Source organism: Amycolatopsis sp. lyj-90 (assembly GCF_046549035.1).
GTDB lineage: Bacteria > Actinomycetota > Actinomycetes > Mycobacteriales > Pseudonocardiaceae > Amycolatopsis.
On the sequence record NZ_JAJPWP010000001.1, the window covers coordinates 282,278 to 339,948 of the forward strand.

The 57,671-nt window shown below is 70.3% G+C and carries 30 protein-coding genes (2 of these 30 running past the window's edge); 14 read left to right on the forward strand and 16 right to left on the reverse strand.

Going from position 1 to position 57,671, the window contains the following annotated elements; genetic code table 11:
- The 3 genes from ACLJPX_RS01265 to ACLJPX_RS01275 form a co-directional block, all read right to left on the reverse strand.
- Positions 1-565, reverse strand: the 5' portion of a protein-coding gene (locus ACLJPX_RS01265; protein ID WP_410598305.1) for an aspartate aminotransferase family protein. The gene continues 716 nt to the left of window position 1, outside the view; the window shows 565 of its 1,281 coding nt (coding positions 1-565); it begins with the start codon at positions 563-565; the stop codon falls past the left edge of the window.
- Between the two features lie 27 nt (positions 566-592).
- Positions 593-2,038, reverse strand: coding sequence for an NAD-dependent succinate-semialdehyde dehydrogenase (locus ACLJPX_RS01270; protein ID WP_410598306.1), 1,446 nt, complete (start codon positions 2,036-2,038; stop codon positions 593-595).
- A gap of 183 nt (positions 2,039-2,221) precedes the next feature.
- On the reverse strand, positions 2,222-2,728 hold the full coding sequence (locus tag ACLJPX_RS01275) for a TetR/AcrR family transcriptional regulator (RefSeq protein WP_410598307.1): 507 nt from the start codon (positions 2,726-2,728) through the stop codon (positions 2,222-2,224).
- A 377-nt stretch (positions 2,729-3,105) separates the two neighbouring features.
- Between ACLJPX_RS01275 and ACLJPX_RS01280 the strand changes: the two genes are divergently transcribed.
- Entirely contained in the window at positions 3,106-3,678 is a 573-nt protein-coding gene (locus tag ACLJPX_RS01280; RefSeq protein WP_410598308.1) for a hypothetical protein, read from the forward strand.
- A gap of 409 nt (positions 3,679-4,087) precedes the next feature.
- On the opposite strand, the gene ACLJPX_RS01285 is transcribed toward ACLJPX_RS01280, so the two are convergent.
- The 8 genes from ACLJPX_RS01285 to ACLJPX_RS01320 all read right to left on the reverse strand — a co-directional run bounded on the left by ACLJPX_RS01285 (position 4,088) and on the right by ACLJPX_RS01320 (position 12,172).
- On the reverse strand, positions 4,088-5,233 hold the full coding sequence (locus ACLJPX_RS01285) for a DUF222 domain-containing protein (RefSeq protein ID WP_410599073.1): 1,146 nt from the start codon (positions 5,231-5,233) through the stop codon (positions 4,088-4,090).
- Positions 5,234-5,476: 243 nt separating this feature from the next.
- Entirely contained in the window at positions 5,477-6,427 is a 951-nt protein-coding gene (locus ACLJPX_RS01290) for an NAD(P)H-dependent flavin oxidoreductase (RefSeq protein WP_410598309.1), read from the reverse strand.
- A complete protein-coding gene (locus ACLJPX_RS01295; RefSeq protein ID WP_410598310.1) occupies positions 6,424-8,025 on the reverse strand; it encodes an AMP-binding protein in 1,602 nt (533 codons plus the stop codon). The genes ACLJPX_RS01290 and ACLJPX_RS01295 overlap by 4 nt, the downstream gene beginning before the upstream one ends.
- Positions 8,025-8,789: an enoyl-CoA hydratase/isomerase family protein gene (locus ACLJPX_RS01300; RefSeq protein WP_410598311.1), complete on the reverse strand. Its 765-nt coding sequence runs from the start codon at positions 8,787-8,789 to the stop codon at positions 8,025-8,027. Before ACLJPX_RS01300 ends, ACLJPX_RS01295 begins: the two co-directional genes overlap by 1 nt.
- Positions 8,790-9,977, reverse strand: coding sequence for a CaiB/BaiF CoA transferase family protein (locus ACLJPX_RS01305; RefSeq protein ID WP_410598312.1), 1,188 nt, complete (start codon positions 9,975-9,977; stop codon positions 8,790-8,792).
- Positions 9,974-10,693, reverse strand: coding sequence for an enoyl-CoA hydratase/isomerase family protein (locus tag ACLJPX_RS01310; protein WP_410598313.1), 720 nt, complete (start codon positions 10,691-10,693; stop codon positions 9,974-9,976). The genes ACLJPX_RS01305 and ACLJPX_RS01310 overlap by 4 nt, the downstream gene beginning before the upstream one ends.
- Positions 10,690-11,628 carry a hydroxymethylglutaryl-CoA lyase gene (locus ACLJPX_RS01315; protein ID WP_410598314.1) on the reverse strand — a complete coding sequence of 313 codons (939 nt, stop codon included), beginning with the start codon at positions 11,626-11,628 and terminating at the stop codon, positions 10,690-10,692. The genes ACLJPX_RS01310 and ACLJPX_RS01315 overlap by 4 nt, the downstream gene beginning before the upstream one ends.
- Positions 11,629-11,686: 58 nt before the next feature.
- On the reverse strand, positions 11,687-12,172 hold the full coding sequence (locus tag ACLJPX_RS01320; protein ID WP_364029171.1) for a MarR family winged helix-turn-helix transcriptional regulator: 486 nt from the start codon (positions 12,170-12,172) through the stop codon (positions 11,687-11,689).
- Between the two features lie 97 nt (positions 12,173-12,269).
- Here ACLJPX_RS01320 and ACLJPX_RS01325 point away from each other — a divergent pair, with 97 nt between their 5' ends.
- Both ACLJPX_RS01325 and ACLJPX_RS01330 read left to right on the forward strand, forming a co-directional pair.
- A complete protein-coding gene (locus ACLJPX_RS01325; protein WP_410599074.1) occupies positions 12,270-13,607 on the forward strand; it encodes an MFS transporter in 1,338 nt (445 codons plus the stop codon).
- Between the two features lie 250 nt (positions 13,608-13,857).
- Entirely contained in the window at positions 13,858-15,375 is a 1,518-nt protein-coding gene (locus ACLJPX_RS01330; protein ID WP_410598315.1) for a nucleobase:cation symporter-2 family protein, read from the forward strand.
- 15 nt (positions 15,376-15,390) lie between these two features.
- On the opposite strand, the gene ACLJPX_RS01335 is transcribed toward ACLJPX_RS01330, so the two are convergent.
- Positions 15,391-16,419, reverse strand: a complete 1,029-nt coding sequence (locus ACLJPX_RS01335) for a methyltransferase (protein WP_410598316.1) — start codon at positions 16,417-16,419, stop codon at positions 15,391-15,393.
- Between the two features lie 100 nt (positions 16,420-16,519).
- Here ACLJPX_RS01335 and ACLJPX_RS01340 point away from each other — a divergent pair, with 100 nt between their 5' ends.
- On the forward strand, positions 16,520-17,539 hold the full coding sequence (locus ACLJPX_RS01340; RefSeq protein ID WP_410598317.1) for a FecCD family ABC transporter permease: 1,020 nt from the start codon (positions 16,520-16,522) through the stop codon (positions 17,537-17,539).
- Positions 17,536-18,576 (forward strand): FecCD family ABC transporter permease, encoded by a 1,041-nt coding sequence (locus ACLJPX_RS01345; RefSeq protein ID WP_233224177.1) that lies wholly within the window; start codon positions 17,536-17,538, stop codon positions 18,574-18,576. The genes ACLJPX_RS01340 and ACLJPX_RS01345 overlap by 4 nt, the downstream gene beginning before the upstream one ends.
- A gap of 4 nt (positions 18,577-18,580) precedes the next feature.
- Here the strand turns inward: ACLJPX_RS01345 and ACLJPX_RS01350 are convergent, their stop codons facing one another.
- Positions 18,581-19,567 carry an ABC transporter substrate-binding protein gene (locus ACLJPX_RS01350; RefSeq protein WP_410598318.1) on the reverse strand — a complete coding sequence of 329 codons (987 nt, stop codon included), beginning with the start codon at positions 19,565-19,567 and terminating at the stop codon, positions 18,581-18,583.
- Between the two features lie 187 nt (positions 19,568-19,754).
- Positions 19,755-20,333: a TetR/AcrR family transcriptional regulator gene (locus ACLJPX_RS01355; protein WP_410598319.1), complete on the reverse strand. Its 579-nt coding sequence runs from the start codon at positions 20,331-20,333 to the stop codon at positions 19,755-19,757.
- A gap of 91 nt (positions 20,334-20,424) precedes the next feature.
- On the opposite strand from ACLJPX_RS01355, the gene ACLJPX_RS01360 reads away from it, so the two are divergent.
- From ACLJPX_RS01360 to ACLJPX_RS01385, 6 genes are all read left to right on the forward strand, one after another.
- Positions 20,425-21,381: a ketopantoate reductase family protein gene (locus ACLJPX_RS01360; protein ID WP_410598320.1), complete on the forward strand. Its 957-nt coding sequence runs from the start codon at positions 20,425-20,427 to the stop codon at positions 21,379-21,381.
- 370 nt (positions 21,382-21,751) lie between these two features.
- Entirely contained in the window at positions 21,752-22,456 is a 705-nt protein-coding gene (locus ACLJPX_RS01365) for a response regulator transcription factor (RefSeq protein ID WP_410598321.1), read from the forward strand.
- A gap of 100 nt (positions 22,457-22,556) precedes the next feature.
- Positions 22,557-23,057 (forward strand): lamin tail domain-containing protein, encoded by a 501-nt coding sequence (locus ACLJPX_RS01370; RefSeq protein ID WP_410598322.1) that lies wholly within the window; start codon positions 22,557-22,559, stop codon positions 23,055-23,057.
- Between the two features lie 56 nt (positions 23,058-23,113).
- The gene (locus ACLJPX_RS01375) at positions 23,114-23,422 is read left to right on the forward strand and encodes a helix-turn-helix domain-containing protein (protein WP_410598323.1); all 309 of its coding nucleotides are present in this window, start codon (positions 23,114-23,116) and stop codon (positions 23,420-23,422) included.
- 132 nt (positions 23,423-23,554) lie between these two features.
- On the forward strand, positions 23,555-24,184 hold the full coding sequence (locus ACLJPX_RS01380; protein ID WP_233224176.1) for a lamin tail domain-containing protein: 630 nt from the start codon (positions 23,555-23,557) through the stop codon (positions 24,182-24,184).
- 197 nt (positions 24,185-24,381) lie between these two features.
- A complete protein-coding gene (locus ACLJPX_RS01385; RefSeq protein ID WP_410598324.1) occupies positions 24,382-28,416 on the forward strand; it encodes a S8 family peptidase in 4,035 nt (1,344 codons plus the stop codon).
- Here ACLJPX_RS01385 and ACLJPX_RS01390 read toward each other — a convergent pair.
- Both ACLJPX_RS01390 and ACLJPX_RS01395 read right to left on the reverse strand, forming a co-directional pair.
- Positions 28,379-29,413 carry a helix-turn-helix domain-containing protein gene (locus ACLJPX_RS01390; protein WP_410598325.1) on the reverse strand — a complete coding sequence of 345 codons (1,035 nt, stop codon included), beginning with the start codon at positions 29,411-29,413 and terminating at the stop codon, positions 28,379-28,381. The two genes, ACLJPX_RS01385 and ACLJPX_RS01390, sit on opposite strands and share 38 nt — an antisense overlap.
- A gap of 120 nt (positions 29,414-29,533) precedes the next feature.
- Positions 29,534-31,237: a CocE/NonD family hydrolase gene (locus ACLJPX_RS01395; protein WP_410598326.1), complete on the reverse strand. Its 1,704-nt coding sequence runs from the start codon at positions 31,235-31,237 to the stop codon at positions 29,534-29,536.
- Between the two features lie 1,316 nt (positions 31,238-32,553).
- On the opposite strand from ACLJPX_RS01395, the gene ACLJPX_RS01400 reads away from it, so the two are divergent.
- From ACLJPX_RS01400 to ACLJPX_RS01410, 3 genes are all read left to right on the forward strand, one after another.
- On the forward strand, positions 32,554-33,846 hold the full coding sequence (locus tag ACLJPX_RS01400; protein WP_410598327.1) for a serine hydrolase domain-containing protein: 1,293 nt from the start codon (positions 32,554-32,556) through the stop codon (positions 33,844-33,846).
- Between the two features lie 74 nt (positions 33,847-33,920).
- Positions 33,921-51,497: a non-ribosomal peptide synthase/polyketide synthase gene (locus tag ACLJPX_RS01405; RefSeq protein WP_410598328.1), complete on the forward strand. Its 17,577-nt coding sequence runs from the start codon at positions 33,921-33,923 to the stop codon at positions 51,495-51,497.
- Between the two features lie 55 nt (positions 51,498-51,552).
- Positions 51,553-57,671 carry the start of a non-ribosomal peptide synthase/polyketide synthase gene (locus ACLJPX_RS01410; protein ID WP_410599075.1) on the forward strand. 8,668 nt of this gene lie beyond the right edge of the window, so 6,119 of the gene's 14,787 nt are visible here — the first part of the coding sequence; its start codon is at positions 51,553-51,555; its stop codon lies beyond the right edge, outside the window.

Genomic DNA, 57,671 nt, shown 5'->3' on the forward strand with positions numbered 1-57,671 from the left:
CCGGGCCGTATTCGATGGCGTGGGGCTTTCCCAGCCATTCGATGTCGGGCAGCAACGGGCCGAACCCGGCGCGCAGGCCCTCGATCCCGGTGGCGGCGAGCGAGGCACCGCCCATGCCGTGGTAACCGCCGGTCCGGGCCAGCACCACCGTCCGCTCCGGGAAACCGGCGTGGTGGAAGGCGAGGCGGGCGAGCTTGATCGCGGTCTCGTTGCCTTCCGAACCGCCGTTGGTGAGGAACACGCGTTCCAGACCGGCGGGCGCGAGCGACAACAGCCGTTCGGCGAGGCGGATGGACGGCGCGTTCGAGTAGTCACCGAAGGACGAGTAGAACTCCAAGCGGCGGATCTGCTCGGCGGCGACGTCGGCGAGTTCGGTGCGGCCATGGCCGACCGGGCACTGCCACAGCCCGCAGGTGCCGTCGATGTACCGGCGGCCTTCGGTGTCCCACAGCAGGGCGCCTTCACCGCGGTCGAGGATGAGCGGTTCGGCCGGGGCGCCGATCGTGGTGTGCGGGTGGACGAGGGTGCGCCGGTCGAGGGCGGCGAGCTCGGTGGTGCTGGTCATGAAGGTCCTTTCTTTGCCCGGGCGCGCTCAGAACCGCAGCGCCACGGCCTTCGTCTCGGTGTAGGCCTCGATGCCTTCGGCGCCGCCTTCGCGTTCCTGGCCGGAGTTCTTCTGACCGCCGAAAGGCAGTTCCGGGCGGACCGGGGCCGGGTCGTTGACCCCGATCACGCCGAAGTCCAAACGGTCGAGCACCCGCCAAACGCGGCGCAGGTCGCTGCCGAACAGATAGGCGGCCAGCCCGTAGTCCGTGGCGTTGGCCAGGGCGATCGCCTCGTCGTCGTCGGTGAACGTGGCGACGGCCAGCACCGGGCCGAACGTCTCCTCACGGCTGATGAGCATGTCCGCGGTGACGCCGGTCAGCACCGTCGGCTGGAACCAGTGGCCGCGCAGCGCCGGGTCGCCGGACTCCCAGCGGCCACCGCCGATCAGGACCCGGGCCCCCTTGGCCACGGCGTCGGCGACCTGCTTCTCGACCTTCGCGAGCCCGGCCTCGTCGATCAGCGGACCGACCGTGGTGCCTTCGGCGTCTCCGCGTCCGAGGCGCAGCGCGGCCGTCTTCTTCTCGATCAGCGCGAGCAGGTCGTCTCGTACGCTTTCGTGGACGTAAAGCCGGTTCACGGCCGTGCAGCTTTGGCCCGCGTTGAAGAACTTCGCGGTGACCACACCGGCGGCGGCCGCTTCGAGATCCGCGTCGGCGAAGACGATCGCGGGGGAGTGCCCGCCCATTTCGAGCGACGTGCGGCGAAGCGTGTCGCCGGTCCGGCGCAACAGGCCGAGGCCGACCTCGGTCGATCCGGTGAAGCTGACCTTGCGCAGCCTGCGATCGGCAAGCAGCGCTCCGACGAGTTCCGCGGGGCGGCTCGTGGTCAGGGATTGCAGCACACCCGCGGGAAGGCCGGTCGCCCGCAGGATGTCGAGCAGTGCGGTGGCGATGAGCGGTGTCTGTTCGGCCGGTTTGGCGATCACCGGGCAGCCCGCGGCCAGGGCGAGGCCGACCTTGCGCAGCAGCATGCTCGCCGGGAAGTTCCACGGCGTGATCGCGAGGACCGGCCCGACGGGAGAGCGCAGCACCAGCCCGGGGCCCGCGGCGGAGGCGGGGGTGACCCGGCCGTAGGCGCGGCGTCCCTCTTCCGCGGCCCACTCCAGCATCCGCGCCCCGCTCGCGAGTTCGCCCGCGGCCTCCGCGAGGGGTTTGCCGTTCTCCCGGCTCAGCAACGAGGCGAGTTCACCTTGGCGTGCCCGGATTTCCGCCGCCGCGGTGCGAAGGTGACCACTGCGGGTCTCCGGGTCGGTGTCCGCCCAGCCACGAGCGGCGGCGGCCGCGGCGTCGAGCGCGGCGAGAGCGTGGGCGGGGTCCGCGTCGGCTGCCTGGCCGAGGACGTCGAGGCTCGCGGGGTCCACGACGTCGAACGTCGCCGGGGCGGAAAGCCGGCGACCGTCGATCAACAGGGTCGCGGCAGCGGTGTCGGGCATCGGAAGGCCTTTCGCTTCAGGGATGCGCCGAGTCTGACTCCCAAGTGTTGATTAAGTCAACACCTAATCGGTTTCGAATGTCTGAAAAGGACAGTCGGGAGTTGTTGCCCTGTAACGAAAACGGCAGTACTGTGGCCCGGTGTCACGCGGGGTGCGTGTCGCCGGGCGGCAGTACTGCCGGTCCTAGTTGTGGTTCGCCAGGATGGCGTGCAGGGCTTCGAGTGCCGGGCCGGGGTCGACGTCCGGGTCCGCCACCTGGTGCAGGAACATTCCGTCGAGGGCGTAGAAAACGAGCTGCGCGAACCCGTCGTCGGCGGTCAGTTCTTTGCCGACGGCGTCGAGGTATCCGCGGTAGAGCCGTCGGACCACGGGCCGCAACTCCGGTCGCCGTGCGGACTCGACGACCAGTTGGTACTGGAAGATCTGGATCTCCGCGCTGTCCTGGTATCGCTTCCGGACTTCCTCGCCGTCGGCGAACACTCCGGTGCGGGCGCCGATCAGGCCGTTCTCCGCGCTCTCTTCGAGCACCCAGTCCAATGAGGACTGGAGGAGATCGTCGATGGACGAGAAGTGGTGCTGGACCGCGCCTGTGGTGCAGTCGGCCGCTTTCGCGACCGCACGGTAGGTGAGGCCGCGGAGTCCTTCCCGTGCCACGACCTCGACCGCGGCGCGCTGGAGTGCCCGCTTCATTCCCGGAACCTCCTTGCGCGTCTGAGGGCTTGCGGGAGGAGGCTACATTACAGATGTAATGTCGCGCTAGCGTCGGGACTCTCCGTTGCTGAACCATGACCGGAACGAAGCTTGAAAAGGGGGCTGGACCTGCGGGTTCGCGGCCTGGCCCGAGGGACCTGCGGTTCGTCGGGCTGGGCTTGATCAGCTGGGTACAGGGTCCAATGACGACCGCGTTCATGACATCCACGGGCCTGTGGGCGTTCGGGGTCAAGGTGGAGTACGACCAGTAGACGCCGACTTCCCGGTACTTCTGCCCGAACGGTCGCACTTTTGATAATGGCGAGACTGTGCCGCCCCGACTGTACTGATTGTTGCGAAATCTTTCAGGAGGGGGAATGGCGTTGACGGTAAGAAAATTGTCTTTGCGTCTCGGAGCGGTGCTGCTGTCTGCGGTCGCCTCACTGGCTTTGGTGACCGGCCCGGCTTACGCGGACGTCGTGTATGACGACAGTTTCGAGGGTAACCCGGCGGATCGGTGGGGTGGTATTCCCTGGGGTGATGGGAGCAACGGCTTCGACATCGGGCGGGGACTCGCCCGGACCGGCGCGAACAACGGTTGGCTGCTGGCGGAGAACGGCGGGTCGGCGCTCGCCCATCATGAATACTTCCCGAACTCGGCCGGCCAGTGCGCCGCACAGATCTACGTGAAGCCGAGTTCCAACGACACATTCATGGTGCTGGAGGTCTGGGGGCTGGATCCCAATAGTTCGGGCGTGTACGAGTGGCGGCGCCGCAACTACAAAGAGCAACGGTTGAACTCCGGTAGCTACCAGGCCGTCGGATTCGGCACTACCGCGTCGACATTCGGTGGAACCCGCGAGCTGCACTACCGCGTTTTCCTGCATGGCGGTGGACCCGGTCAGCTCAAGATGGCCAGGCTCGACGACTTCTACGCACGGTGCTGGTGACTGGCGCACAAGCAGTGCCCGGACCACGTGGCCCCCAAGTGGCGCAGTGGCGTCCGCCAGTTCCGGAGTGTTCGGAGCGGCGCCGACTTTCTGCCCAAGTACCTGAAGGGGGCCTTCGTGTACTTACACTGGTGGACGACCGACGGCCGCGTAGCCGGAGGCACTGGGTCCGCAAGCGTCGCGGAAGAACGCATAGCCGACTTTCGGCAATAGGGCAAGAGCGGTGACGGAGAACCGACCGCACCTCGCCGATCCGACGACAACGGTGCCGCCGGTGGGACGATCGACAACCGCGCGTGACCACGAAGAACGCGTGGCCGATTTCCGGCAACGGGGTGGATGGTGGCGTTGCCCGAATCCCGGCCTGGCTCGTACGACAGAACCGGTAGCCGTTGTCCGGTAGTGGGGTTCAGAACGGTGGTGGTGGTTCGTCGGCGAGGGGTGTTCGCTCGCGGGGTTCGTGAAGAGGCGGGGGTGTGCTGTCGTAGGTCTGTCCGGTCGGGGTGGTGACGGTCAGGGTGCCGTCGGGGGCGAGGTGGTAGCTCCAGCCGGGTTCGTCTTTCAACCGGTGGTCGCGGCGGCAGAAGCTGACCAGGTCGGCGGCGTCGGTGTGGCCGCCGTGTTGCCAGGGCACTGCATGGTCGAGATCGCAGGCCTGCGCGGGCAGGTGGCAGCCGGGTCTTCGGCATTCACGGTCCCGGACCCGGACGTATTCATCGAGGCCCGCAGTGGGTCGGTACCGGTCCCGGCCCAGATCCAGCACCTGCCCGGACAGTGGGTCGGTGATTATGCGGCGCAGGACGGTGTTCGGTCCGGTCGCGATGTGCCGGGCCGGCGTGGCCGGAAGGCGGCCGTGTCCGGCGAGTTCCGCGGGGTCGTCGTTGAGGCCGAGGTAGGTGAACAGATCCACGTAGAGGAAGACTTCGGTGCGTTCACTGACCCCGCCCTGGCCGCCAAGGAGGAGGTCGAGTGCGACGTCGGCGCGCAATTGGTCCAGGGTGCGTGTCTCACCCCCGGTTTTCAGCGCGCGTGCTTCCCGGTCGATTCGGGTGTAGGCGGCGGTGACCTTTTCGACGGGGCCGTCCTCGACCTCGATCGACGCCACTCCGGTCTCGCCCTGCCGCATCGCCAACCGGCGGCCGTCGCGGTGGTGCTTGGCACGCTTGTCGGCGCCCTCCCGGTCGACCGTGGCCGCGGCGTGGCTCGCCGCCCGCCGGATCTGCTCGGAGTTCTTTCCCGGCAAGCGTTCTTCCAGCAGGGCGTCGGCGGCGAGGGCGTCTTCGTCGGACAGCCACGCGGTGGCGGCGGCGACCTTCATCGCCCCGAAACCACTCACTTTCCCCTGGTTCATCAAAGTCAGGGTGCAGGGGAGGCGGGTGGTCAACGCGTCGGCGGCAGCGACCATCGCACCCGCATGACTGTCCACAAGAGACAACGCGAACGCGACCTCCTGCACGACACTTCGCGCACCCTCACGATACCGCGACAGCTGTGCCAGGGCCCGGAACCGGATCGCTTCCAACCGTGCGATGCCCTCCGACGCCGCGACTGCCATAGCCACAGAATCCCTGTCATCCAAGAACTTCAACGAGGTATGGATGTCCTCCAGAACTCTCGGGTCGGTCGTCTTTTCGAGTAGCGCTACGGGCGCGGCTTTGTGAATGTCCACACCAAGAAACCTACAACCGGTCACCGACAGTTTTGGATCATGCGACCACGCTAAGACGTCGCCGTTTTCGGCGACATGAGTGGATTTCGGGTCATCCAACGCCCAAAATCCACACAGTCACTCCACCCACTAGCGCAGCCGGGCGACAGCCGCGTCGTACTCCTCCACGATCCGCCGCACGATCTCGCCCGCGGGCAGCACCTCGGTCACCAGCCCGGCCGATTGACCCGCTTCGACCTTGCCGTTTCTCAGGTCGCCGTCGAGCGCGGCGTCTCGCAGGGTCGAGGCGGTGAACACCGCACGTCGCCGTTCGACGTCGGCCGCGGAGTCCTCGAGTCCGGTCATCCGGTCGGTGAAGTCGTTGGCCAGCGCGCGGATCAGGCCGAGGTCCCGGCCGACCGTGCGGGTCGAGTCGATCCCGGCGGCGACCACGGCGGCCTTGTAGTCCGGGTGGACGGTGGCTTCGGTGCTGGCGAGGAACCGGGTGCCGAACTGGGCGGCGCCCGCCCCGAGCGCGAGCATCGCGGCGAGGCCGGCGCCGTCGGCCAGGCCCCCGGACGCGACGATCGGCGTGTCCGGGACAGCGGTGGCGACAGCGCGGGTGAGGACCAGCGTCGTGACGAGGCCGGGCGGCGGATGTCCTCCGGCTTCGGCGCCGACCACAACGAGCCCGTCGACACCGGCGTCGACGGCCTTCTTCGCGTGCTCGGTTCCGGCGACCACGTGCAGGCAGGTCGTCCCGACGTCGTGGAAGCGCTCTAGATAGCGCCGCGGACCGCCCTGCGAGGCGATCAGCACCGGCGGGCGGCGCGTGAGCAGCAACTCGATCACTTCCTCGGCGCCCGCCCGGTAGAGCGGCAGGTTCACCGCCCACGGCGACTCGGTGCCGTCGGCCACTTCGTCGAGGGTTCGGGCCAGGTCGGGCAGCCGCATCGGTCCCGCGGCGACCACCCCGAGCCCGCCGGCGTCGCTCACCGCGAGCGGCAGGGCCGAGCACGACGAGGCCCACGACATCCCCGCCTGCACGATCGGCAGCGCGATGTCCAGCAGTTCGGTGACCGGGGTGCGGATCCGCCTCATCGGACGGGCCCGAGCAGGGTGCGGGCGTGCTCCGCGAGCTGGTTCTTCCGCACCTTCGAACTCGCGGTCATGCCGATCCCCTCGAAGCCGTCGACGATCCGAAGATGGTGCGGCACCTTGAAACCCGCCATGTTCGCCTTCGCCCAGCGCAAGAGTTCCTCCTCGGTGACCGCGTCGGGTTCGCGGAGCACGACGAACGCGAACGGGACCTCGATCAGCCGCTCGTGAGGCACCCCGACCACCGCGGCCTGCCGGACCGCGGCATGCCGGTGCAGGACGTCCTCGACGTCGGCCGGGGCGACGTTCTCACCCCCGACACGGATGATGTCCTTGGTGCGCCCGGAGAAATGGAGCCTGCCGGACAGGTCGAGCAGCCCGACGTCCCCGGTGGACAGCCAGCCGCCGGCGTCGATCGCGGCGGCGGTCTGCCCGGGATCGTCGAGGTAACCCCGCATGACGTTCCAGCCGCGGACGAGGATCGCGCCCGGGGTGCCCGGCGCGCAGCCGTGGTCCCCGTCGAGCGCGCGGATGCGGACCTCCACCCCGGGTTCGACGGCCATCGCGCCGGAAGCCCGGATCTCCTCGGGCTCCCACCAGCAGGACTGCGCGACGTTCGGCGAAGCCTCGGACAGGCCGTATCCCGCGACGCATTCACGGGCACCGAGCTCGTCGATCACCCGCCGGATCACCGTCGGTGACGCCGCGACCCAGGCACCGCGCAGGTGGAGTTCCCGCGTCGCGCGGTCCGGATGGTTGAGCAACATCATCGCGATGGTGTCGTTGCCCGAGAAATGGGTGCAGCGCTCCTCTTCCAGCAGGCGCAGGGCCTCTCCTGCCTCGAATTTGGCCATGGCCACCAAGGTGACGGCGTGCTGCAGGCTGGCGAGCACCGAAAGCGTGCTTCCGGCGACGTGGAAGAAGGGACGGGCGCTGAGGAAACGGTCGGCGGGACGGAACCCGAGCCGGGCGCCCGAAAAGTACGCGTTGGCGCACATGCTCCGATGGGTGAGCAGGACACCTTTGGGTCGGGATGTCGTGCCCGAGGTGTACTGCACGAGCAGCACGTCGTCCGGTTCCGCGGTGGCCGGGGTGTCGCCGTCGGCCGCGGCGAGGAACGCCTTCCAGGACGTCACCCCTTCCGGCACCTCCGTGCCCAGCACGACCAAGGAGGTCAGATCGGGCAACGTGGCGCAGCGCCCGTCGGTCCCGAGGCCCAGCTCGCGAAGCATCGCGATGAAGTCGACGCGCAGCACACGGTCCGCGACGAAGAGCGTGGACACCTTCGCCTTGGCCAGCATGTACCGCACCTCGTCGGCGGTGCACCGGGTGTTGACGGGCACGGCGACGGCACCGAGCGAGCCGATCGCGACGAACAACGCGACCCAGTCGGGCCCGTTGCCGAGGCAGACGCCGACACGGTCACCCCGTCCGACGCCGTGTGCCGCGAGCGCGGACCGGATCCGCGCGACGTTCCCGGCGAGCTCGCCGTAGGTGACGCGGGATTCGGCGGTGACGACGGCCTCGACGTCCGGCGCGGTCAGCGCGGCGCGCTCCAGCGCCTCGTGCGCGGTGAGCGGGCAGACGGTACGCAGGTCCATCACTCTGCCTCCTTGGCGGTCGCGGTGGCCGAGAAGCGATCGATGCCGTCACGCCAGTCGCCAGTCTGCAGATTCTGCTCGATCGCGGCCATTTCAATGCGGATGCCGCGGTCGAGGTCGGTCTCACCGCCGAGATCCACCGCGCGTTTGGTCAGCGCGATGGATCCCGGCGGGGCCTTGGCGATGGACCGCGCCGTCTCGTCCCCGGCCCCGGCCAGCTCCGCCTGCGGGACGACGCGGACGACGAGCCCGAGATCGCGGGCCTCCTCCGCGCCCACGGGGCGATTGGTGAACAGCAGCTCCTTCGCCCGACGCGGCCCGATCGCCCTCGGCAGCCGTTGGGTGGCACCGATCGTGCCCCAGTGCGGCTCGGGGAACCGGAACGTGGTGCCCTCGGCGGCGATGGCGAAATCGGCGGCGAGAGCGATCTCGCCGCCCGAGCCGACGACGGCCCCGTGCACCAGCGCGATCACCGGACGGCGGCAGGCCGCGATCGCTGCGTAGGCGGCGAACGAGGCCACGCGACGGCGGCGTACCCACGCCGCGTCCTTGCCGGTGCGCTCCTTGAGGTCGGCGCCCGCGCAGAAGACCGGACCCTGCCCGGACAGCAGGACGACGCGGACCGACTCGTCGGCGTCGATCTCGTCGAACGCCGCGCGCAGCTGAAGACACAGGGGCAGGTCCACGGCGTTGCGCGCGGCCGGGCGGGCCAGTCGCAGCCGGGCGATCCCGGCGGTGACGTCGAGCAGGATCCGCTCGTCCACTCAGATCACTCCTTCGCCGCGCAGGGCGGCGATCTCGGCCGAACCGAAGCCCGCTTCCGCGAGCACACTTTCGGTGTCGGCGCCCAGCAACGGCGGGCTCTCCAGGTCATGTGGCCGTGCCCCGGTTTCCCGCAGGGGAGTGCGGATCGCGGGGAACTCGCCCTCGGTGGGATGCGCAAAGGTGCCGACGACGCCGCGCGCCCGCGCGTGCGGATCGTCCAGTGCCTCTCGGACACCCCGGACCTCGCCCACCGGCACGTCGGCCGCACGCAGTTCCTCGACCAGCTTGCCGCTTTCGCGGCACGCGATCGCCGTGCGCAGCGCGGTCATCACCCGGTCCCGGTGGGCGACACGACCGGCGTTGTGCCGGAGTTCGCTGTCGGACTCCAGGTCGTCGAGGCGGAGCACACGGCACAGCGGCTCCCAGTGCTGGTCGCTGCAGCTGATGTGCACCCAGCGGCCGTCCGCGGCCTCGAAGGCGGCGGACGGGACGCGACCGGGGTGCTGACTGCCGGTCCGCGCCGGATCCTCGTCGAGGGCGAACAGCCGGGCGGCGTTCAGCGCGTGCAGGCTGAGCTGGACGTCCATCATCGACACGTCCAGGTGGCGGCCGCGTCCGGTGGCTCCCCGGCCCGCCAGCCCGGTCAGCGCGGCGATGACCACCCAGAGCCCGGAGGTCAGGTCCGCCGCCGGGATCCCGGTCTTGACCGGCGGGCCGTCCGGTTCGCCGGTCATCGCCATGACTCCGGACAGGGCCTGGAAGACGGTGTCGTACCCCTTGCGGGCACGGTCCGGGCCGGTCTGCCCGAACCCGGTGGCGGACACGTACACCAGGCCGGGGTTGCTCTCTGACAGGTCCTCGTAGCCGAGACCGAGCCGGTCCATCGTGCCGGGCAGGAAGTTCTCCACCACGACGTCGGCACGGGCGGCGAGGCGGCGGGCGGCGTCGCGGCCGCGGGTGTCCTTCAGATCGAGGGTCACCGAACGTTTGCCCCGGTTGACGGCGAAGAAGTAGGCACTTTCCCCGGCGGGGAGCCGGGGTTCGAAGCCCCGCGTCTCGTCGCCGGAGCCCGGCCGTTCGACCTTGATCACCGTCGCGCCCAGCTCGCCGAGGATCTGCGTCGCCATCGGGGCGGCCAGCACCCGGGAGAAGTCGAGCACGGTGATGCCTTCGAGGGGCGGAGTCACCGGCGGAACCCCCGCATCAGGGCGTTCACGTCCTGGCCGGCGCGCACGGCGGCGTCGGTCGGCAGGTCGGCGACCCGGTAGAACAGGTCCTTGGCGGCGCTCAGGGCGCGCGGCTCCACCGCCGCCCAGCCCGCGGCGATCTCCAGCGCGGCGGAGAGGACGTTCTCCGGCTCGACGACGCTGTTGACCAGGCCGTGTTCGAACGCTTCGGCCGCCGTGAGCAGCCTGCCGGTGCTGATCAGCTCGAAGGCGAGTTTGCGGCCCAGGTGCCGTACCAGACCGGTCATCACCAGGGCCGGGACGAGGGAGTGCCGCAGTTCCGGATAGCCGAAGCGCAGGTCGGTGCCCGCGACGACCATGTCGGCGCCGATCGCGAGACCCGCTCCGCCGCCGACCGCCGCGCCGCGGACCGCGGTGACGACCGGGGTGCCCATCCGCTGCATCCGCGTCTGGAGCCCGGCGGTCAGCGCCGCTCGCTCCAGTACGGCGTCGGGCTGCTCCGGAGTGAGCGCGGAGAACTCGGAAAGGTCCGCGCCCGCACAGAATCCGCGGCCGCTGCCGGTGAGCACCACCGCGCGGACGGCGGGGTCGAGGTCGGCGTCGTCGAGCGCGTCCCGCAGCGCCCGGGTGAGGGCGGTGTCGAGCGCGTTGAGCTTGTCCGGCCGGTTGAGGGTGAGGACGCGGACCCTGTCGTGGTCCTCGGTGAGCAGGATCATCGTCGGCTTTCTCCTTGTGTGCGGGCGAAACCGGCTCGCGCGACCATGCTGTGCAGCGGACGGCCGAGTGCTTTCTCGCAGGCGGCGGACGACTCGGCGAGCGCGCCGGGATCCAGTCCGGTTCGGACACCCATCGCGTGGAAGAGGTCGACGAGGTCTTCGGTGCAGACGTTCCCGGTCAGCCCGGCGCCGTAGCCGATCGACGCCGGGTGGCCGCCGACCCCGCCCATCGCGCTGTCGAAGTGGCGGCAGCCCGCGTCCAGCGCGGCCACCGCGTTGGCGATGCCGGCGCCCCGCGAGTTGTGGAAGTGCGCGATCAGCGGCAGTCCGGGGTGGGCCCGGCCGAGTCGCTCGAACAGGGCTGTGACGGTCTTCGGCGTGGCCACCCCGGTGGTGTCGCCCAAGGTGACCGCGTCGGCGCCCAGGCCGGCGAAGCGGGCGACGTCCTCGGCGACCCTGCCCGGGTCGACAGCGCCTTCGAACGGGCAGCCGAAGGCGACGGACACGACGCCGATCAGGCGGAAACGCTTGTCCGCCAGGCGGATCATCTCCGCGACCCGGTCCCACTGGGCGGCGCGGGTGGTGCGCAGGTTCCGTTCGGTGTGGCTCTCGCTGGCCGAGACCAGCAGGCTGAGCTCTTGAGCCCCGGCGCCGCGATCCAGGTCTTCCAGCGCACGCGTCACCGCGCGGGGATTGGGGCACGTCGCTTTGAACGCCACGCCCGGCTGGTGGCCGAGGGAGGCGAGCACCTCGCTCGCGTCGGCGAACGCCGGGACCCGTTCCGGGTGGCTGTAGCTCGTGGCTTCGATACGGGTGAACCCCGCGCGGGCGAAACCTTCCAGCAGGGCGACCTTCGTCGCGGTGGGGACGAACGCGGGCTCGTGCTGCAGCCCGTCCCTGGCGAAGCACTCACAAATCGTGACCCCGTCGGTCATCGAGTCACCTCCTACGGTGACTCCAGAACTACCCGCCACGAGTTGATAATGTCAACACTTAGGGTTTCGTGTCACGCTCGCGCTCCTCCTGTTCGATGACGAGCGCGGCGTCGGCGAGCTTGTCCAGGGCGCGTTCGAGGATCTCGGCTTCGGTGGAGGTCAGGATGCCGAGGAAGGCGGCGTCGCGCTCGTTCGCCGCGACAATGAGACCCCGGTACACGGTGAGCCCGTCCTCGGTCAGCGCCAGGCGGGAAGTGCGGCCGGAAGCGGCCGTGCGGTTCACCAAGCCGCGCTCGACCAGCTTCGCCACCACCCTGCTCATCTGCGCTTTGTCCAGGCCTGCCCGCCGGGCCAGCCGGTTGAGCGTGAGCGTCGGATCCGCGGCGATGAGCGCGATCGCCCGCCATTCTCCGAGGCTCACGTCGAACTCTCGGCGGTAGCGCAGCGCCGCTGAGCGCGACAAGGCGGCCGACGTGCGGGAGAGTCGGTAGGACAGCAGCTGGGAGATCGGGACGAGCTCGTGTCCGTCCGGACGTTCGGTCATGCCGGGCATCCTACCCATCGGACACCAAGTGTTGACAGTATCAACACTGACGCGCATGCTCGCGTCGTCCCCGCCGCCGACAAGGGAGTCGAAGACCGTGGCCGATCCCAGTCCAGCCACCGAACAGTCCGCCGTGCCGGTCGACCGTCCCGCCACCTACCGGGCGATCGCGCTGCGGATCATGCCCTTGCTCGTGATCTGCTACATCGTCAGCTTCATCGACCGGACGAACATCGGGATCGCGCAGGAAGGCCTCAAACGCGATCTCGGTTTCGGCCCCGCGGTCTACGGCCTCGGCGTGACGGTGTTCTTCGTCGGGTTCATCCTCTTCGAGGTGCCGAGCAACGCGCTGATGGCACGGATCGGGGCGCGCAAGTCCCTGGTGCGCATCATGGCCTCCTGGGGCGTCGTGACCGTGGCGACGATGTTCGTCCAGGACGAGTACACGTTCTACGTGGCGAGGTTCCTGCTCGGCGTCGCCGAAGCGGGGTTCTTCCCGGGGGCGCTGTTCTATCTGTCCCGCTGGTTCCCGTCGGCGCGCCGGACCCGCATGACCGCGATCTTCTTCATCGGGGTGCCGGTTTCCGGGATCGTGGGTTCGGTGATCTCCGGCGGCATCATGCACAGCCTCGGCGGTGTCGCGGGACTCGCGGACTGGCAATGGTTATTCCTCGTCGAAGGCATCCCGCCGATCCTGCTCGCCCTCGCCGTGCTGTTCTGGCTCGCCGACGAGCCCGAACAGGTCCGCTGGCTCACTCCGGCACAGAAGGCCGCGGTCCGCGCCGACCTCGACGCCGATCAGCGGCTCAAGGGAGGCGCGGGCGGCACGCGGACCCATGCCGGGCTCCGCGCGGCGCTGAGCGACCCCAAGGTCTGGATCCTCGGGCTGTGCGCGTGCGGCGCGTACACCCTCGCGAACGCGGTTTCCTTCTGGGCGCCCAGGATCATCGCGGACGCCGGTGTGGGCGATGTGCTGGACCTCGGCCTGTTCTCCGCCGTGCCGCCGCTGGCCGGGATCGTCGCCATGCTGATCGTCGGGCGGCATTCCGACCGCACCCTCGAGCGGCGCTGGCACGCCGCCACGGCCTGGATCGTCGCGGCGCTGGCGATGTTCGCGATTTCCCTTTTCCACGGCAATGTCTTCGCGGTCGTGGTGCTGCTCGCCGTCCTCGCGGCGGCGCACTACTCGGGTCTGACGGTGTTCTACTCGATCCCGTCGATCTATCTTTCGGACCGCGCGGCCGCGACCGGGATCGCCGTCGTGACCTCGATGGGCTCCTTAGCGGCCGCCGCGTCGCCTTCCCTGCTCGGGTTCATCCAGTCCGCGACCGGGAGTCTCGGCCTCGGGCTGCAGATCAGCAGCGGGATGGTGCTGGTCGCGGTGATCGTCCTTCTCGTCGGCGTGAGGGCGGCCGATCTCAAGGAGAAGAAGTGAAGAGTCTTGACACTTGATCACGAAGGCGTCCTTCGCCGCGTCCCGGGAGGCTGGTGCGGCCTTCGCGGTGGTGTTGTGGCTGAACCCGCGGTGAGCGAAGGCGTAATCCGTCTCTGATCACACGGCCGGCACTTCACTCCACGACCGACGCCGACTCCGACTTCGGGTCTTGCAAGTTCTGCTATGTGGAAGCTAACCTCCGCAGACTGAAATTTCCCGGAATCGCTCGCTGGTGCCGAGAGGCGGATCCATGGTGAAGAGGACGCAGGCCGAAGAGGGTGTCAGGCCCGAGGACGAACGGCTGGGGATCGGCAAGAGCTTCACGTACGGCATCCAGCACGTTCTGACGATGTACGGCGGGATCATCGCGCCGCCCTTGATCATCGGCGGTGTCGCGGGCGTTTCGCCCGCCGAAATCGGGCTGCTCGTCGCGTCCTGCCTGTTCATCGGCGGGCTGGCGACGATCCTGCAGTCGTTCGGCGTGCCCTTCTTCGGCTCCCGGCTGCCGCTGGTCCAGGGCACTTCCTTCGCCGGCGTGGCGACGATGACGGCGATCGTGGCCGACGGCGGGCTCCCCTCAGTGTTCGGGGCGGTGATCGCGTCCACGCTGCTCGGCCTGCTCATCACGCCGGTGTTCTCGCGGCTGGTGAAGTACTTCCCGCCGGTCGTCACCGGGACGGTGATCACGGTGATCGGGCTCAGCCTGATGCCGGTCGCGGCGCAGTGGGCGATGGGGAACAACACCAAGGCCGCGGACTTCGGCTCGGTCTCCAACATCGGCCTGGCCGCCCTGACCCTGATGTTCGTGCTGGCGCTCAGCAAGGTCGCCGTCCCGGCGATCTCCCGGCTTTCGATCCTCCTGGCGATCGTGGTGGGCACCGTGCTGGCCGCCGTGCTCGGCAAGGCCGATTTCTCCCACGTCGGGGACGGCCCGATCTTCGCGGTACCGACGCCGTTCGCTTTCGGGGTGCCGACCTTCGACGTCGCCGCGATCTTGTCGATGTTCATCGTCGTGCTGGTGACCCTGACCGAGACCACGGCCGACATCCTCGCGGTGGGGGAGATCGTCGGGACGCGGGTCAGCAAGCGCCGGATCGGCGACGGCCTGCGCGCCGACATGGCGTCCTCGGCGATCGCGCCGATCTTCAACGGGTTCACCCAGAGCGCGTTCGCGCAGAACGTCGGCCTCGTCGCGATCACCGGGGTCAAGAGCAGGTTCGTGGTGACCGCCGGGGGAGTGGTCCTGCTGGTGCTCGGGATGCTCCCGGTACTCGGCCGGGTGGTCGCGGCGATCCCGTACCCGGTCCTCGGCGGCGCCGGTCTCGTGCTGTTCGGCACGGTCGCGGCGTCCGGGATCAAGACGTTGTCCAAAGTGGACTACAACGGCAACCTGAATCTGGTCATCGTCGCGGCCTCCATCGGTTTCGGCATGATCCCGATCGCCGCGCCGGACTTCTACCACCACTTCCCGACATGGGTCGGCACGATCTTCCATTCGGGCATCAGTTCCGCCGCGCTGATGGCCGTCGTGCTGAACCTGGTGTTCAACCATCTGAAACCGGGCAAGGCGGGCACCGACCCGTCGGTGTTCGCGACGGCGACCCGCGTGATCGACTACTCAGACCTCAAAGCCTTCTCCCAGCTGGAGGACGGCGACAGGATCGTCGACGGCAAGATCGTGGACGCCGACGGCAAACCGGTCCCGGTGCGGGGCGCGGACGGCCGCCCGGTGCAGTACCGGATCGGCGCCGAACCGGAAACGCACTGAGGCGGCACGTCGCGCTCAAGGCGCCGGAATCGCCTCGATGAGCCAAAACCCGGTGTCTCCCAGTGGACGGGCGTCCGTTGCCTCGAGGTTCGCCCGGTAACACAGGTTCTCGAAATCCGTCCGCGTCCGTTCGCGGCCGCCCACGTTCACCAGCATGTTCAGATCGCTCAAGTACAGCCCCGGCGGTGTGCCCGGCCGGACGACCTCGGGCAGCACCGGTTCCACGAGCAGCAGCCTGCCGTCGGGCGGCATGACCGCGCGGCAGTGCCGCAGGATCGTCGCGCACCGGTCGTCGTCCCAGTCGTGGATGATGCTCTTGAGCAGGTACACGTCGCTGCCGTCGGGCACCTCGGCGAAGAAGTCCCCGGCCAGGACCGACGTCCGGTCAGCCAGACCGGCCGCTTCGAACCGTCCGGTGGCCGCGGCGCCACCTTCGGCGGAGTCGAACACCGCACCACGCACCGAGGGGTGGGCTTGCAGGATCTCCGTCAGCAGCGTGCCGTCCCCGCCGCCCACGTCGGTCACGCTCGCGAACCGGCCGAAGTCGAAGGCCTGCGGGAGAATCCGGGCCACCGCACGCGAACCTTCGCTCATCGAGGCGTTGAACAGCGCAGACTTGGCGGGATCCTCCGCCAGGTGCGCGAAGAACGGCTTGCCGAAGACGTCGTCGAAAGCGGGCCGCCCGGTGCGGACGCTCTCCGCCATCCCTTCCCAGCCGCGGGTCATCACCGGGTCCGTGAACATCTCGACCAGAGCGGACTGCGCCCCCGGATGCCCTTGTCCCAGCAGGTGCCCTTCCCCGGTCACCGCGAAACGGCCCGTCTCCGGCTCGGTGAACAGCCCCAGCACGGTCAACGCGCGCAACAGCCGGGTGACCGTTTCCGCGGGAAGACCGAGCGCCGCCGCGACTTCCGCACCGGTGCGCGGCGCGTCGTCGAAGGCGTCGACGAGTTTCAGCTGGAGCGCCGCGCGGACGGTATACGTGGTCATGAACCCGAAGGCGAGCCGTCGCAGGTGTGAGCCGGGCGGCAGTGCTTCCGTCATCTGTCCTCCAGTGCCGTTAGGATAAGGCGAGCCTAACCTAAATTCCGGGCGGCGAGGTGGCCGCGAACGGGTTCTGCGCGACGACGAACGGGGTTGCCAGGTGGCGGTATCGACCGGGACGGCCGCCGCTGCCCACGTGCGGTGCGCGACCGGTTTGGTACTGGCGTTCGGCTTGCTGGCCGGGGCCGGGGTACTGAGCCTGCTCGTGGGATCGGAACCGGTGGGGATCGGACCGGTGCTGCGGGTGCTGTTCGCCGACGACCGCAGCGACGCCGCGGTGATCGTGCACGACCTGCGGATGCCGCGCACGGTGCTGGGAATCTGCGTCGGGGTCGCGCTCGGCCTCGCCGGGGCGCTGATGCAGTCGCTGACCCGGAATCCGATCGCCGACCCCGGGGTGCTCGGGATCAACGCGGGTGCGGCGCTGGGTGTGCTGGTCGCACTGGTCGGATTCGGGATCGGGACTTTCCGCGGCTACGTCTGGTTCGCGTTGCTGGGCGCGGCGCTGAGCACGGTGCTGGTGTACGCCGTCGCCGGCCGCGGCCCGACGGCGGGTGCTCCGGTCCGGCTGGCGCTGGCGGGCACCGCCGTGGGTGCCGCGCTCGTGGCCTGCGCCGAGGGACTCGTGTTCCTGAACCCGAAGGCGTTCGACGAGTACCGGTTCTGGATCGTCGGCGACGTCGCCAGACCGGGGATGTCCGTCGTCGTCCAGCTCCTGCCTTTCCTGTCCGCCGGGGTGATGCTGACGCTTTCCCTCGGCCACCGGCTGAACGCGCTGGCCCTCGGCGACGAACTCGGCGGAGCGCTGGGGGTCCGGGTGGCGCGCACGCGCGTGCTGGTCGGGCTCGCGGTGCTGTTGTTGTCCGGGATCGCCACGGCGGCGGCCGGGCCGATCGCGTTCGTCGGGCTGGCCGTACCGCATCTGGCCGTCAGGGTGACCGGTCCGGATCAGCGCTGGCTGCTGCCGTACGCGGGGGTGTTCGGTGGCGCACTCGTGCTGCTGGCGGACGTGCTCGGCCGGGTCGTCCTCCCCTCGGGCGAACTCCGGGTGTCGATCATGACGGCCGTCATCGGGGCCCCTTTCTTCGTGTGGCTGGTGCGGCGGGGAAGGTCCGCGTGAGCAGGGTGCGGGTGGTTCGGCTGGCCGGTCTGTCCCTGCGGGTCCGGCCGAGAGAGGTCGCGGTGACCATCGCGCTCGCCGTCGCGCTGGCCGTCCTGACCGGCTACGCGCTCACCGTGGGCAAGTTCCCCATCCCGGTTCCGGACGTACTGGGCCTGCTCGCGGGCCGTCCGGGACCACCCGGCGCGGACTACGTGTTCTGGACCGTCCGCCTGCCGCGGGTGCTCACCGGGCTGCTGGTGGGCGCGGCACTCGGGGTGAGCGGCGCGATCGTGCAGAGCCTGGCGCGCAACGCGCTCGCCAGTCCGGACGTGCTGGGATTCTCCGGTGGCGCGGCGACCGGTGCGCTCCTGCAGATCGTGCTGCTCGGCGGGAACGCCCTCGCGGTCGCGTTCAGTTCGCTCGCCGGCGCACTGGCGACCGCGGCGGTGGTGTACCTGATTTCGCGCCGTGCCGGGGTTTCCGGTCTCCGGCTGGTGCTGGTGGGCATCGGGATCGCCGCACTGCTCTCCGCACTGAACCGGTATCTGCTCATCACCGCCGAACTGGACGACGCCTTCCGCGCCGGGGTGTGGCTGACCGGCTCGTTGCTCAACCGCACGTGGGACCACGTGACCATCGTGACCGTCGCCGTGGCCGTGCTCGTTCCGGCGGCGACTCTGTTCGCCCGCCGCCTCGGCCTGCTGGAACTGGGCGACGAAACGAGTATCGGGCTCGGCGTACCGGTGGGGCCGACCCGGCTGGCGCTGTTCGCGATCGCCGTCGGTCTGGCGGGCGCGGCGACTGCGGCTGCGGGACCGGTGGCGTTCGTGGCCTTGGCCGCGCCGCATGTCGCCCGGCGCCTGCTGCGCACGCCCGGTCCCAGCCTGCTCGGCGCCGGTCTGGTCGGATCCGTCCTGCTGATCGGCGCGGACCTGGTGGGCCAAAAGGTGTTCCCGGTGAGCGAGCTCCCGGTCGGGGTGGCGACCGGTGCGCTCGGCGGCTGCTATCTGGCCGTGCTGATGGGCCGCCGGTGGCGCGGCGGATCGCTGCGCTGAGCCCTCAGGCGAGCTTGCCGACGGTGCGGTCGAGGTCGTCGAGAACCGCGTTCGCCGCCGACGTCGAACCGCCGTCCCACCAAGAGATCCTGGAGACCTCGAAGACCTTGCCGTTCCGCACGGCCGGCAGTCTCCGCCACAGGTCTCCTTCGGTGTACTTGGCGAAGGTGCTCGAAACCTGGCCGCCCTCGCTGGCGCCACCGCCGCTGAAGTGGATGATCGCGTCGGCGTCGGCGAGCCTGCCGACCTGTTCGGGCGACAGGGAAGTGTAGGTGTCGGTGGGCTTTCCGGGTGCGCTGGACGGTGAGCGGGTGACGCCCGCGTCGGTGAGGATCCTGGACGGGAAGATCACCGAATCGGTGATGATGCGCAGTTCCTCGGTGGTGAAGCGCAGCAACACGATCTTCCGGCCGCCCAGCAGCCGCGCGTGCCGTGTGCGGAATTCGCCCGCTCGCGCGCGGTAGGCGTCCAGCCGTTGTTGCTGTGCCTGCCGGACGCCGAAGATGTCGGCGACGGTGAGCGAGGCCTCGTGCCATTCGACCTTGTTCGCGGTGTTGGCGTAAGCCACCGTGGCGGCCAGCCCGGACACCGCCGGATACTTGTCCCGCAGGATCGTGGTGTGCCCGACGATCAGGTCGGGGCCGAAGCCCGCCAGCCGCTCGACGTCCACCTGGCCGAAACCGAGATGCTCGAACGGTTGCTTCGGCGGCGGCAGGTAGCCGGGCAGCGGCTGATCGGTCTCCAGCGTCGCCGACGCCACCAGTGGGACACCGTGCTCGACAGCGACCTGCATGGCCTGTCCCGGATCGAGGGTGATCACCCGCCGCGGGCTGATCGGCACCTGGGTCTCGCCGTACGGATGGCGCACCGGCTTGGTGGCCCCGCTCTCGCCTCCGCCGCCCTGTGTGCCGGGGCCACACGCACCGAGTCCGAGAGCGGCCGCGCCCGCGAGGAAAGCGCGCCGTCCGACCGGCGCGGGCTTGTGATTCATCGGTTCCCCCTCGGTGAGCACGACGAGTGAACAAGCGGTGACTCCGAGGCTACCGCTTCTCGTCCGCGGCCGGCGTCGTTCGGGATCCGGGCCGCATGGGGGCATCAATCGACCATCGAGCTGTCCAGAAGTGTCCCGTGTGGACAGTCCAGGTCCACGAGAGCGCGTCCGCGGCCGACCGGATCCTTCAGTCGCGGGCGGCCGGCGGCCGCAGTCCGTCCAGGACGAGGGTGATGACACCGTCGGTCTCGTCCCGCCAATCGGGGCGGTCATGAGCCGCGCCGATGCCGTGCAGCGCCATCATGATCGTGCCGGGAACCACGTCGTCGCGGATGGCGCCGTCCCGCACGGCGGCGGCCACCAGGTCGGTGACGGCCTGCTCCAGTGCCCGGCTGCCCTCGGCGAGGGCACCCGAGCGATCGGCCATGAGCGTGGCCAGTGTCCGGGCCAGGCCCTCGTGGGCGGCTATGTGGTCGACCATGTCGCGGAGGAAGGTCGCCAACGCCTCCGCCGCGGGCAGCGTGTCCTGGAGCAGGCGGGCGCGGTCGCACAGGGCGGCGACTTCCCCGTGGTAGACCGCCTCGGCCAGTGCCTCCCTGGTGGGGAAGTGGCGGTAAAGCGTGCCAATGCCCACGCCTGCCAGGCAAGCGAAGTCATCGAAGCGCAGATCGAAGAAGCATCCGGCCTGGAAGATCTCTCTGGCCTTGGCGAGCAGGGCCTCGCGCTTGCGCCGGGCGTCGGCTCGCAGCGGCTTGGGTGCGGTCATGCGCTACCTCGCGTTGACAAATGGAGATGACCTCCATATTTTCGATAAGTGGAGATTACCTCCAAATCGATCGTACTCCACGAGGTGCAGCGTGAAGATCCTGATGTTCGGGCGAGGCGTGATCGCCACCGTTTACGGCTGGGCTCTGGAACGGGCCGGGCACGAGGTCGAGTTCTACGTCCGGCCGGGCCGTGCCTCGATGTACGGGGACGCGATCGACCTCGACCTGTTCGATACGCGGCGCCGGGTATGGGGGCGGCGCGTCGCCGAGAAGTGGCCGGTGCGCTACCACGAGACGCTGGAGCCGGACCACGACTTCGACCTGATCGTGGTCAGCCTGCCGCACCACCGCCTGGCGGAGGCGTCGGCCTTCCTGGCGCCGCGCATCGGCAAGGCGACGGTGCTGGTGTTCGGCAACATCTGGACCGAGCCGCAGGACGCGATCGCCCCACTTCCCCTCGACCGGATCGCCTGGGGCTTTCCCCAGGCCGGTGGCGGTTTCGACGCGGACGGCGTGCTCCGTGGGCTGCTGCTGCCGTCGGTCGTCTTCGGGACCTTCGGCAGGCCCCCGACCGACCGGGAGCGCGCCGTGCGCCAGGCGTTCCGCGAGGCCGGGCTCCGGATCAAGGAGCGGCCCGACTTCCGCGGCTGGCTGTGGGTCCATTTCGTGTCGGATGCCGGCCTGCTCTCGCAGGGCTTGCGGCGAGGTTCCCTGTCCGAGCTGGCCGGGTCGGCGGGCGACCTGCGCGCGGGGTTGCTGACCGGCCGCGAGTTGCTGCCGCTCCTCGAGGCGCGCGGCATCGACCTGCGACGTCACCGGGTGGGTTTGCTGCCGTTCCGGGCGCCCACCTGGCTGACGGCTTCCGCTCTCGCCTGGCTGACCGCTCATGTCGCGGCGGCGCGCGTGAGTCTCACGGCGCACTCCGACCCCGACGCCGAGGAGCCTCGTGAGGTCTGCCGGGACACCCTGGCCGAAGCACGACGGTTGGGCATCTCGGTACCGCGGCTGGAAGCGGCGGAACCGCACTTCGGTGAACGCGCGTATTAACGGAAGCGGGTCCGATAACACGACTTTCCGCGCACGCCGGATTTTTCAACGACGAGAACCAATCCCTCAAGGAACCTTGACCGTATCCCTGTTCCGCCGTCCGGCCCAAATCCGGCCACCTCGTACGCGACTTTTCTTCCTTGTCACCCGATTGCGGGTCCTCACCCGCGAGGAGAAGCGGGAAGATCCATGCCGGACCGCGACGAAAGAGGATTCGGCGGAAATGAGTACCGACGTCGCCGCGGCGGTCGGTTTGACGGATCGCCCGAGCGAGCGAACCTGTTCTCGGCGAATGCGGGCGCCGCCCGGCCCGGACCGACCGCACGGCCCGGGTCGTCCTGGGCAACCGTCAAGCACCCCAAGGGGAACCATGAACCGCGTCACCACGCTCGTAGTAGACGATCAGCCCCTCATCAGATACGCGCTCAGCAGGCTGTTGCGGGATTCGGCGGGGGTGGGGGCGGTGGCCGAGGCCGCGAGCGAGCCGGAAGCGTTGTGGCAGTGCGAAAAACGTCATCCGGACATGGTCATCACCGAACTGTCGATCTGGGGTGAGCCCGCCGGGACCGCGATCTGCCGTTTCGTCAAGGAACATTTCGAGCGCGTGACCGTCCTGGTCTTCGCCGGTGACGCCTCGCCCTCGGCCATCGCCACGGCGCTGAACGCGGGCGCGGACAGCTTCGTGCACAAGTCGGCCAACGGCGGCCAGGTGATGTCGGCGGTGCGCTCCACGCTCGCCGGGCAGCGGGTGTGCCTGCAGGCGGGCGGATCCCCGCCGGTGGTCGGCGAAGCCGTGCGGTACGCGAGCGCGATGACCAGGCGGGAGGAGGAGATCCTCGCGCTGATCCTCTACCGGTGGTCCAACGACGAGATCGCCGAAGAACTGCACCTCGCGACGCAGACGGTGAAGAACTACGTCAGCCGGATCCTGCAGAAGCTGGGCTTCGGCAGCAGGCGTGACCTGTTCCGGGCACTGCGGTTCCGGCCGGGCGGCAACCCGTTGCCCCGGCTGGAAACGACCTCGCACGAGGGTGAGCCGTTCGCCGCGGACCGGCTGGCCGGGTACACGCCCTAGGCCGGTCGGGTGGGCGGCGTACCGGAAGTACCGAGACCGGACCAGGTTCGGTACCCGCCGTATCCTGTGCCGCCGAGATCGTTTTCCTAGCGTTGCAGGCATGACGAAGTCAGGTTTTCTGTTCCTGATCCTCGCACTCGCCGGAATCCCCGCTCCGGACGTGGTCCGGTCTTCGTCGGTCAAGATCCATGAGGTGCTCGGCGGCCCGGCTGGCTACATCGACCTGCGCAACACCGGCGCCACCACCCTCGACATCGGTGGCTGGGCCGTTCGGGCGTGCACGGGCGGAGCCGTGCCCCTCGAACTGGCCACCCTGCCCGCCGGGAGCGAGATCCCCGCCGGTGACCACTTCCTCATCACCGGACAGGGCTTCGGCGGGACCGTGCAGCACCTGGTCGTCGAGGCGATCGTCGGGGACGGCGAGATGCTGGTGGACCGGCGCGGAACCCGGGTCGACAGCGTCGGATGGGCGCCGTCGTCACCCTGCCGCGAGAACCAGGCCGCCGCCGGCTGTCCCGGCCTCGCCCAGGCAAGGGACGCCGTCAGCCGCGACACCGACAACAACAAGGCCGACTTCGGCTGTGTGCCACCGCTCGGCTGAGAGCCGGTTGTCAGTCCGTTTTGGAATCCGTGTGCCTGTACCAGAAAGGTGCGGTCGTGGCCGCGAACGGCGAAGGCGGGGACGTGACCCCGCTGTCCGAACTGCTCACCGAACAGCGAATCGCGAGAGGCTGGTCCCAGGGTGACCTGGTCGCGAAGTTGCATACCCACTCCGGCAACGACAGCGTCACCCGAGTGGAGATTTCCCGCTGGGAAAGGGGAAAACGTATTCCCGGGCCGTACTGGCGGCAGTGGCTCGGCGACGTGCTGGACACGTCTTGCCGGGAGCTCGAGGTCGCCGCCGCGGTCGCGAGAAGACGGCGGCGGAAAGACGCGCCAGGGGAGCGATGGACCTTTATCGACTGATGGGAAAGTACCGCGAAACTGGCCACTTCCCGGCGGCGTCCCGGTTCTCGGATACTTATCTGGTCGCCACCGGTCGAAAGGATTCCGGTCCGGCGAACAAAACCCCGGCAATCAAGCTGAAAGGAATTTCTCGTGCGACGAATTCTGGGCGTTTCGGCGGTACTGGCGATGCTGGCGATGGGGACGGCGGGCGGTGTCGCGAATGCGGCCGGTGAAGGCCACGAAACCGAGGCCGCGCCGCTGGTCTCGTCTTCCGTGGTCATCAACGAGGTTTCGACCCGCGGCGTGAACGGTCTGCTCGACGAGTACGTCGAGCTGCGCAACGTCTCGAGCCAGCAGCAGGACGTGAGCGGCCACGTCGTCCGCATCTACTCGCCGTCGAACGTCGTGGTCGACACGATCGTCCTGCCCGCGGGCACGATCCTGCAGCCGAAGGGCAACGCCGGCCAGTTCGCGGTGCTGATCGGGCAGAACTTCTCCGGCACCATCGCCGACCAGACGTACGTCATCCCGTTCACGCTGACCAGCGTCGAGGGCATCCCGACCCTCGGTGGTCTCTCGGTGCAGAACCTGGCCGGAGCGAAGATCGACGGTGTCGCCTTCAGCAACTCGGTGATGACCCCGCGTGAAGGCCAGGCGGCGACTCCGGAGAGCACCATCACCGATCAGCTCGACGCGGCGAACACCCGCAACATCCTGAGCACCGACACCGACAACAACCGGCAGGACTTCTCCCTGCAGCTGCGTTCCCCGGGTCTGTAGGACCGGAGAACCGACCCGCTGGACCGGGCCCGGGCCGCCGTCGGCGGTCCGGGCTCTTCCATGGCGGTATCTCGCCAACGGCGACATGCCGCCACCGAGAGTTATTTTCATCCAGGAAGTCCTGCCTCATCCTCGGGAAACTCCATCTTCGCGGCGGCCGTGACCACGGCCGCTTCTCACTATCCGAGGAGAGTCACTTGACGAGACGCCCACGGCACCCGTCGGCGATTCTGGCGGCCTCCGTACTGGTCGCCCTTTTCCCGCTACCGGTGACCACGACCGCCGCGACCGCTGCCCTGTCCGGACCCGCACCCGCCGCCGGGCGGCCGGACGTCCATCGCGTCACGTTGCTCACCGGCGACGTGGTGACCTACGAACGAGACGGCAGCGGGCACGAGACCGCTCAAGTCGAACCGGCGGTACGGCCGGACCGGCCGAGCCCGGCGTTCCAGATCACGACCACGGCGGCCGGGCTGATGGTGTATCCGTCGGACGCGCTTCCGTTCGTCGGCAAGGGATTGCTCGGCCGGGAACTGTTCAACGTCACCGTGCTCGTCGGAGACCGGCGTGACGACGCGGCGAGCTCCACGATCCCGGTCATCGTGGGTTACGCCGACCGATCGGGTCTGTCCGCGCGGTCCTTGGACGCGAAGGCGAAGGCGCTTCCGCAAACCCGGCGGCCCACTCCGCTCGTCACGGCCAACGGGGTGGGAGTGCAGGTCAAGAAGGCGGGGACGGCCGAGTTCTGGCGTTCGCTCGTCGCGTTCGACCCAGGCGGGAAACCGGTGCTGAACCAAGGGATCTCGCAGGTCCGGCTGGACAGGAAGGTCCGGGTGGCGCTGGACAGGAGCACGGCCCAGGTCGGTGCGCCGTCGGCGTGGAGCGGCGGGTGGACCGGGAAGGGGACCACGGTCGCGGTGGTGGACACCGGGATCGACGAGAAACATCCCGATCTGGCGGGCAAGACGATCGCTTCGGCGGATTTCAGCGGAGAAGGCGACGTCGTGGACCGCCATGGCCACGGCACCCACTGCGCGTCGATCGTCGCCGGCACCGGCGCGGCCTCGGGCGGCCGGTACAAGGGCGTCGCACCGGACGCGAAACTGGTGGTGGCCAAGGTTTTCGACGCCTCCGGCGAGGGTGACACCGCACAGGTCATGGCCGGGATCGACTGGGCCGTCGCGCAGGGCGCGAAGGTCGTGAACCTCAGCCTCGGCGCCGGAGTCAGCGATGGAGCCGACCCGTTGAGCGAACAGATCGACACGCTTTCGGCGAAGTCGGGCACGTTGTTCGTGGTCGCGGCCGGGAACTCCGGGCCGGGCGACCGGACGGTCACGACGCCGGGGGCGGCGACCTCCGCGCTCACGGTCGGGGCGGTCGGCAGGGACAACGCGATCGCGTGGTTCAGCAGCCGCGGCCCGCGCCTGCGGGACGCCGCGGTCAAGCCGGAGATCACCGCGCCGGGCGTCGGGATCGTCGCCGCCCGGGCCGGGGACACGGCGATGGGCGAGCCGGTGGACGACTCCTACACCGCGGCGTCGGGCACTTCGATGGCGACACCGCACGTCGCGGGCGCCGCGGCGATCCTGCTGCAGCAGCAGCCGGGGATCACCTGGCGGGAGCTGAAGAACACGCTCGTCACCACGGCCAAGGACGTCGGCCTCCGGTGGTACGAGCAGGGAGCCGGACTCCTCGACGTCGCGCGGGCCGTCTCGCAGAAGGCGACCGGTACCGCGGTCGCGAGCTTCGGCCGTAACGAGCGGGCGGCGAACAGCGCGGCGCAGGTCGTCCGGCAGCTGTCCTACACCAACACCGGGGACCGGCCGCTGGCACTGAACCTGAAGCTGACCGTGCAGCCCTGGGACGGCGGCGCCAAGCCCGTCACCGGGATGCGGCTGGCGAAGACGGACCTGTCGATCCCGCCGAAGTCCAGCACCACCGTCGACCTCGCCGTGGACCCGCGTGAAGGGGTGGCGGGCGTCTACGGCGGCGCCGTGGTGGCCACGACCGCGGACGGGACCAACTCCGTCCGGACGGCCGTGAGCACCTACAACGCGGCCGAGTTGTTCCCGGTGACGATCCGGGTGCGGGACTCGGCGGGTGGTCCGGCCCAGGTCGCGTCAGCCCAGCTGATCGACGACGCGGCCGGTGCGGGTAACCGCAACGACCCGTTCCTCGACCAGGTCAGCCAGCAGATCGGCTTGGTCGACGGGGTCGGCCGGGTACTCGTGCCCGCCGGGCGCTATTCGGCTCTCGGCTGGGTGATGGAGCGCGGGCTGGCGGTGCGTCGCTGGTCGGCGATGAGCGCGACCCAGGTCTCGGTCACGGCCCCGGCCGAGATCACGCTGAACGCGGCGAGCGCCGTCCCGGCGGGGCTGGTCACGCCCACCCCCACCGACCTGCGGGACCGCACGGTGATGCTGCGGCGCGTGATCCCCGGCGGAGCGGGAGTGAACGGCTTCGTCGGCGAAGCCGGGCTGACCGCGGGCTCGGGCTGGGACGTGCGCGTGACCCCCGCGGCGGCCACCTCGGCGGGCGCGATTTCGCTGCAGGACAGCGCGACGCTGTCCCAGACCGCGGTCGAGATGCGGGTCATCGGTGGCTCGCTCGCGTTGAATCCCGCGTACGACGTGCCGACGTTGACGGCGAAGTCGCCCGGTGAACACACGCTGCCGGTCGTGTTCGGCGGCGCGGGTGTCGGAAGTGATCTCGCCGGTCTGGACGTCCGCGGAAAGGCGGTCCTGGTGCGGATCCCGGTCCAACCCGGGTCGCCGGATCCGGTGGGCGGCGTCTCCACCGGCATCGCGAACGCGGCACGCGCGGTGGCCGCCGCGGGCGGGGCGGCGATGATCCCGTACGCCGGTTCACCGGGTTCGCTGAGTGTTCCGGGGCTCAGCAGTGCGGTGGTGCCGACCTTGTCCCTCGGCTGGGACGAAGGAGAGGCGCTGCGTGCCGCGGGTGCGGTTTCGGTGCGGTTGCTGGTGCGCGCGGCCCCGGACGCGATGTACAACCTCAGCTACCTCGACGCCAACGGGGTGCCGAAGGATCTCGTCCGGCGTGTCGACCCGAAGTCGCTGGTCGCCACGAAGACCGGCTACCAGGCCGAAAAGCCGGGGCTGACCGGGCAGAAGAACTGGTACGCCTTCCCGACCGGCCTGTGGAAGACGCAGGCGGTGCAGGGCACCAAGATCCCTGTGCCGGGCACGTGGACCGAGTACACCGGCCCGGTGAACGATCGGCTGGTCTGGAAACGGGTGGTCACGCTGTCCGGCACCGACACCGCGGGCCGTCGCGCGGCGCTGAGCATGAACGCGCAGAACATCTACCGCGCGGGCGAGCGGTCGAGGCCGGACGAGTACTGGTTCCGCGCACCGATGCACAGCGGGTCGGTCGAACTGCCGTCCGACCATCCGGCTCGCTACCCGGCGACGGCCACCGGCTGGGCGGCGCTGTGCTCGCTGTGCCGCGGCGGCACGGACCCCGACCTGTTCGTCCCCGCGGTGCAGTGGATGGACGGCTCGTCCGGTGCCGGTTCGAGCGGGCACTACACGAATCCGTACGAGAACGCGCGGTACTTCGCGACGACCACGGTGCGGTTGTACCGGGACGGGACCGAGATCCCACGCTCCAATGTGGACGACCCGCTCGCGCTCGTCCCGGTGTTCCGGCTCGCGCCCGTTCCCGCCACGTACCGGCTGGACGTGACCGACGTGATGCCCGGCCAGGCCCAGGTCGGTGCCCCGAGCGGAGTGCTGTTCCAGAACGCGCCGCGGACCGACACGTCGTGGACGTTCGCTTCGGCGCGCTCCACCGCCGCGTCACCGCTCGGATTCAACTGCTATGAATCGGGCAGCGCGTGTTCCTTCCAGCCGCTCATCCAGCTGGACCACCGGCTGCCGCTGGACCTCGGCGGCCGGGCACCGGCGGGGCGCCCGTTCACCTTCGACGTGTTCGCCGGATCGCACAGCGGCGCACGGGGCGGCGGGCCGGTGACGCAGCTGCGGGTCTCGGCGTCGACGGACGGCGGGCGGACCTGGACGGCGGCGGCCGCCCGGCCGAACGGGACCGGGCTGTGGTCGGTGACGGTGACGCACCCGCAACTCGCGGCGACCGACGGGGCCGTCTGGCTGCGTGCGGACGCACGGGACGCCTCCGGAAACACCGTGACGCAGACGGTCCAACGGGCCTACGCGCTCACGGACGTGGCGAAGGTGAATCCGCGCCTTCGGTGACGTCCTCCTCACGCGGGGGCCGGGTCACGGGCAGGGTGACCCAACCCCGGGTGGCGACCTGAAGCCCGGCCTGGAACCGGGTGGTCGCGCCGAGCGCGGTCATGAGGTCGCGGAGGCGTCGCTGGAAGGTCCGGTAGCTCATGCCGAGCTGTTTGGCGATGCTCCGGTCGGGCAGCCCGGTGGTGAGCAAGGCGAGCAGGCGGGCGTCGTCGGAAGGCGCGACGTCCGCCTGCTCGGCCGAGCCGGGCAGGTACAGCGGAAGTCCTTTCTGCCAAAGGAAGGTGAAGACGGCGCTGAGCGCGTCGAGCAGGGCGCACGGATGGATCACCAGTGCCGTGTCGACTTCGGGGAGATCGGAACGCAGCGGCACCAGGCCGATCCGCCGGTCGATCACGATCATCTTCAGCGGGGCGGAGGTGACCACGCGGGCCTCCTCACCGAGGGCGAGGCCCGCCTCGAGGTCGGATGACAGGTCGTGCAGTTCCAGCGCGCTGCGCTCGTAGACCCCGCGAAACCGCACACCCCGGCCGAGGAGATCACGTTCGGCGGGATGCAGCACACTCGGCGTCCGCGCGTAAGGCGGTTTGTCGACGAAGGCGACCTCCTGCTCGGCCGAGCGCAGCAGTTGATCGGTCCGGTCGGCGATGAGGGCGTTCCCGTGGATCACCTCGATGAGATCGACCGGGCGTTGACCGGACGTCGCCCGGTACCGCTCGCGCAGCCTGTCGGCGACCAGCCGCGCACTCGCGAGTTCCTGCTCCTTCTGCCGGAGCATCGCCTCCAGCGCGATCTCCGGCCGCACCGCCGAATATGCCTCCGCCGGGCCGGGAAGCTTGGTGAGCAACCCTTTTCCGGTCAGCAGGCGCAGAACCCGAAGCAGTCGCTGGTGAGGTACTCCGGTTCGTTGCCGGATTTCGGCGACGGTCATCGAACCGGTGCCGGCGAAAGCATCGTAGACGTCGACGTCGATTTCACTCAGGCCGATGATGTCCAGCACTTGCTCTCCCGCCGCAGGCGCGGTCGCTTTCACCCGACCATACCGTCTTCGACCGGTAAAAGGGACCGCGCCTCATCGCGGGAGTGGGTCAACGGCGGCTTGATCAGTGCCGGATTGTCCTCACGTTCGCGCGGCGATGGGAATGGTGATGCAGGAGGGCTGTTCCACCGTGCTCGAAATGGTGAGCGTGGTGGTGTCCGCGTTGGCGTCGGCGAGGAATTTGTCCTTGGTGTCCACGACGAGTCGCAGGAAACGCCCGGCGCGGATGAGGTAATCGGTCAGTTGGAAAGGTACGTCGATCGTCACCGGAACGCCTGGTTCACGATCGAGGATGGAGTAGGCGGCGCTGGTGATGATGCGGTCGAAGTTCTTGCCCGGGGGGATGGTGAAGGGTTCCGCGGTCGCGTCGAACAGGTACGCGACAACGGTCGCGTCCTTGTTCTGCGGTGTCACCGTGAGCCGCATCCGCATTTCGCCGCTGATGCGCTGGTCGTCGCCGAAGGGCGGGCAACTCCAGATCGCGGCGTTCTTCCTGGAGATGTTCCTGGTGCCGTAGCGGCGGAACTGGGCGAGGCGTTCGCTGATTCCCCTCTGTATCAAGGTGTCGGCTATCTCGGCCGAGGTCTCCTCGACCTGGACGGTGTGGCTCCAGGAGGATCCGGTCCCTTGGGGGTCGAGGCCGCCGTCGGTATCGGGACTGGGGGCGTGGAGGTGGAACGGCACCGGCGCGTTGGTGAAGTCCTCCCAGGTGCGGTAGCGATGTGCGTCGGCGTAGGGATAGGGCATCGTCTCCACGACGACGGGATCGGTCTCCTGCTCGCCCTCGTCCCGCAGGTGCAGGTCGAACCAGTTCATGGCGGCGACGGTGGGTCTGCTGTACTCACCGGCGAGGCCGGTCCCCTCGGCGTTGCCGTGGTCGCCGACCTGGACGATGAGTTTCTTGGAACCGACGGTCAGGCTGTTGAAGAGATCCACCACGCTGTTGTTCGAGAAAATGGTTTCGTGCCAATAGGTGCAGAGCAGGATCGCCAGGTCCGGCCGGTTCAGTTCGTCGAGGAACTCGGGCTGGATCGGCGAGCGCTTGTCGGCGAAGGCCCGCAGTCGTCCGATCTCGACGTTGTCGGTGATGTGCTGGAAGACCTGTTCGGTTTCGGCGTTCAGCCTGCTCACCCCCGGCATCGGATCGGGCTGCGGCTGAGGCGGGAAGGAGGGGAGGGACGGTGGGCCCGGCCAGGTCTGGAACAGGCCTCGGAGCGCGTGGAAGGCTTTGATGTGCCTGGTCTCGTTCTCGTAGAGCGACTTGAACAGGTCGCCCCACGCGCTCATGGCGACGACCGCCTTCACCCGCTTGTCCTTGGCGGCGATCAGAAGACTCTGACCCGCTCCATACGAGGCGCCTGCCATGCCGACGCGACTCAGGTCGGCCGCCTGGATGTGCTCGGAAACCCAGTCGATCACCGCCGTGCCATCCGCCTGATCACGCGGGCCGGCGACGTCGATCTTCCCGCCGGAGTGGGAAAGGCCGCGCTCGCTGTAGGCGACGACGACGTATCCTTTCGCCGCGAGATTGGCCATGAAGCCTTTCTTCAAAAGAGGATAGAATACGGCGTAGGCCCGCCAGCCGATCGGCGCCAAGGGTGCGGGCAGGACGATCAAAGGATATTCTGCGGGCTGAGCATTCTCCGGTAAGGCGACGCAGGCATCGAGTTCCACGGCCCTTCCGGGAAATTCGGGGTCTTCGGCTACTTCGATCTTGACGGGATGGAAAGAAACCGGGATATCAGCCGTGGGTATTGTGCCGAACACCGCATCGAAATCGGACAAGAGTTTCCCCTTCGCTTCGTCACGCCCGTTCGAACCGAGAACTCCCATACTGGTCGGTGCTCGTCGCGACGGGCAAGGAACCGTTCGGGTGGCTTGCCGGTCAACGGTCAAGAGTGTCTTCGCAGGTGGTAATAACATTAATCGGCGTCGCTCCGGCCCGCTCCTGAAATAGATCGGGACGTGGATGCGGTCGTGGTGGCGGCCGGCCGGGGCGGCTCGGTCCGCGACTCGCCGCCGCACGCGCGGCCTCGGGGCGACCGGAGGCGGGATCGGCCCGATGCCGCGCGAACAACGACAGCGAGGTCGAGGATCTTGCCGTTCTTGTCGAAAAGTTCGTTCCGGACAGGGCGACCCCGCCGTCGATCCGGATGCCGCTCGCCGCTCGGATCATCCGGCGGAGTGACCTTGGCGCAGCACCTGCCTGCCCGTGGGTGCCGTGAGTGGCCTCGATCCGAAGTCAACGGCGGGATGAAGCCTTCGAAAACGAGACACGACATGTCGCCGTCGTTTTCCGAATCGCGCGGGCGCCTATTTACCAACGGACGACCCGATCGGCAAGCGACGATGGTCGTGTCACCGGCGCGGCCCATTCCGTTACAGGCAACCGGGTGAATATGGGAATTTCCGTTTTTCGCAAGGCTCGGAAAGATCAAAAGTCCACCGAAACCGGGTGTTTTCCGGGGTTGCACGGCCCGGTGCACGTGCGGACGGTCGTGCTGCCCGAATCGTGGGAGTTCGATCAGACAAGATCAAAATGCTGTTTTCGCAGTTAATGGCGCTGCGGACGGGAAGATGATGTTCCGTGCGTGCCGACGTTTGATATTTCGAGTTTGAGCCGCCGTGGCGGTGGGAACCAGCAAGCGCGGCCACTGAAGCGGTCTCCGTCATCAGGTGGCTTGAACAGGGAAAATTCGAAGAGAGGGGCTTTGCTTGATTGTTCTGCCGGGCCCGGCGGTCCGGCAGGTGAAACATCCCGGCTTCACCACTTCTTCACGCATCCGGCGATCGACGGGTGTGTTACTTCGACTACGCCTGCCTCGACCGTGATACGCGCCACCATTTCAATACGTGGAGCGAATTGACAGGCGTTCAAGGAATGACTCCGGCGATGTAGTCACCTTGCGTCACACGGGAGGCTTTTCGGTCGATCGGCGCTTCCCACCTTTGGCGGTACTGACGATCTCGGACGCCCGGCACCGTGTTGTTTCTGGCCCACTGTGGACATGAGCCACGGGGCGGGGGGACAAGGATCGTGAAGCGGGACAAAGGCCGCGGTCATCACTCATGAGTTCGTGTCGACTATGGAGGATCGTGTCATGACGCCTGTACGGGAAAACTACGACTGTTCGAGCCGGTATCCGGTGACAACGGGGCAGCTTCAGGATGTCCTGACCCGGCTGGCGTGTTCGTACGGTGTACCGGGGGCCCAGCTCGCGATGCTGCGCGACGGCCTGAAAACAGTGGTCCAGACCGGTGTCGAACACCAGGACAGACGGAGACCGATGGACACGGCTTCCGCCGTGCCGATCGGTTCGATCACCAAACTGGCCACCGCGACGGTCGCGATGGTGCTCGTCGCGGACGACGACCTCGAACTCGACCAGCCCGCCGGTGAGGTGCTGGGTGTCACCGGGCTCGACGACCGGTTCACGCCACGGCGCCTGCTGAGCCATACCAGCGGCCTGCCCTCCGATCCGGCCGACGTCACCGCGGCGTGCCTGCGCGAGATCCGCGCGGCGGAGCCGGTGTGCCCGCCGGGTTCCGCGTTCTCCTATTCGAATCTGGGCTACGCGCTCGTCGGCTCGCTGATCGAAGCCGTGACCGGGATGACCTGGCGCGAAGCCGTCGAGGCGATACTCCTGCGCCCGTTGGGGATCGAGCCCGCGTACGCGGACAGCCCCCGGACGGTTTCCGGGCACGCCACCGGACCCGGCGGCGCCCGGCCGGTCGAACAGGCCTTGCCGCCGCTGCTCGAACCCGCCGGCGCACTGGCGCTCAGCGCCGACGACCTCGTCGAACTCGGCCGGGTGCACCTGGGGAAGCCCGGCCTGCTCGACGTCGTGACCGCCGCGGACATGCACGGACGGATCCCGGGCGCCGAACCGTTCGGTCTCGCCGACGGCTGGGGTCTCGGCATCGCCCATTACGACGGCGAAGACGACGTCTGGCTCGGTCACGACGGCACCGCCGACGGCACTTCGTGTCACTTGAGGATCGATCAGGCCGGTGCCTGCGTGGTCGCGTTCACCGCGAACGGTGCCGCGGGTACCCGGATGTGGCAGGACCTGATCACCGAACTTCGCGCTCTGGGCTTGGAACTCCCCGCGCAGCGTCCTCCCGCGGCGACCCGACCGGTCCCGATCCCGGCCGGTGACTTCGGCACCTACCGCAACGGTGCCATCGACTACACGATCCAAGGCGACGAGAACGGCGGCGCGATTCTCGTCGTCGACGGTGAGATCTTTCCCGAGCTCACGCTCCACGACGACGCCACCATCGCGGTTCGCGACCCGGCCACCGGTGATGCGACGCCTTGCGGCCGGTTGCGCGGCGCGCCCGGCAAGGCGACCGCGATCGAGGTCGGCGGCCGTCTCGCCGGACGTCGCTGACGCGTTTCCTCCACCCCGTCCCCTTTGCCCACTTCGGTGGGATTCCTTGTTGTGCCTGGAAGGTGCGAAAGACGATGACCGTGCGAGACACGGCGGCCGCCACGGACGCCGAGAGAACCGCCGCCCTGCCGGAACTGTTCGCCGACAGGGTGCGTTCGGCCCCGGACGCCGTCGCCGTCGACGGCGAGGTCAGGCTGACCTACGCCGAACTGGCGGATCGCGCCGGACGGCTCGCCGCACACCTGCGACGGCTGGGCCTGCGGGCCGAGGACCGGGTCGGGGTGCTGATCGAGCGATCCGCCGAACTGGTCGTGGCGGAGCTGGCGATCGTGCTCGCGGGCGGCGTCTACGTGCCTCTCGACCGGCGGGCGCCGGACAGCAGGGTGCGGCTGACACTGGCCACGGCCGGTGTGTCGCTGGTGGTGACCGACCAGCCCGAGCGGTCCGCGAGCATCCACAGTGGACACGTCGTGATCGCCGGACAACCGCTTCCGGAGCCGGAATCGGCGCTGCCGCGGGTGGACGCCGACCAGCTGGCCTACCTCATGCACACCTCGGGGTCGACCGGGACGCCCAAGGGGGTGGCCGTCCGGCACCGTGACGTCGTGGCGTTGGCCACCGACAGCCGGTTCACCGGAGACGCGCACCGCCGGGTGCTGTTCCACTCGCCCGCCGCGTTCGACGCCTCGACCTACGAGCTGTGGGTGCCGCTGCTCAACGGCGGGACGGTGGTGGTCGCGTCACCGGGCGACCTGGACGTGGAAGCACTGCGGGGAACCCTGTCGCGGCACCTGGTCACCGCGCTGTGGCTGACCGCGGGCCTGTTCCGGGTCGTCGCGCACGAGGCGCCGGACTGCTTCCGCGGCGTGCGGGAGGTGTGGACCGGCGGCGACGTCGTCCCGGCCCCGGCCGTGCGGCGGGTGCTGCGCGCTTGCCCCGGTTTGACGGTGACCGACGGGTACGGCCCGACCGAGACCACCACGTTCGCCACGTCCCACCCCATGTCCTCGGTGGCCGGGGTCCCCGACGCCGTGCCGATCGGGCGCCCGCTCGACGGCGTTCGCGGACAGGTCCTGGATTCCGCGCTGAACCTGGTCCCGCCGGGAGAGCCGGGGGAGTTGTACCTCGCCGGGGCCGGCCTGGCGCGAGGCTACTGGGGCAAGCCGGGCGCGACCGCCGACCGGTTCGTCGCCGATTCCGACGTGCCCGGCGACCGCCGGTACCGCACCGGGGATCTGGTGCGGTACAACGAGAACGGTGAGCTGGAGTTCCTCGGCCGCGCCGATGATCAGGTCAAGGTCCGCGGCTTCCGGGTGGAACTCGGCGAGATCGAATCGGTGCTCGCCGCCGCACCCGGTGTGCAGGAGAGCGTTGTCGTCAGCCGCGAGGAGCGGCCGGGCGTCAAACGGCTGGTCGCCTACGTCGTCGCCCGTCCGGGCGAGGTGCTCGGGGATCTGAAGCAGGTCGCGGCCGCGTCGCTGCCGGACTACATGGTTCCGTCGGCGTTCGTCGTGCTCGACACGCTTCCTCTGAGCGCCAACGGAAAGGTCGACCGCCGCGCGTTGCCCGCGCCGCCGGAGGACCGGGTGGCCGGTGAAGCCGAGCCGCGGACGGAAACCGAACGCACCGTGGCCCGGATCCTGGGTGACGTGCTCGGGGTGAGCATCACCGCCACCGACGACGACTTCTTCGCCCTCGGTGGTGACTCGATCCTCGCCGTGCAGGCGTTGTCGCGACTGCGCCGGACTTTCGGTGCGAACCTGTCGGCGCGGGCGGTGTTCGACGCCCCGAACGTCGCCGGACTGGTGCGGCTGCTCGACGAAGCGCCCCGGAGCGACGAAATCGCGATCCCCGTCGCGGCGAGGTCGGACGTTCTCCCGCTTTCCCCGGCCCAGCGGCGGTTGTGGTTCCTCGACGAACTGACCGGTGGCAGCGCGGAGTACAACACCGCGGTCGGCCTCCGGTTGTCCGGTCCGCTGGATCTCGACGCCCTGCGCGGAGCACTGGCGGAGCTCTGCGCACGCCACGAATCCCTGCGCACGACCTTCGATTCCGTCGAGGGCGAAGGTGTCCAACGGATCGCGGACACGGGCGCGATACCGCTGCGGATCGCGGAGTCCGCCGCGGACGACGCCACCTTGGCGGAGGAGCTGAGTGCGCCGTTCGATCTGCGCACCGGCCCGCTGACCAGGGCCACGCTCTTCGCCCAGGGCCCGGACGAACACCTGCTCGTGCTGTGCCAGCACCACATCGTCACCGACGGCCGGTCGATCGGTGTCCTGACCGGCGAGCTGCTGGACTTCTACGCCGGGATCAGCCCGCCCGCCTTGACGCTGGGGTACCGCGACTACACGCTCTGGCGGCAGCGGTCCGGCAACGCGGATCAGCTGCGGTATTGGCGGGAGACGCTCGACGGCCTCGAGCCGCTCGCCTTCCCGGCCGACCGGCCGAGGCCGCCTCAGCGCGGCACCGAGGGCGCCGTGCACCGGCACGACCTGCCCGCCGAGCTGGCCGGAGAGCTCACCGCCGCGGGACGTCCGCACGGCGCGACGCTGTTCATGACGCTGACGGCGGCGGTGCAGGTCCTCCTGTCCGCTTACGGCGGCCAGCGTGACATCGCGGTCGGCACCGCGGTCTCCGGCCGGGACCGGCCCGAATGGGAAGCGCTGACCGGATTCTTCGTCAACACCCTCGTCCTGCGCTCGCAGGTCGACCGGACGCGGCCGTTCGCGTCCTTCCTCTCCGGCTTCCGGGAGACGGTGCTGGAGGCGTTCGCGCACGGCGACGTCCCGTTCGACCGCGTCGTCGACGAGGTGCAGCCTGAACGCGATCCGTCGCGAACGCCGCTGGTCCAGGCCGTCGTCGTCCTGCAGACCCCGCTCGTCAACCCGCGTGAGGTCGCGGGCCTGACGGTGAGCGAGTACGACCTGCCCCGGCCGTCGGCCCGGTTCGACCTGGTCATCGAGTTCTGGCCGCGGCCGGACGGCCTGCGGGTCACCGTCGAGTACGCCACCGCGCTGTTCGACAGCGAGACGATCGAACAGCTGACCGCGAGCCTGGAAGCCCTCCTCACCGGGATCGCCGCCGACCCCGGCCGCCCGGTGGGCGACCTTCCGCTGCTCACCGCGGCCGACCACCGGTCCCTGCCCGCGCCGGACCCCGCCCCGTCGATGACCATCACGCGGCTGTTCGACCACCACGTCGAGCAGCATCCGCACGCCCCTGCCGTGCTCTTCGGTGACGACAGCCTCGACTACGGCGAGCTGAGCGCCCGGGCCGATCGGCTCGCAGGACGGTTGATCGCGCTCGGCGTGCGCCCGGAAGACCGGGTCGGCGTGCTGATGGACCGCTCGGCCGACCTGGTCGTGGCGGTGCTCGGGATCCTCAAGGCAGGTGCCGCCTACCTGCCGTTGGACCTGCGCGCCCCCGCCGATCGCCTCCGGCTGCTCCTCGACGGCACGGCGGTCCTGCTCACCGACGTGACCTGGCACGACACCGCCGCCACCGTCCACAACGGACACATCCTGACCCTGCCCGCCACCGGGGACGCGGCCACGGTCGTTGCCGATCCCGCGAACCTGGCCTACGTCGAGTACACGTCGGGCTCCACCGGGGTGCCGAAGGGAGTGGCCGTCCGGCACGCCGACGTGGTGGCGCTGGCCACCGACCCCCGGTTCACCGGCGGTGCCCACGAACGCGTGCTGCTGCACTCGCCCCTGGCCTTCGACGCCTCCACCTACGAACTCTGGGTCCCGCTCCTGAACGGCGGCACCGTGGTCGTCGCGCCGCCGGGGGACGTCGACGCCGACGTCGTGCGGGAGCTGACCGCACGGCACGGCGTCACCGCGCTCTGGCTCACCGCGGGCCTGTTCCGGCTCTTCGCCGGTGACACCCCGGAATGCTTCCGGGGACTGCGGGAAGTCTGGACCGGCGGTGACGTCGTCCCGCCCGGGGCGGTGCGCCGGGTACTGGACAGCTGCCCCGGTGTCGCGGTCGTGGACGGCTACGGTCCGACCGAGACCACGACGTTCGCGACCTCGTTCCGGATGGCGTCCGCCGACGCGGTCCCCGAGACGATCCCGATCGGGACCCCGCTGACCGGCATGCGCGTCTACGTCCTCGACGAAGGCCTGCGCCCGGTCCCGCGCGGCGCGCTCGGCGAGATCTGCGTGGCCGGTCCCGGGCTCGCCCGGGGTTACGCCGCCCGGCCCGGCGCGACCGCCGACCGTTTCGTCGCCTGCCCGTTCGGCGCTCCCGGCGAACGCATGTACCGCACCGGGGACCGCGGGCGGTGGCGCGCCGACGGGACGCTCGAGTTCGCCGGCCGCGCCGACGACCAGCTCAAGATCCGGGGCTTCCGGGTCGAACCCGCCGAGGTCGAGAGCGCACTGAGCGCCGAACCCGAGGTGGCGCAGGCGGTGGTGACCGCGCGCACCTCCGGTGGCCGCAAACACCTGGTCGCCTATGTCGTGGCGGCCGACGGTTCCACAGTGGACACAGACGTGCTCCGCGGCACCCTCGGCCAAACCCTCCCGGACTACCTCGTGCCCTCGGCGTTCGTCGTCCTCGACGCGCTCCCCTTGAACGCCAACGGGAAGGTCGACAGGCGCGCCCTGCCGGAGCCGCGGTTCGAGTCCGCCGAGAGCGGGGGAACGGCGCCGAGGACCGAGCGGGAAGCCGTGCTCGCGGGAATCTGGGCCGACGTCCTCGGCCTGGACCGCGTCGGCGTCGAGGACAACTTCTTTGCCCTCGGCGGCGACTCGATCCTCAGCATCCAGGTCAGCGCGCGGGCTCGTCGGGTCGGGCTGGCGATCACCACGGCCGACCTGTTCCGCCACCAGACCATCGCCGCGCTCGCCCCGACCCTGACCGACGTCTCGGCGAAGCCGGACCAAGGGCCCGTGTCCGGGGACGTCGTGGCGACCCCGATCCAGCGCTGGTTCTTCGACACGATCCCCGACCCGGACCGGTTCGACCAGGCCATCACGGTCGAACTGGCCGCGGGCACCGACGAGGCCGCGCTCGCCACCGCCTTCGCCACGCTGATCGAGCACCACGACGCGCTGCGCACGAGGTTCACCCGCGACGGTGACCGATGGCGTCTGCACGTCACCGGTCCCGAAGCCGGGCATTCGCTGCTGCGCTGGTCGCTCTCCGGCCCGCCCGAGCGGCGTTTCCTGCACCTGTCCGCCCACCACCTGGCCGTCGACGGGGTGTCGTGGCGGATCCTGCTCGACGACCTCGACCGGGCGTACCAGCAGGCCGATCTCGGGCCGCGGACGACTTCGTTCCGCGAGTGGGCCGCACGGTTGTCCACGTTCACCGAAGACGGCGGCTTCGACGACGAACTGGAGCACTGGCGCGCGATCCCCGCCGTCGCCCCGATCCCCGTCGACGGGACCGGCGCCAACACCGTCGCCCGGACACGCGCGGTCACGGTCCGGCTGACCGCGGGGGAGACCAAGGCCCTGCTGCGGCAGGTGCCCGACGTCTACCGGACGCAGGTCAACGACATCCTGCTGACCGCGCTCGGCCGGACCCTGCGGGAGTGGACCGGCCAGGTGCCGGTGATCGATCTGGAAGGCCACGGCCGCGAGGAACTGTTCGACGGCGTCGATCTGTCGCGCACGGTGGGCTGGTTCACCAGCCTGTTCCCGGTGGCGCTCGACGTCCCGGACGACTGGGGCAAGGCGCTCAAAACCGTGAAGGAGCGGCTGCGGGCGGTCCCGCGACGCGGCATCGGCTACGGCGCCCTGCGCTACCTCTCCGGCACGGCCCCGGCCGTCGACCCGCAGATCAGCTTCAACTACCTCGGCCAGTTCGACCTGCCCGGCGAGCTCTACACCGGGGCGCCCGGCGAACTGTCCTTGGACGCCGACCCCGGCGGCGTCCGCCCGCATCTGCTCGACGTGGTCGGCCAGGTCACCGGCGACACGCTGGAATTCACCTGGCACTACGCGGAAGGCGTGCACGATCAGGCCACCGTGATCCGGCTGGCCGCCGGCATGCTGGAGAACCTGCGTGGACTCCTCGGGCACTGCGCCGAACCCGGCGCGGGCGGGCGGACACCGTCGGACTTCCCCTTGGCCGGCCTCGATCAGTCCACTCTGGACGGTCTCGTCGGTGACGGCCGGGACGTCGAGGACGTCTACCCGCTGACGCCGATGCAGGCGGGCATGGTGTTCCACGGGCTCGCCCAGCCTGGCGACCGGAACTACTTCGAACAGGTCTCCTTCGCCCTCGACGACGTCCCCGACCCCCACGCGCTCGGCGCGGCCTGGCAGCGGGTGGTCGAGCGCACGCCGGTGCTGCGCAGCCGGATCGTCTGGGAGGGAGTGCCCCGGCCGCTGCAGGTCGTGCGGCGCTCCGTCGAGGTCCCGGTGTCCTATCCGGACTGGTCCACAGTGGACTCCGAGGAGGCGATGCGACGGCGGCTGGCCGAAGACCTCGCCGAGGGCCTCGATCTGACCCGTGCCCCGCTCATGCGGCTGGTCATCGCCAGGGAATCCGCGACGTCGGTCCGCGTGATCTGGACCTTCCACCATGTGCTGCTCGACGGTTGGAGCGTCTTCGGGGTCCTCTCCGACGTCCTCGCCCTGCTGCGCGGCGACGAGCTGCCGACGCGGCGTCCGTTCCGCGACTACGCCGCCTGGCTCGCCGCGCAGGACGACGCGGCGGCCGAAACCCACTGGCGGGCCGAACTCGCCGGGGTGACGCCGACTCCGCTACCGGGTGACCGCGGAACCCGCGCTCACTCGGCCAGCTCGACCGCCCGGATCCCGATGGAGCTCGACGACGCCGCGACCGCCGGGATCCAGGCGTTCGCGCGACGGCACCACCTGACGCTCAACACCATCGTCCAAGGCGCCTGGGCGGTCCTGCTGGCTCGCTACAGCGGCGAGTCCGAGGTGTGCTTCGGTGCGACGGTGTCCGGCCGCCCGGTCGAACTGCCCGGCGCGGACGACATCCCCGGTCTGTTCATCAACACCCTGCCGGTGCGGGTGAAGCTCGACCCCGAGCGCGGCCTCGTCGACTGGCTGCGGGAACTGCAGTCGGCACAGGCGGAATCACGCCGCTTCGGTCACGTCGGCCTGCCGCGGTTGCAGTCCTGGAGCGACGACGGCGGCAGCCTGTTCGACAGCATCATCGTCTTCGAGAACTACCCGGTCGCGGATCTGGCGGGGTTGCGCGACGTCCGCGCGGACGAGCGCACCAACTACCCGCTCGGCGTCGTCGCGTACCCGGGCCGGCGGCTGTCCCTGCTGCTGACCCACGATCCCGCGCTGATCAGCCCGGAACTGGCCGGACGGCTCGCCGGGCACCTCGGAACGCTGATCCGCGGCTTCGCGGACGCACCGCACGAGCCGGTGACGCGGGTGCCGATGCTGGCCGAGCCCGAGATCCGGCACCTGCTCCGCGAGCGGAACGCCACCGCCCGGGAAGTGCCCGCCGGGACGGTGCCCGAGCTGTTCGCGGCGTGTGTGCGCCGGAACCCGGGAGCAGTCGCGCTGGTGACCGACGAGCGGACCGTCACCTACGGCGAACTCGACGTCCGCGCGAACCGGCTGGCGAACCGGTTGCGCGAGCTCGGAGTGCGGGCCGAAGACCGGGTCGCGGTGCTGATGGACCGCTCACCCGAGCTCGTCGTCGCCGAACTCGCGATCGTCAAGGCGGGCGGCGCCTACCTGCCGCTGGACCTGCGCGCGCCCGCTGAGCGGCTGCGGCTGCTGCTGAGCGAAGCCGGGGCCGACGTCGTCGTCGCCGACCAGGCTTGGCTGTCCACCGCCGAAGAGATCCACGACGGGGTGATCGTCACCGGCGCGGACGGCTCACCGGAGACCCCGCCCGCCGTGACGGCCGACCCCGAGCAACTCGCCTACGTCATCTACACGTCGGGTTCGACCGGGAAACCGAAGGGTGTCGCCGCCCGGCATCGCGACGTCCTCGCCCTGGCGGCCGATCAGCGCTTCGTGGCCCACGACCGGGTTCTGCTGCACTCGCCGCAGGCGTTCGACGCGTCCACGTACGAGCTGTGGGTGCCGCTGTTGAACGGCGGCACGGTCGTCCTGGCCCCGCCGGGCGACCTCGACGTCCACACTCTCGGCCGGGTGATCACCACGCACGAGGTCACCGGGGTCTTCATGACGACCGGTCTGTTCCGGCTCGTGGCGCAGGAAGCGCCGGAGATGTTCGCCGGCGTGCGGGAGGTCTGGACCGGCGGCGACGCCGTGCCCGCCGTCGCGCTGCGCCGGGTCCAGGACGCGTGCCCGCGCACCCTGGTCGCCGACGTCTACGGCCCCACCGAGACCACGACCTTCGCGACCGTGCACCCGCTGCCCGGCGAGATCCCCGACGTCGTGCCGATCGGGGCACCGCTGGACAACACCCGCGGCTATGTCCTCGACGACGCCCTCCGGCTCGCCCCGCCGGGCGCCCCGGGCGAACTGCATCTCGCCGGGGCCGGGCTCGCGCGCGGCTACCTTGGGCGTCCCGGGCTGACCGCCGACCGGTTCGTCGCGGATCCGTTCGGGCCGCCGGGGGAGCGGATGTACCGCACCGGCGACGTCGTGCGCTGGAACGACGACGAGGCCCTCGAATTCGTCGGCCGGGTGGACGAACAGGTCAAGATCCGCGGCTTCCGCGTCGAACCGAGCGAGATCGAGGCCGCGCTGGGCGAGCACCCGGACGTCGAACAGGCGGCCGTGCTGGCCCGCGCGGACGGCGGCGTGAAACGGCTGGTCGCCTACGTCGTCGGCGAAACCGAGGGACTCGGAGAGTTCCTGGGACGGACCCTGCCGGACTACATGATCCCGGCCGCCTTCGTACGGCTGGAGAAGTTCCCGGTCAACGTCAACGGAAAGCTCGACCGCACCGCCCTGCCCACCCCCGACTTCGGGGTCCGCGACCACGTGGCGCCGCGGACCGACCGCGAACGCGTGCTCACCGGCATCTGGGCCGAGGTGCTGGGCGTCGAACGGGTCGGCGCGACCGACGACTTCTTCGAACTGGGCGGCGACTCGATCCTCAGCATCCAGGTGGTGTCGAGGGCCCGCCGCGCCGGGCTCGAACTGCTCCCCGGCGACCTGTTCGCCCACCGCACCCCGGCGGCGCTCGCCGCCGCGGCGCGCACCGCCACGGAGGCGGTCGAACGCGGACCGGTCAGCGGCGACGTACCGCTCACCCCGATCCAGCGCTGGTTCTTCGCGACCCAGACCGCCGATCCGGGGCACTTCCACCAGTTCGTCCACTTAGGACCCGAAAGTATCGATCCCGCCGCGGCCCGCAAGGCCGTGGACGCGCTCCTCGAGCACCATGACGCCCTGAGGATGCGGTTCACCGACGACGGCCGGAGGCAGGAGAACGGTCCCGTCGGCGCCGAGACACCGCTGATCCGCCTCGACATCTCCGAGGGCGACGTCACCCTCGCCGTGCACCACCTCGTCGTCGACGGCGTCTCCTGGCGAGTCCTCGCCGAGGACTTCGACCGCGGCTATGCCCAGGCGTTACGGGGCGAGCCGATCAACCTCGGGCCGCGCACGACGTCCTTCCGGGAGTGGGCGATCAAGCTCGCCGAGCACACCGCCGACGGCGGATTCGACGACGAACTGGCCTACTGGCGCGGACTTCCCGGCGACACCTCGATCCCGGTCGACGGCGAGGGAGAGGCCACGGTCGCCTCGATGCGCGAGGTCACCGTGCGGCTTCCCGAGGCGGAGACCGAAGCGTTGCTGCGGGAAGTGCCCGCCGCCTATCGCACGCAGGTCAACGACGTCCTGCTGGCCGCGCTCGGCCGCGTGCTGCGGGACTGGACGGGCCGGGTCCCGGTGATCGACCTGGAAGGACACGGGCGCGAGGACCTGTTCGACGACGTCGACCTGTCCCGGACGGTCGGCTGGTTCACCAGCGTCTTCCCGGTCGCGCTGGACGTCCCGGACGACTGGGGTGTCGCGCTGAAGTCGGTGAAGGAGGGGCTGCGGGCGGTTCCGCGACGCGGGATCGGCTACGGCGCCCTGCGCTACCTGGCCGGGACCGCACCGGAGATCGACCCGGCGGTGAGCTTCAACTACCTCGGGCGGTTCACCTCGGGCAGGCTGGAATCCGACGAGAGCGAACGTTCGGCGCGAGCGCATCTGCTCGACGTCGTCGGCCGCGTGGAGTCCGGCGAACTCGAACTGACCTGGTACTACACCGACGGCGTCCACCACGAGTCCACTGTGGACGAACTGGCCACGGCGATGCTGGCGGCGTTGCGGGAGATCGTCGCGCACTGCGCCGCCCCGGGGGCCGGCGGGCGGACCCCGTCCGACTTCCCGCTGATCACCCTCGACCAAGCCACGGTGGACGCCCTGGCCGGTGACGGCCGCGCGGTCGAGGATCTCTACCCGCTCACGCCGATGCAGGCGGGAATGGTGTTCCATTCCCTTTCCCAGCAGGAAGAACGGCTCTACTTCCAGCAGGTCGGGTTCGTCCTTGAAGGCGCCGGTGACGTCGGGGCGCTGGTCGGGGCCTGGCAACGGGTCGTCGACCGCACGCCCGTGCTGCGCACGCGGGTCGCCTGGGAGGGCGTGCCGGAACCCGTACAGGTCGTGCGGCGGAAGGTGACCGTCCCGGTCACCCGGCTCGACTGGCGTGGCCATACTCCCGCTGGACAGGAGCGGTTCTGGCAGGAGGTCCTGGCCGCAGACCGTGCCGAAGGGCTCGACCTGGCCGGGGAATCCTTGCTGCGGCTGACCTTGGCGCGGCTTTCGGACACGGAAGTCCGCGTGCTGTGGACGTTCCACCACCTCCTGCTCGACGGCTGGAGCGTGTTCGGGGTGCTGTCCGACGTCTTCGCCGCCTACGCCGGGAACGAACTGCCCGAGCGGCCGCCCTTCCGCGACTACGTGGCCTGGCTGGACCGCCAGGACGACACCGAGGCGGAACGGCACTGGCGCCGCGAACTCGGCGACTTCACCGCTCCCGCCCGGCTCACGGCTCAGGACCACACGAGCCGGTCGGCCGAGTGGCTGCGGGTGCCCGTCGAGAGCTCCGCGCGGCTCAAGGACGCCGCGCGGAAGGCGGGACTGACGATGAACACCGTCCTGCAGGGCGCGTGGGCGCTCGTGCTGTCCCGGCTCACCGGCGAACGCGACGTCTGTTTCGGCACCACCGTGTCCGGCCGTCCGGTCGAACTGGCCGGTGCCGACGACATCACCGGCATCTTCATCAACACGCTGCCGGTGCGGGTCGCCACCGAGCGCGCCCCGGTCGCGAAGTGGCTGGCGGAGTTGCAGGACAGGCAGGTGGAATCGCGCCGGTACGGGCATCTGCCGCTGACGAAACTGCAGGCGTGGAGCGGAAGCGACGGCGGTCTGTTCGACAGCATCGTCGTCTTCGAGAACTACCCGATCGACGCCGCGACGAAGGAGTCGGACGGGTTGCGCTTGCGCGACGTGGACGCGGCCGAAACGACGAACTACCCGATCAGCGTCGTCGCCTCGCCGGGGGAGCGGCTGACCCTCGACGTCGGCTACGACACCGAGGTCTTCGACACCGCGACGGCCGAGCGGATCACGCGGCAGCTCCTCGGCGTGCTCGACGCGTTCGCGGAGGACCTGAACCGCCCGCTCGACGGCATCGATCTGCTCACCGAGGCCGAACGGCTGCAGATCCTCGGCGACTGGAACGACACCGCGCACCCCCTGCCGGAAGGAAGTCTCGCCGAGCTCTTCGCCCGCCAGGTCGCGCGCACTCCCGGCGCGGTCGCCCTCACCGGCGACGACGTCCACCTGACGTACGCGGAACTGGACGAGCGCGCCGACCGGCTCGCCCGGCATCTGGCCTCCCTCGGCGCCGGTCCCGAAACGGTCGTCGGCGTGCTCATGGACCGCTCAGCGGACCTGGTCGTCGCCGAACTCGCCATCATCAAGGCCGGCGCGGCCTACCTGCCGCTGGACACCCGGGCGCCCGTGCCGCGGCTGACGATGTTGCTGGACGGCGTGCCGATCCTCGTCACCGACCGGGCTCGTACCGCTTCCGCTGTCCACAAGGGACAGATCGTCGTCCCCGACGGCCGGACCGCGGACGTGGCGCTCGCCCCGGCGTCGCCGGACAACCTCGCGTACGTGATGTACACGTCGGGTTCGACGGGGAAGCCGAAGGGTGTGGCGGTCCGCCAGCGTGACGTCGTCGCCCTGGCGGCGGACCGGCGGTTCGTGGCGCACGAGCGGGTCCTGCTGCACGCGTCGCCCGCCTTCGACGCCTCCACCTACGAACTCTGGGTCCCGCTGCTCAACGGCGGCATCGTCGTCGTGGCACCGCCCGGCGACCTCGACGTGGACACCCTCCGGCGCGTCATCGCCGGGTACGAGATCCACGGGGCGTTCTTCACCGCCGGTCTGTTCCGGTTGCTGGCGCAAGAGGCGCCGGAGACCTTCCGCGGCATGCGCGAGGTCTGGGCGGGTGGCGACGTCGTCCCGGCCGCCGCGGTCCGGCGGGTGCGGGAGGCGTGCCCGGGCACGGTCGTCGTCGACGGCTACGGCCCCACCGAGACGACGACCTTCGCCACCTCGCACCGCATCCCGGACGACGTTCCCGGCGTCGTGCCGATCGGGAAGCCGCTCGACAACATGCGCGCCTACGTCCTCGACGCGGAGCAGCGACTCGCGCCGCAAGGCTCGCCCGGCGAGCTGTACATCGCCGGGGCCGGGCTCGCCCGAGGGTACTTCGGCGATCCGGCGCTGACCGCCGACCGGTTCCGGCCCGACCCGTTCGGCCCGCCGGGGGAGCGGATGTACCGCACCGGCGACCTCGCCCGCTGGAACCCGCGCGGAGAACTGGAGTACACCGGCCGCGCCGACGAGCAGGTCAAGGTCCGCGGCTTCCGGATCGAGCCCGCGGAGATCGAAACCGCGCTGACCGCCCATCCCGGTGTCGGCCAGGCCGCCGTCCTGACCAGGCAGGACCAGGGCGTCAAACGGCTCGTCGCCTACTACACCGGCGACGCGGACGGCCTCGCCGGATTCCTCGGGCAGACCCTGCCGGACTACATGGTCCCGGCCGCGTTCGTCCGGCTCGGCCGGTTCCCGCTGACCGCCAACGGGAAGATCGACCGGCGCGCCCTGCCCGCCCCGGACTTCGGCGACAAGAGCGCCCGGACCGCGCCGTCGACCGAGGCCGAACGGGCCCTCGCCGGGATCTGGGCGGACGTCCTCGGGGTCGCGGAAGTCGGCGCCGAAGCCAACTTCTTCGAGCTGGGCGGCGATTCGATCCTCAGCATCCAGGTCGTGTCGCGTGCCCGCCGCGCCGGGCTGATCCTGTTGCCGCACGACGTCTTCCGGCATCCGACCCTCTCGGCGCTGGCCGCGCACGCCGGTGGCGACACCGGGCCGCTGGCCGAGCAGGGGCCGGTCACCGGGATGGCGCCGCTCACCCCGATCCAGCACTGGTACTTCGCCACCCAGCCGGAGCGGTTCGACCAGCGAGTAGTGCTGGAGTTCACCGAGGACGTCGACGAGGCCGCACTGCGCCGCGCGCTGGAAACCGTCTGGGCGCACCATGACGGGCTGCGGCTGCGGTTCGAGCGCGGCCAGGGCCAGCACGGCGAACCGGTCCGCGCGGTGGATCTGCTCACGGACGGGATCGCGTTCGACCTCGAACGGGGCCCGCTGCTGGCGGCGGTGCTCGACGGACGGCGGCTGACGCTGGCCGCGCACCACCTCGTCATCGACGGCGTTTCCTGGCGGATCCTGCTGGAAGACCTGGAAACCGCCTATCGCGGCGGCGAACTCGGGCCGAAGACGACGTCGTACCTGGCCTGGGCCCGGCGGGTCGCCGACCATGCCGCCTCGGGTGGTTTCGACGACGAACTGGCGCACTGGCAAGGAATTCCGGCGGTGCCGGCCGACGATCCGGCCAGGATCGCCGACACCGGCGAAGTGACCGTCCGGCTCACCGCCGAGGAGACCCGCGCGCTCCTGCGGGACGTGCCCGAGGTCTACCGCACGCAGGTCAACGACGTCCTGCTCGCCGCCTTGGGCCGTGTACTGCGGGACTGGACCGGGCAGACCCCGGTGATCGACCTGGAGGGCCACGGCCGCGAGGAACTGTTCGACGACGTCGACCTGTCCCGCACGGTCGGCTGGTTCACCAGCATGTTCCCGGTGGCGCTGGACGTCCCGGACGGCTGGGGCGCGGCACTCAAGTCGGTGAAGGAACAGCTCCGGGCCGTGCCACGGCGGGGGATCGGTTACGGCGCCCTGCGCTACCTGACCGGCACCGCGCCGGACATCGATGCCCAGGTCGGCTTCAACTACCTCGGCCGGTTCGACGACGCCGAGGAGGGCGCGTTCCGGACCGGCGCCCTCGACGCCGACGTGGACCCGGCCGCGTCCGCCGCCCACACGCTCGACATCGTCGGCCGCGTCGTGGCCGGGACGCTGGAGCTGACGTGGGCGCACGTCACCACCCGGCACCCTCGTGACACCGTCGAAGACCTGGCGGAACGGATGCTGACGGCCTTGCGCGAGATCATCGCGCACTGTGCCGCACCGGAAGCCGGTGGCCGGACCCCGTCGGACTACCCGCTGGCCGCCCTCGATCAGTCCACAGTGGACGCCTTGGTCGGCGACGGCCGCGCGGTCGAGGACGTCTACCCGGTCACGCCGATGCAGGGCGGGATGGTGTTCCACGGGCTTTCCCAGACCGCGCAAGGCATGTACGTCGAGCAAGCGACGTTCGTCCTCGAAGGTGTCACCGACCTCGACCGGCTCGCCGACGCGTGGCAGCGGGTCGTCGACCGGACGCCGGTCCTGCGGACGGAGTTCGTCTGGGCCGGGGTCGAGGAACCCCTGCAGGTCGTGCGCCGCGAGGCACGGCTCCCGGTCCGCCTGTTCGACGAGCCCGGTCAGGACCTCCAGCGGCTCCTTGCCGAGGATCGCGAACAAGGGCTCGATCTCGCGGCCGCGCCGCTGATGCGGGTGGCGCTGGCGCGGTTGTCGGCGACCGAGGTCCAGGTGCTGTGGACGTTCCACCACGCGCTGCTCGACGGCTGGAGCGTCTTCCACGTCCTTTCCGATGTCTGCGGTGCCTATGCCGGGCAGACCCTGCCCGCCAGGCCTCCGTTCCGCGACTACCTCGCGTGGCTGGACGGCCTGGACCGGACCGACGCCGAACGCTTCTGGCGCCGGACCCTCGCCGGCGTCGAGGGGCCGACCCCGGTTCCCGGCGACCGGGTGCCCGCGGCCGGGCACATCGCCTGTTCGTCCGACTGGCTGCCCGTCCGGCTGGACGAGGCCGCCACCGCCCGGCTCGACGCGTTCGTCAAACGCCACGGCCTCACCCCCAACGCGGTCCTGCAAGGGGCCTGGGCGCTGCTGCTCGCGGCCTACAGCGGGCAGGACGACGTCGTGTTCGGGTCCACCGTCTCCGGCCGCCCGCCCGAGGTGACGAACGTGGACGAAATCACCGGCATCTTCATCAACACGCTGCCGGTCCGGATCGGGATCGGCCGCGGCACCCGGGTCGCCGAGTGGCTCGCGGATCTGCAGGCGGGGCAGGCGGAGGCTCGCCGCCACGGACATCTGCCGCTCGCGCTGGTCCAAGGCTGGGCGGACCTGCCAGGGGGAGTGAACCTCTGCGAAAGCCTGGTGGTGTTCGAGAACTATCCGATCACCGACGCCGAAGCCGGGCACGGCCTGACCGTGCGCGACCTCTCGGCGCGGGAGACGACGAACTTCCCGCTCACCGTCGTCGCCTCGCCGGGCCGTGAGCTGACCGTCGACCTGGGGTACGACCCCGCCCTGTTCGACGCCGCCACGGTGACCCGCCTGGCCGGGCATCTGCTCACGCTGCTGCGGGAGCTGGTCGAAGACGGCGATCGCGCGGTCGCCGCGGTGTCGATGCTGAACCCGGACGAGGAGCTCCTGCTGGCGGAGTGGACGGAAACCGGTGCGGAAGCCCCGGCCCGGTCGCTGCCGGAGTTGTTCGCCGAGCAGGTCCGCGCCAGGCCCGACGCGGTCGCGGCCGTCCTCGACGGTGAGCAGGTCACCTACGCCGAGCTGAACCGGCGAGCGAACCGGCTGGCCAACCGCCTGATCGGGCTCGGCCTGCGGCGGGAGGAACCGGTCGGTCTCGCCACCGGCAGGGCGGGCACCGTGGTGGCCGAGCTGGGCGTGGTCAAGGCGGGCGGGGCCTACCTCCCGTTCGACACCCGTGCCCCGGCGGAACGCCAGAAGGCACTGCTGGACGGCGTCCGGTTCGTCGTCTCCGACACGGACCACCCGCACAGCATCCGGCTGTCCTCCGTGGACGACGAGCCGGACGGTGATCCTTCCGTCGTCGTCGATCCCGACCAGCTGGCGTACGTCATGTACACCTCCGGGTCCACCGGCACGCCCAAGGGCGTCGCCGTCCGGCATCGTGATGTCGCCGCACTGGCCGGGGACAGCCGGTTCCGCGGCGGGGCGCATGAACGTGTCCTGCTGCATTCCCCGGCGGCCTTCGACGCCACTACCTACGAAATGTGGGTGCCGCTGCTCACCGGCGGCCGCGTCGTCACCGCGCCGGAGGGCGACCTCGACGCGCACCGGTTGCGGACCTTGATCCGCGAGCACGGCCTGACCGGGATGTGGCTCACCGCGGGCCTGTTCCGGGTGCTGGCGCAGGAAAGCCCGGACTGCTTCACCGGCCTGCGCGAGGTGTGGACCGGCGGCGACGTCGTGCCCGCCGAAGCCGTGCGGCGGGTCCTGGGCGCCTGCCCGGGTCTGCGCGTCGTCGACGGGTACGGCCCGACCGAGACGACCACCTTCGCCACCGCCCACCCGATGGACGAGACGGTCCCGGACCGGATCCCGATCGGCAGGCCGCTGGACGGGATCGTCGCCCGCGTCCTGGATTCCGGCCTGAGTCCGGTCCCGCCGGGAGTGCCGGGGGAGCTGTACCTCGCCGGGGCCGGACTCGCTCGCGGATACCGGAACCGTCCCGGCCTGACCGCCGACCGCTTCCTCGCCGCCCCGGCCGGACAGCGCATGTACCGCACCGGCGACATCGTCCGCTGGACCGGCGAAGGCACTCTCGAGTTCCTCGGCCGGGCGGACGACCAGGTGAAGCTGCGGGGGTTCCGCGTCGAACCCGGCGAGGTCGAGGCCGTGCTGGCCCGGCATCCCGCCGTGACCCAGGCCGCCGTCGTGGTCCGCGAGGACCAGCCCGGCTTGAAGCAGCTCGTCGCCTACGTCGTCTCGGACGCCGGCGAAGAGACACTGCGCGCCTCCTTGGCCGGGGCGCTGCCCGATTACCTGGTGCCGTCGGCGTTCGTCGCGCTGGACCGGATCCCGGTCAGCGCCAACGGAAAGCTCGACCGGAAGGCACTGCCCGCCCCCACCGCGGCGGTTTCCGGGCACGTCGAGCCGGAAACCGAAACCGAACAGGCGCTCGCCGGGATCTGGGCCGACGTGCTCGGGGTGGACCGGATCGGCGCCGACGACAACTTCTTCGCACTGGGCGGGGATTCGCTGCGAAGCCTGCACATCGCGGCCAAGGCCAGCGCCTTGTTCGCCGTCCGGCTCACCCCGGCCGACGTCCTGACCGCGCGCACCGTCGCGGGACTGGCCGGAACGGTCGAGGAACTCATCTTGGGCGAGCTCGAAAACCTCGCCTCCGAAACCGAAGCGTGAGGACGCCACCATGACCTCGTCCAGACAGGACCGCATCGCGGCACTGCCCGCCCACCTGCGGGAGGCGCTGCGCGCGCGGATGGCGGGAACGGCCGCACCGGCGCCGGAGATCCCGGCCGCCGCCGACCGTTCCCGCCCGATCCCGCTTTCGTCCGCCCAGCGACGGCTGTGGTTCCTCAGCCGGTTGAGGCCGGACGACCCGGAGTACAACAGCGCGATCGCCCTGCGCCTGACCGGGTCGCTCGACCACGGCGCGCTGGCCACCGCGCTGCGCCTGCTGGTCGCCCGGCACGAACCGCTGCGGACCACCTTCGACGAGATCGACGGCGAAGGCGTCCAAATCGTCCAGCCGCCCTACGAGGTCGTGCTGCCCGTCGTGGACGTCACGCCGGACGACCTCGAGGACGTCCTGCGCGTCGAGTACACGCGGCCGTTCGACCTCCATCGCGGGCCGTTGCTGCGCGCGGTGCTGTTACGGCTCACGGAGACCGAGCACGTGCTGCTCGTGTGCGTGCACCACATCGCCACCGACGGCGCGTCGATGGGCGTGCTGACCGAAGAACTCGGCCTGCTGTACCGCGACGGCGAAGGCGCGCGCCTGCCCACGCTGCCGGTGCAGTACGCGGACTTCGCCATATGGCAGCGAAATCGGCCACCGCGCGGGGCAGGGCTCGATCACTGGAAGGAGCACCTCGCCGACGTCGAACCCCTCGACCTGCCCACCGACCGGCCCCGGCCACCGGTCCGGAGCACCGCGGGCGCGGTGCGGGAATTCAGCGTCCCCACGGACGTCGCCAGGCGCCTCGCCGACTTGGCGCGGTCGTCGGAGACCACGCTGTTCACCGTCCTGATCGGCGCGTGCCAGGCGTTGTTCGCCCGCTACACCGGGCAGGAGGACATCGCGCTCGGCACCGTCGTGCGGGGCCGCGAACGGCCGGAGCTCGAACGGGTCGTCGGCTTCTTCGTCAACACCGTCGTGCTGCGCTCGGCCGTGGACCGGTCGGCGTCCTTCACCGAGCACCTGACCCGCGCCCGCCAGACCGTCCTGGACGCCTTCACCCATGACGACGTGCCTTTCGACGCCGTCGTCGACGCCGTGCAGGCGGGCCGCGACCCCGGCCGCAACCCGCTGTTCGACGTCATGGTGCTGCTGCATTCCGTCACCGGTTCCGGACCCGGGTTTCCCGGGCTGGCCGTGGAACCGGCGGATGTCGCGCGGGACGCGGCGAACTTCGACCTCTCGCTGGAGTTCGAGGAATCCGGCGGCGAGCTCGCCGGGCTCGTCGAGTACAGCACCGAACTGTTCGACGCCGCCACGATCGACGGCCTGATCCGGCACCTGCTCCGCCTGCTGGCCGGGATCGCCGCCGAACCCGGCCGCCGGATCGCCGACCTGCCGCTGACCGACGACGCCGAAGAGCGCCGGCTGCTGTTCTGGGGGAGCAATGGGCTGGAGGTACCCGCGACGACCGTCGTCGACCTCCTCGACCATCAGGCGCGGACCCGGCCCGACGAGACCGCCCTCGTCTGCGGTGACGTCCGGCTGACGTTCGCCGAACTCGTCGCCCGCGCCGACGTCCTGGCCGCGGACCTGGCCGCTCGCGGAGCCGGTCCGGACCGGGTCGTCGCGGTGGTGCTGCCGCGGTCGGCCGAGGCGATCGTCGCGTTGTTCGCCGTGCTCAAGGCGGGCGCCGTCCACCTGTCGATCGATCCGGGGCTGCCGCCCGAGCGGATCCGGGTGCTGCTGGAGGACACCTGGCCGGTGGTCGTGCTCGACGACACCTTCACGGTCGCCTCCGACGGGCCGCGACCGGCGCCGCCCAGGCCTTCGGACGCCGCGTACGTCATCCACACCTCGGGCTCGACAGGCACGCCGAAGGGCGTCGTCGTCGGCCACTCGGCCCTGGTCAACCTGCTGGCCAACCACCGCAGCGTGTTCGGGCGCGACCGGATGCGCGTCGCGCTGACCGCGACCCTGTCGTTCGACACCTCGTGGGAAGGCCCGGTGCTGCTGGCGGACGGCCACGAACTGCACGTCATCACCGAAGAGACCCGTCTCGACCCGGCCGGACTGACCCGCTACGTCCGGGACGAGCACGTCGACTTCCTCGACGTCACGCCGTCCTACCTGCGCCAGCTGCTGCCCGCCGGACTGCTCGAAGGCGAGCACCGGCCACGGTTCCTGATGGTCGGCGGCGAGGCCCTCGACGTGGACCTCTGGCGCGAACTCGCCGCGTCCGAAACGGCCGTCCACAACTACTACGGACCCACCGAGTCCACAGTGGACGCGACCTGCGCGCCGGTCACCGGCGACCGGCCCCTGATCGGCAGGCCGCTGGGGAATGTCACGGCCTACGTCCTCGACGAGTGGTCACGCCTCGTCCCGGCCGGGGTTCCCGGTGAACTGTGCCTGGCGGGCGCCCAGCTCGCCCGCGGTTACCTCGGCAGGCCGGGCCTGACCGCGGACCGCTTCACCGCCGACCCGTTCGGCCCGCCCGGCGCCCGGCTCTACCGCACCGGCGACCGCGCCCGGTGGACCGCCGAGGGGCAGTTGGAACACCTCGGCCGCGTCGACGAGCAGGTCAAGGTCCGCGGGTTCCGGATCGAACCGGGCGAGGTCGAGGCCGTGCTGCGCGCGCAGCCGGACGTCTCGGACGCCGCGGTGGACGCGCGGGACGGCAAACTGGTCGCCTACGTCGTCGGCGACGCGAACCCCGCCGGGCTGCGGACCGCGCTGAACCGGATCCTGCCCGGCCACCTCGTCCCCTCGGCGTTCGTCGGTCTCGACCGGCTGCCGCTGACCCGGCACGGAAAGCTGGACCGGCGCGCCCTGCCGGATCCGGAGCAGGCCACCGCCACGCCGTACGTCGCACCCCGCGACGAGCGCGAGCGGCTGGTGACCGAGATCTGGTCCGACGTCCTCGGCGTCGAACGCGTCGGTGTCGACGACGACTTCTTCGACCTCGGCGGGGATTCCCTGCTCGGGATCCGGGTCGTCGCGCGGCTCCGGGACGCGCTGGGCGCCGACGTGCCCGCCCGGCTCGTCTTCACCGCGCCCACCCCGGCCCGCCTCGCCCTCGGGCTGCCCGAGAGCACGGCGCCGCGGGAGGCGATCCCGCTGCTGCCCCGCGACGGCGGCCGGTTCGAGGCACCGCTTTCCTTCGCCCAGCAACGACTGTGGTTCCTCGACGAATTCGAACCGGGCAGCACCGAATACGTGTCACCGACCGCGTTGCGGCTACGCGGTGAGCTGGACGTCCGCGCGCTGAACCGCGCCTTGACCGCGCTGGTCGCCCGGCACGAGTCCCTGCGCACGACGTTCGCGACCGTCGACGGCCGCGGCGTCCAGGTGATCAATCCGCCTTACGCCGTCGACGTCGCCGTCACCGATGGCGATCTCGACACCGCGCTGGCCGCCGCGACCGGTCCCGTCGACCTGCACACCGGCCCGTCGTTGCGGGTCGCGCTGACCCGGCTCGCCCCCGGCGATCACGTGCTCACGCTGGTGCTGCACCACATCGTCACCGACGGCTGGTCCTCCGGTGTCCTGCTGGCCGAACTGGCCGCGTCCTACAGCGCGTTCGCCCGCGGTGCGGAGCCGTCCCTCCCGCCCCTGCCGGCGCAGTACGCCGACTACGCCGTCTGGCAGCGGGAACGCCTGCGGGGCACCGAATCCGACGCCCAGCTCAGTTACTGGCGCAACCGGCTCGACGGCGTCCCGGCGCTGGACCCGCCCACCGACCGGCCTCGTCCGGCGGTGCGGACCAAGAACGGCGCACTGCACGAGTTCAGCGTGCCCGCCGGGACCACCGCCCGGCTCAAGGAGCTTTCCCGGCACCAGGGCGGCACCCTGTTCATGACCCTGCTCGCCGCGAGCAAACTGCTGTTCGCCCGCTGGTCCGGGCAGGACGACATCGCCGTCGGCACCGTCGTCTCCGGTCGTGAGCGCACCGATCTCGAGGGCCTGATCGGGTTCTTCGTCAACACCCTCGTCCTGCGGTCCACAGTGGACTTGAAGGTCGGCTTCGACACCTTCCTCGGCGATGTGCGCGACACCGTCTTGGACGCTTTCGCCCACCAGGACGTGCCTTTCGACCGGGTCGTCGACGATCTGCAACCCGAGCGCGACACCAGCCGCACGCCGCTGTGCCAGGTTCTGGTCGTCCTGCACAACACTCCGGACAGCCGCCCCACGATGACCGGCCTGGACGTCGAGGAGGTGGCCCCGCCGGTCGTGACCGCGGGCTTCGACCTCACGATCCACTTCCAGGAGACCGCCGGACGGCTCGACGCGCTCGTCAACTACAACACCGACCTGTTCGACGCCGGCACCATCGAACGGCTGACCGGCTGGCTCCGCCGGATGCTCGACGGCATCGCGTCGGCACCGGAGCGGTCTCTCGCCGAGCAGCCCTGGATCAGCCCCGCCGAACGTGACCGGGTGCTGCTGGAGTGGAACGGCAAGGCCGCCGCGGAACCGGCGCCCGCCCTGCACGAACTGTTCGCCGCGCAGGCGGCGCGCACGCCGGACGCCGTCGCCGTGACGAGCGGGAGTACCGAGCTGACCTACCGCGAGCTGGACCGGCGCGCCAACCGCCTCGCCCACCGGCTGATCGACGAGGGCGCCGGACCGGAAAAGCTGGTCGCGCTCCGCTTGCCGCGTACGGCCGACCTCGTCGTCGGCGTGCTCGCGGTACTGAAGACGGGTGCGGCCTACCTGCCGATCGACCCGGCGTACCCGGCCGCCCGGATCGAGGCGACGCTGACGGACGCGCGTCCGGTGTGCGTCGTCGAATCGGTCGAGGCAGGCGAGTGGCCGGACACCACGCCGCGGGTGCGGGTGGAGGCGGGCAACACCGCCTACGTCATCTACACCTCCGGCTCGACCGGCGTGCCCAAGGGCGTGCTGATCCCGCACGCGAACGTGACCCGCCTGTTCTCCTCGACCGACCACTGGTTCGGTTTCGACGAGCAGGACGTCTGGACGCTGTTCCACTCCTACGCGTTCGACTTCTCGGTCTGGGAACTGTGGGGCGCGCTGCTGCACGGCGGCAGGCTCGTGGTCGTCCCGCAGGACGCGGTCCGCGAACCGGAAGACTTCCTGGCCCTGCTCGCCGAACAGCGGGTGACGGTCCTCAACCAGACGCCGTCCGCCTTCTACCGCCTCGGTGCCCTGCCTTCGGCGGAGCTCAGCCTGCGGTACGTGATCTTCGGTGGCGAGGCGCTGGATCCGGCGCGGCTGGCGGAGTGGTACCGGCGACATCCGGACGGACCGCTGCTGGTCAACATGTACGGCATCACCGAGACCACGGTGCACGTGACCCACCGGCCACTGGAAGCGGACGGGACGGCCACCGTCGGCGTCCCGATCCCGGACCTGCGGACGTACGTGCTCGACGCGGATCTCGCCCCGGTCCCGCCCGGCGTGACCGGCGAGCTGTACGTCGCGGGCGCGGGTCTGGCCCGCGGCTATCTCAACCGCCCCGGCCTCACCGCGTCGCGGTTCGTCGCGGATCCCTTCGGCGCGCCAGGAACCCGGATGTACCGCACCGGCGACCTGCTGCGCTGGACCGCCGGCGGCGAGCTTGACTACCGCGGCCGGGCCGATCACCAGGTCAAGATCCGCGGGTTCCGCATCGAACCCGGCGAGATCGAAGCGGCTCTGATCGCCCACCCCGACGTCGAGACGGCGGCCGTCGTCGCCCACGGCACCGGGGACGCCCGGCGGCTCGTCGCCTACCTGACCGGCGCCGTGCCCGGGACGACGGCGCTGCGGGAGTTCCTCGGCCGCTCGCTGCCCGCGCACATGGTGCCGGCGGTGTTCGTCGCTCTGGAGCGGCTGCCGCTCAACGCCAACGGGAAACTCGACACCCGGGCATTGCCGGAGCCGGGCGCGCGGGCCGAAAACCGTTACACGGCGCCGCGCACCGACGTCGAGACGATTCTGGCCGGGGTCTGGTCGGAGGTCCTGGGCGTCGACCGTGTCGGCGTCGAGGACAACTTCTTCGGCCTCGGCGGCGATTCGATCCTCAGCATCCAGGTCGTCGCGGCCGCCCGGCAGGCGGGGCTGACGATGTCGTCGAAGGACCTGTTCCGGAACCAGACCATCGCCGAACTCGCCCACGTCGCCCGGCCCGAGGCGCCCGCCGAGCACGTCGAAGAGGAAGACCGCGG

Coding starts and splice junctions, on each gene's coding strand:
- ACLJPX_RS01320 (WP_364029171.1), bottom strand. CDS start 12,172: ATGACCGAACGTCCGGACGGACACGAGCTCGTCCCGATCTCCCAGCTG.
- ACLJPX_RS01365 (WP_410598321.1), top strand. CDS start 21,752: ATGAACCGCGTCACCACGCTCGTAGTAGACGATCAGCCCCTCATCAGA.
- ACLJPX_RS01295 (WP_410598310.1), bottom strand. CDS start 8,025: ATGGACCTGCGTACCGTCTGCCCGCTCACCGCGCACGAGGCGCTGGAG.
- ACLJPX_RS01315 (WP_410598314.1), bottom strand. CDS start 11,628: ATGACCGACGGGGTCACGATTTGTGAGTGCTTCGCCAGGGACGGGCTG.
- ACLJPX_RS01285 (WP_410599073.1), bottom strand. CDS start 5,233: ATGGCAGTCGCGGCGTCGGAGGGCATCGCACGGTTGGAAGCGATCCGG.
- ACLJPX_RS01310 (WP_410598313.1), bottom strand. CDS start 10,693: ATGATCCTGCTCACCGAGGACCACGACAGGGTCCGCGTCCTCACCCTC.
- ACLJPX_RS01330 (WP_410598315.1), top strand. CDS start 13,858: ATGGTGAAGAGGACGCAGGCCGAAGAGGGTGTCAGGCCCGAGGACGAA.
- ACLJPX_RS01405 (WP_410598328.1), top strand. CDS start 33,921: ATGACCGTGCGAGACACGGCGGCCGCCACGGACGCCGAGAGAACCGCC.
- ACLJPX_RS01400 (WP_410598327.1), top strand. CDS start 32,554: ATGACGCCTGTACGGGAAAACTACGACTGTTCGAGCCGGTATCCGGTG.
- ACLJPX_RS01350 (WP_410598318.1), bottom strand. CDS start 19,567: ATGAATCACAAGCCCGCGCCGGTCGGACGGCGCGCTTTCCTCGCGGGC.
- ACLJPX_RS01270 (WP_410598306.1), bottom strand. CDS start 2,038: ATGCCCGACACCGCTGCCGCGACCCTGTTGATCGACGGTCGCCGGCTT.
- ACLJPX_RS01370 (WP_410598322.1), top strand. CDS start 22,557: ATGACGAAGTCAGGTTTTCTGTTCCTGATCCTCGCACTCGCCGGAATC.
- ACLJPX_RS01280 (WP_410598308.1), top strand. CDS start 3,106: ATGGCGTTGACGGTAAGAAAATTGTCTTTGCGTCTCGGAGCGGTGCTG.
- ACLJPX_RS01355 (WP_410598319.1), bottom strand. CDS start 20,333: ATGACCGCACCCAAGCCGCTGCGAGCCGACGCCCGGCGCAAGCGCGAG.
- ACLJPX_RS01335 (WP_410598316.1), bottom strand. CDS start 16,419: ATGACGGAAGCACTGCCGCCCGGCTCACACCTGCGACGGCTCGCCTTC.
- ACLJPX_RS01290 (WP_410598309.1), bottom strand. CDS start 6,427: ATGAGGCGGATCCGCACCCCGGTCACCGAACTGCTGGACATCGCGCTG.
- ACLJPX_RS01275 (WP_410598307.1), bottom strand. CDS start 2,728: ATGAAGCGGGCACTCCAGCGCGCCGCGGTCGAGGTCGTGGCACGGGAA.